Here is a 57,671-nt window from a genome sequence, read left to right on the forward strand (position 1 = left end):
TCATGTAAAGGAGCAATATCTGATCCGGAATATTTTCCTTCGAAATTATAGACTCCGTAAGGCAGGAACAGTTTGCCCCAGCTTTGGATCTGATTTCTGTTTTTATCATCCATTTCCAGTGAAATTCCTCTTGGAGAGAAACCTCCTGCATCGGATTCTATGGCAAAAAGATGTTTTTCATTCTTTTCTTTTGTGGTTTTTCCGTATTGTTTTCCGCCTTTTGTCCCGTTTTCTTCATTGGCAAAACATACAGCCCGGATGGTATGATTATTTTTAATTCCTAATTTTTTGAACGTTCTCAATACTTCAATACTTTGTACGATTCCGGCTCCGTCATCATGCGCTCCTTCACCTACATCCCAGGAATCAAGGTGTCCGCCGACTACAATTACACTTTGGTCTTTCTTTCCGGTGATTTCACCAATAACAGAATGGGAGAGTTTCTCACCTTTCATACCACAGTTGGAATTGAGTTTGGCTGTAACTTTTTTGTTTTTTAATAGTATTTCCAGTTCATCTGCGGTTGTATTTCCGATAGTCACGGCTGGGATTTTGGAAATATTATCATCATACCGCATATTCCCTGTGTGGGGAACATCATCAAACGCGGAAGATAAAGACCTGATAACAGCAAATTTTCCACCTTTCTGGGCGGTTAAATTGGCGGCAGAACGTCTGTATGTCCCCGCTTCGCGGTAAGAAATAAAAGTCTGTATATGTGACTGATTAAAAGGGTAGTTAAAGAATACTATCTTATCCTTTACTTGATCTGCCGGAAGTCTGTCATATTCTTCTAAAGATTTTACCATAATGATCTCACCGGAGACATCTTTTCCGCCTGTTCCTTCAGAGTTTCCAAGGGATAGCATCTTAAGGTTTTTCCATCGGCCGTCTGCTGTTTTGATGTGGAGGCTTTCTTTTCCTCTGACCCAAACCGGAATCATCACTTCCTGAAGCCATACTTTATCGGCACCGGCTTCCCGGAGTTTTTGTTCTGCCCATTTCACCGATTTTTCATAAGCTTCGGTGCCACTTAAACGGTTTCCAATGTTTTTGGTAAGGTCTTTCAGTTCGTTATAACCTTTTCCGTTATTGAGTATTTCAGAAGAAATTTTACTGAACTGTATCGAATCTTCCCTGTACTGCCCGAAAGCAGCTATACTTATCATAAAAAGCGAAAGGGTGAAGGATTTTTTCATCTTACCAGTTTTTATCGATCATGAAAATCATTTGTGTCATGGCAACAGCACCTAAAAGAAGCTCTCTCTTGTTCACTTTATCAAAAGTATCCTGTTCAGAATGGTGGTAATCGAAGTATCTTTGTGTATCTACAACCAGTTCAGCTAAAGGAATATCCAGCTTTTTAAGAGGAGAAATATCCTGGATAGCTTCAGTCTGGTCAAAATCATAAATACCATAAGGAAGGAAATAGTTTTTCCATTCGAAGATCTGTCTTCGTCTTTGTGGTGACATGTCCAGGGAAAATCCTCTCGGCGAATATCCTCCCGCATCTGTTCCTAAAGCAAAAACATGCTTTTCTTCTCTTTTTTTCACATAGGCTGCATACATTTCGCGTCCTTGTCCTCCGTTTTCGCTGTTCGCATAAAAAACGACTCTTATCGTATGGTTATTTTCAATACCAAGCGCTTTGAACGTTCTTAAAACTTCAATGCACTGTGCTACACCGGTTCCGTCATCAATAGCGCCTTCACCAAAATCCCACGAGTCTAACTGAGCTCCTAAAACAATCACTTTAGAATCTTTTTTACCCTGAATTTCAGCAATAATATTCGGATTGGTGGTATCGCCTTTTGCTTGGGCGGTCATGTTTAGTTTGGCGGTAACTTTTTGACTTTTTAATAGTTTTTCCAATTCATCAGCGGATCTTACTCCAATGGATAAAGCAGGAATTCTTATTTTGTCATCAGGCTCATAATACACCATTTTTGCATGGGGTGTATCGTCCATAGCCGTTGTTAATGATCTTATAATTAAAGCTTTTGCTCCTGTTTTGGCAATCACGGAAGCAGAAATTAATTTTGATTTTGCGGTAATTAAATAAGAATCATTTGTATTGATGATCTTCGGGTCCATGGGAAGATTTACGAAAACAATTTTATCTTTCAATTGTCCTACTGACATGGCATTAAGCTCGGAAGTTGAGTTGATTAAAACAATTTCGCCTGTAAGATCTTTCCCGCCTGTTCCTTCGGAATTCCCGAAAGACAGCATCCTGATATTTTTCCAATCTCCGTTCACTGTTTTTATCTGCAAAGATTCTCTTCCTCTTATCCAGACGGGAGCTTTGGCTTCCATTCTCCAGATCATTTCAATGCCGATAGATTTGAGCTTTTTTTCTGCCCATTCCACGGCTTTCATATAACCGGGAGTTGCACTGAAACGCGGACCGATTCCTTTGGTAAGTTCTCCAAGATTCTCATAGGCTGTACCATTGGTCATCACCTCGTCTGAGATTTTCCTGAATTCATCATGATAATTGAATTTAGCCACGGTTGCATTTTTTACCGGCTTTTTCTGTGGCTTCTTTTGAGAAAATAAAAATCCACTCAAAAAGAGTGGAAGTATAATGAATATTTTTTTCATTTTTTATTTACCTTTCTTTTTCCGAAGATAAAAGTAGGGAAAATTTAGGAATTTATTAAGGTTTCATGTCGTACATTAACAGTGCTGTAACCAGTTTGGGTTCAATAAATGTACATTTCGGAGGCATACTGAGTTTAAGATCGGAAATTTTAATCATATCATTAAAACTTACCGGATAAATACCAAATCCTACTTTTCCTTCACCCTTGTCTATTTTTTCCTTTAAAAAATTAATTCCCTGAAGGTTAGAGGTTCCTTTTGCATAGGAGATCTTTTCAGAGCTGTCAGAATTTTCTATTTTCAGGATATCCTTGAAAATATATTTGTCTAAAAGATGATGGTCAAGATTATCAAGGGACATTTCCGGAGAACGAAGGTCGTGCTTCACGTGAAGAGAGTAGAATTTACCATCCAGGTACATCGAAATATGGAATTTCTGTGAAGGGAAATAGGTTTGTTCTCCTTTTTCGTGGATCAGGAAATACTGGTCCAGCTCTTTTAAAAATTCTTCGCTGGAAAGTCCGTTGAGATCCGATAAGATTCTGTTGTAATCATGGATCTTGATCGATTGGTTAGATACAATGAAACTGTATACGAAGTTGTAGGCTTCAGTTCCGTTGTGTCTTTTATTTTTTTCTTTATGATGCTTTGCATTCAATGCTGTGGAGCCTATCCTGTGGTGTCCGTCTGCAATGTAGAAAGAGTCGATCTGGTCTATTACTTCTTTAAACTGCTGAAGTTTCAGGCGGTTATCTATTCTCCATATTTTATGCCTGATGCCTATAGAGTCAATATGGTTGAAAATAGGAACATTTTTCTCCTCATGATTCATCAGAAGTTCGATCTTGGAATTGGAAGGGTAGGTAAGAAGTACCGGTTCTGCCTGAAGGTTTACTTTGTCCAGATAGTGAGCTAGTTTTTCCTTTTTCTGAGGAATGGTGCTTTCATGTCTTTTGATCTTCCCGTTCCAGAAATCCTCGATGCTCGCTAATCCTAGCAAGCCTCTGAATACCTGTTTATTGGGGTATATCTGCTCATAAAGATAATAGGCTGAACTGTCCTGGATGAGTTTTTTTTCGTACAGAAGCTCTTCAAACGTTGAGCGGATCTTCCTTAAATTCCGGTCAATATCTTTGGATTTACTTACAACATAAGGTTTGATCATGTTGATGTAAGTATTTTCAACTTGAGCTTTCTCTGCAATTTCCTCTTGTGTGAAATTGTCCAGCGGATGGGTAGGGAAAGTGCTCTCAAAGTCTTTATGAGGTCTTATTCCACGGAAAGGTTTAAAAACAGGCATAGTTTATCGTATAGTTTCTTTTTGTAGCTTAATAATTTGTTCTGCAAGTTCTGCGCCGATTTTCTCCTGTGCGTCTACAGTGTTTCCACCTATGTGCGGAGAAAGGGATAATGCAGGATTCATCAGTAGGGGAAGTTCCGGATTGGGTTCGTTTTCGAATACGTCCAGTGCGGCTCCCGCTACTTTTTCGGATTCGATGAAATCTATAAGGGCTACCTCATTGATGACACCGCCTCTTGCAGTATTCACTATGTAGACTCCGTCTTTCATTTTTTCAAACTGGGGCGTGTCTATAATATATTCGTTTGTTTTTGGCGTATTGATGCTGATAAAGTCTGTGTCTTTAAGAAAAGAGTCCATATCGTTGGTGGAAGTGATCTCAAAGTTCAGCCTCTGCCCGTCGAAAAAGTCTAAAGTAAGAACTTTTGTTTTAGGATTTCTTGTCAATACTTTGATTTTCATTCCTAATGCTATTCCCATTTTTATAACTTCCTGCCCGATACTTCCAAAGCCAATTACTCCAAGTGTTTTTCCTGAAAGTTCATACGCTTTGCTGAACGATTTTTTCATGGCATCAAAGTGGGTTTCGCCCTCCAGTGGCATGAGCCGGTTCGATTCATGAAGGAATCTTGCCAGCGCAAAAAAATGTCCGAAAACAAGCTCAGCTACTGATTTTGAGGATGCTGTAGGGGTATTGATTACTTTTATCCCTTTACTTTTAGCATAATCAACATCAATATTATCCATTCCGATACCGCCGCGTCCGATGATTTTCAGGCTTGGGCATGCATCAATCATGTTCTGTCTTACTTTCGTGGCGCTTCTTACCAAAAGAATATCCACGTTATTTTCATTGATGAAACTGATCACGTGATCCTGGGCCACTCTGTTCGGAAGGACTTCAAATCCTGCTTCTTTAAGGGCCAGTTCTCCTGTTTTTGAGATTCCGTCGTTTGCTAAAACTTTCATGTGTTATTCAGATTTAAAGATTGAAAAATTCAGATTTTTAAAAATTTTAAATCGGGTCGCAAATTAATAAATTTTAATTAACTGTTCTAAATTTTTCAATCTTTGCATTTTTTTGATATTTAATTACCTGATGGATCTCATTATATCTACCAGAACCTGCACACTTTCAATAGGTAAAGCGTTATATAAACTTGCTCTGTAACCGCCCAGACTTCTGTGTCCGTTCAGTCCGCTGATGCCTGCAGCTTTCCATGCATTGTCGAATTCTTCTTTCTTGCTTTCGTCTGTAAGTTTAAAAGATACATTCATTAAAGAACGGTCTTCTTTTACGCAGAATGTTTCAAAAAGAGGATTACTGTCGATCTCATCATATAAAAGTTTTGCTTTGGCTTCATTTCTTGCTTCTGCCGCTGCAATTCCACCGTTGTTCTCTAAATGTTGTAAAGTAAGCAGGGAAGCGTATACAGGAAAAACCGGCGGGGTATTGTACATGGATTCCTTAGAAATATGCTGGGAATAGTCAAGCATAGAAAGCATATTTTCTCTTCCTGTTTTGCCAAGTATTTCTTTTTTGATTACCACTAAGGTAACTCCTGCAGGTCCCATATTTTTCTGTGCTCCGGCATAGATCAGGTCAAACTTGGAAAAATCCAGCTGTCTTGAGAAAATATCGGAACTCATATCGCAAACCATCAATGTATCTACTTCCGGAAAAGATTTCATCTGGGTTCCGTAGATGGTGTTATTTGATGTGCAGTGGAAATAATCATATTCTGATCCTACTGTATAGTTTTTGGGAATAAAAGAGTAGTTTTCTTCTTTTGAAGATCCTACCACGTCTACCGTTCCCAGTTTTTTTGCTTCTTTCACAGCTCCTGCGGCCCATGTTCCCGTATCCAGATAAGCTGCTTTACCGCCTACTTTCAAAAGGTTGTAAGGAACCATCGCGAACTGCAGGCTTGCACCACCTCCCAAATAAATTACTTCATACTCATCGCCAAGATTCATCAGCCTTTTCACAATAGCACGGGCTTCGTCCATTACGGCAACAAAGTCTTTGCTTCTGTGGGAAATTTCAAGGAGGGATAACCCTATTCCGTTAAAATCTAAAATAGCCTGTGCTGATTTTTCAAATACCTCCTGAGGTAAGATGCATGGTCCTGCACTGAAGTTGTGTTTTTTGCTCATATTTTTACTTTTTGGTTGTGCAAGAATTTTTAAAGCCTTGCCAATATTGATATTTTACCAGATTATTTAAAGTTTACAGTTAAAAAAACCGCCTCATTATGCTGAGACGGAGCTTTTATTATTCACCGTGTAAGAATGCTTTTTTATTAAGCAGTGTTTCTTCAGATTCTACGTGGTCTTCATCAGGAACGCAGCAGTCTACCGGGCAAACGGCTGCACACTGAGGTTCTTCATGGAATCCTTTACATTCGGTACATTTATCTGTTACAATGAAGTATACATCATCGCTCACAGGTTCCTGTGGCGAATCTGCATCTACAGTAAGTCCTGACGGCATGGTCACAGTACCTGCAAGAGCAGTACCTTCGGAAGCTTTCCAGTCTACGGCCCCTTCATATATTGCATTATTTGGGCATTCCGGTTCACAGGCTCCGCAATTAATGCATTCATCAGTTATTTTAATAGCCATCGCTAATTTTTTTTAAATTTGCACAAAATTACAAAATATTCCCCAATTTAAAAGTAATTATGAATATCGAAAATCAAGTTTTAGGACTTATTAAGTTAAGTGAGTATATAAAAGAGTTTTTGGCAAAAGATCAGGAAAGTTATAATGATGATGATAATGAGTTTGAATTATTGCTGAAAAGATCTGAAATAGAAAACCCTTGGTTTACCCTTGAAAATCAGAAATTTTCCTTGAAAGAGTGGACGAATCTGCTTACTCAGGAAAATATAAACAACTGGATCAGAAACTATTCCGTATCCAAAACTTCAAAAAGAGTAGGATTGATTCTTGCGGGTAATATTCCGCTGGTTGGGCTTCATGATGTGATATCGGTTGTTTTAAGCGGCCATATTCCGTTAATGAAATTATCTTCAAAGGATAAGCAGATGGTTCCTTTTCTGTTGAAAAAATGGAATGAGTTTTCCAACGGAGCCATTCAGTTTGAAATTATTGAAAAACTGGAGAATTTTGATGCTGTGATTGCAACCGGAAGCAACAATACGGCCAGGTACCTTGAATATTATTTTAAAGACCATTTAAGCATCATCCGTAAGAACAGGACTTCTGTTGCAGTATTGAAAGGGGACGAAACTCCTGACGAACTTCAACTGCTGGCGGAAGATATTTTCAGGTATTTCGGGCTTGGCTGCAGGAATGTAACGAGAATTTTTATTCCGGAAGATTTTGTTATCGACAGGCTGTTTGAGAGCTTCTTAGGTTTCCAGGATATCATCAATCATAATAAATATGCGAACAATTATGATTACAACAGAGCGGTTTATCTCCTGAACCAGGATAAGTTCTGGGATAATAATTTTGTAATGCTTAAAGAGGATGATAAGCTTTTCAGTCCGCTTTCTGTAATTAATTTCAGCAGATATTCATCATTGGATGGCGTTAAGAATTTTATTGCTGAAAATGAAGAAAATATTCAGTGTATTGTGGCTAAAGATGAGCTTGGGCTGGATTCTATTCGTTTCGGGGAAGCACAGCATCCTGCTTTGGATACATATGCCGATAATGTAGATACGATGAAATTTTTAGAAGTGGTCTGATTTTCGTATCTTACCTTACTTATTTCACCAAATACCAGAAAGATTATGAAAAAAATATTTTTAGGACTCACAATACTTGTCGCACAGCTGATGTTTGCTCAGAAAGTAACGGGAGTAAAGGTCGAGAAAGTTCAGAAAGACGTTCCGGCCCAATTAAGCAAAGAAAAGGTCAATATATACAATGATAATTTTCTCAAGTTCGTTGACGCGCTTAAATCTTCCGACCGTGCAGGTGTTGATGCGCTTTTGTCTGATAAAGTAAAAGCGATTGTTACTGATGATGTTCTTCAAAAAGTAAAGGAAGGCTTTGATATTAATAAAAAGCTGGAAATTTTAAGCACGGGATATCATAAACTGATGGACGGTTCCAGTCTTCCAAGCATCCATTACAAATATGCCGGAGAATCGAAAGAAGTAATTATGGCTGTATTTGAAGAAAATGGAAAGATTCTTGGTGTGATGCCTGCGAAAAAGACAAAATAACTTTAAATTCAAAACAAAATTAAAAAATACTAACTATGATGACAGATGTTCTGGTTGCTCATTCCTCAGATCTGGAAAAAGCATCTTTTTACAGAAAGACTTATTTACATGTAGCCTTATCAATCCTGGCGTTCATCGGGGTTGAAACTGTTTTATTGAAAACAGTTCCGGTAGAAGTTATTGCGATGATGTTCGGGCAGAAGTACACATGGCTGTTGATTATCGGAGTTTTCTGGCTGGCTTCTATGCTGGCTTCCAAATGGTCGCTTTCACAGAGCAGGACTACACAGTATTTCGGATTAGGGTTTTATATTCTTCTGGAAGCTGTGATTTTTATGCCTATGATTTATATTGCAGCAGGTATGGAAGGAGGTGCCAATATTATTTTTCAGGCTGCGATGCTTACTATTGCTATGTTTGCCGGACTTTCTGCTGTAGCATTTACTTCCAAAAGAGATTTCTCATTTTTAAGAAACATCATTATTATCGGAGGCTTTCTTTCGATAGGACTGATTGTAGCCGGAGCGATTTTCGGTTTCAATCTGGGACTTTGGTTCTCCGTGGGAATGGTGCTTTTGGCTTCTGCAAGTATCCTTTACGAAACAAGCAAGCTTAAAGATGTTTATACAACAGGGCAGTATGTAGGTGCTTCATTACAGCTTTTTGCATCTATTATGCTTTTATTCTGGTATATTCTGAGAATTTTGATGAGCAGAAGAAGTTAGGTGAATAAGGAATGAAAAGTGAAGAATTATAAATTCTGATTCAGTCTTTTATAAATAATAATCCCGATGAAACTCACCGGGATTTTTTTGGATTCTTTAATTCAGATATAACAACGGCAACAGCATCAGCAATGGCATATCACGGAAGCTTTGAAGCATATGTTTTAAGTTGAAATTAAAGAATTGAGAAAATATTGTATCGAGGAAATCCTCAGTAGTATTGTGTTTTGTAATCTTTTAATTATTAAATCTTTAAATGATTCAATAAAAAAACTACTTGTCAATAGATCCTAAGACCTTCTGTGCAAAAGAATTCAAAGCGTCTTTTTCGCTCATTCCGTTCTGAACGTTTGCGTGTACTTCCAAAGCACCGCAGATATTGGTGATTAATTCCCCGGCTACATTAAGATCTTCTTCAGTAGTTCCTCTGAATTCACAAAAGCTTTCAAGAACTTCCAACGTCTTTTCAAGATTCTCAGGAGTCTGATTCTGATAAAACTGTCTGATTACAGGTAATTTCATTATTGTATTTCTTTAAAAAGATTAATTAAGCTCTCAGCCTGGTTGCTCTGTACCTGGTTAACCAATTCACCGTTTTTAAAAACTGCGAAAGTAGGAAGGTTATCAACAGTTGCTAATTTTCTGCTTTCAGGAAGTTTTTCGGCATCCACATATAAAAATGGAATTTCTTCGTTTTCAGAGGCTAATTTTTTGAATTTAGGCTTCATGATCCTGCAGTTTCCACACCATGTTGCACCATACTGAACAACTACTTTTTCATTGTCGTTTACGATATTCTGTAATGTATCTTCTGTTAATTCTGTGTACATAATGATAATTTGAAAATTTATTAATTTGAAAATGTGTTAATTGGCAAAGACAGAAATTGTTTCCTTGCAATTTGTGTGAAAAATAAAGAGAAATGAGATAATTTTATATAAATCCTGAGATTAATTTTCAAATTATCTCATTTTCAAATTAACACATTATTTTAGTTCTTAGCTAAATATTCTGCTGTAGAATTTCTGTCTGCTTTCATTGCATCTTTTCCTTCTTCCCAGTTTGCAGGACAAACTTCACCGTGCTTCTGAACGTGAGTGTAAGCATCGATCAGTCTTAAATATTCTTTTACGTTTCTTCCTAAAGGCATATCGTTTACAGACTCGTGGAAAATTTTTCCGGTTTCGTCGATAAGGTAAGTTGCTCTGTAAGTTACGTTAGAACCAGTGAACGTTTCTTCACCATCTTCATTGTATTCGAAATCCTGATCTACAATTCCTAGAATGTTGGCCAATTGTCTGTGAGTATCAGCTAAAAGCGGATAAGTTACCCCTTCGATACCTCCGTTATCTTTTGCAGTGTTCAACCATGCGAAGTGTACCTCGTTGGTATCACAAGAAGCACCGATTACTTTAGTGTTTCTTTTTTCGAATTCACCTAAAGCATCCTGGAAAGCGTGAAGCTCCGTAGGGCATACAAAAGTGAAATCTTTCGGATACCAGAATAAAATTACTTTTTGCTGGTTGGAAGTAGCTTCTTCAAGGATGTTGATTCTAAGATCGTCACCCATTTCAGACATGGCATCAATGGTTACATTTGGGAATTTTTTTCCTACTAAAGACATAATTTTCTGTTTTTATATTAAATTTTCTTGTGCAAAGATATAAATGTTTTATCTATTGAACAAATCAATATTGATAAATAAAATCTATAATTGTTTTCAATGAATATGAAGGAAAAAAGCCCTGAAATCAGAGCTTTTTGTTTACTTTATACTAATTTTTATTCAGTCTAATTTATTATGAATTGAACGGAGCCAATACATCTTTGATTCTTTTCATAGCTTCCCTCAGGTCTTCCTCAGATGCTGCATAGGAGAACCTTATACATTCAGGACTTCCGAAAGAAACGCCGCCTACAGAACCTACATGCGCATTTTCCAATAAGAACATGGCAAAATCATCAGAATCCTTGATTTCCATGCCGTTAAGGTTTTTTCCGATATAATAGGAAATATCCGGGAAGAAATAGAAAGCAGCTTTTGGAAGCAATACTTTAAATCCTGGAATTTCCTTCATCAGGTCATACACAATATCCCTTCTTTTCTGGAACGCATCAATCATGTATTTATATTCAGAAGGATCTGTTTTTAAAGCGGTAATAGAGGCCCTCTGTGCCATTGTATTCGCTCCGCTGGTCATTTGTCCCTGGATCTTTTCACAGGCCTTTGCCAGCCATTCCGGGCATGCAGAGTAACCTATTCTCCATCCTGTCATGGCAAATGCCTTAGACATTCCGTTGATTACTGCAGTCTGCTCGTATACTTCAGGGAACTGGGCGATAGATGTCGTTTTTGTTTCGTAGTTAATGTACTCATAGATCTCATCCGAAATTATGGTCACATGAGGATATTTTGCAAGTACTTTTGCCATAGATTTTAGCTCATCATATGTATAATATCCGCCGGAAGGGTTACACGGAGAACTGAAAAGGATAGCTTTGGTTTTATCCGTAATAGCTTCCTCAAGCTGTTCAGCGGTTATTTTAAAATCTGTAACATAAGATGTCGGAAGCATTACCGAAGTTCCTCCCATCATTTTTACCATTTCGTCATAGCTTACCCAGTAAGGAGCAGGAAGCAATACTTCATCACCGTCATTGATAACGGAAGCAAGTACATTCAGGATAGCCTGCTTAGCTCCGTTGGAAACACAGATCTGTGTTGGTTTATATTCAAGATTATTGTCTCTTTTTAATTTGTAAGCTATTGCTTCACGAAGTTCAGGAAATCCGGGAACAGGAGAGTAGTGGCTGTAATTCTGGTTGATTGCATCAAAAGCGGCTTGTTTGATATTATCCGGAACATCAAAATCCGGTTCGCCAAGAGTAAGACTGATCACGTCAATGCCGGCGGCTTTCATTTCTCTTGCTTTGTTCGACATTACGAAAGTCTGTGAGTAACCTAATCTTTTTACTCTATCTGAAAGTTTATCCATATGATGTTTTTGAATTTAAACAAATATATAATAAAAACGTTTTGCCGGGAAATAAAAGTAGAGCCGGATAACAGATTTTTGTCAGGTTTTCATTTTTTTTACCATTACCTATTTGTTCTTTTGAAAATCTCTTTTCTATATCCGGAACTTAAAATTTGAATAAAGCCAATAAAAACTTATTTTTGCAGATTATAATAATTCATATGGCAATATCGTTACTATTAAAATACTTTCCTGATCTTACAGAGAAGCAGATTGAGCAGTTTTCCCAACTGGAGGAGCTGTATAATGAGTGGAATGAAAAAATCAATGTAATCTCAAGAAAAGATATGGAATCGCTGTATGAAAAGCATGTTTTGCATTCTCTGGGAATTGCTAAAACTATGGAATTTGCACCTGGTACGAAAGTGCTGGATATTGGAACCGGAGGCGGTTTTCCGGGTATTCCGCTGGCGATCCTGTTTCCGGAGACAGAGTTTACCTTAGTTGATTCTATCGGAAAGAAAATAACCGTAGTAAAAGCAGTTGCAGAAGGAATCGGGCTGACGAATTTAACGGCCATTCACGGAAGAGCTGAAAAAGTAAAAGAAAAGTTCCATTTTGTAGTGAGCCGAGCTGTAACCCAGATGCCGGAATTCCTGAAATGGCTGAAAGGAAAATTTGAAAAAGAACAGTTTAATCCCAAACATAATGGAGTTTTATATTTAAAAGGCGGTGATCTTGCTGAAGAGCTGGCCGGAATTAAATGTGAAATCTTCAACCTTAAAAACTATTTTGATGAAGAATTTTTTGATACTAAAAAAGTGATTTACGTATCAAAAGGCAATTTTAACTCTTGATTTTTTTAAATCGAGTGATAATTTTTGCTGAATATTCATTGATAATCAGTAAATTTAAGGTTATGAAAAAACTTTTAAATATTGGATTTTCTGCATTGCTTTCAGGGCTGGTTTTTATCTCCTGTGAAGATGATAATTACGAGACTGTACAATCCATAGGAAAAATCAAGATCGATAGTGTGAAGATCACGAAGGATACTATGGATGTATTTTCAGTACAGAGCATTAAGACGTATTCTACATATTCGTCCCAATGTGAAGGGTTTTACGGATATGATTATATCCATGACAGTAGCCTGGAAAGATCTGTTACTTCCTATAAATATACTACGGATGGTCCGTGTACTCAGGAAACTCACATAGGAATCAACCAGATCAAATTCAGCCCGCGCGAGACAGGAACCTATACATTCAGATTCTGGAACGGCGGCAACAACTGGATCACCAAAACAATTGTAGTTGAATAATAATGAAATTGATTTCTCTTGGCTTATTTCTCTTCGCGAATGCCTTTTTCGGGCAGAAAATTATCTGGCAGGAAGACCGTAAGCTGGCGTGGGATAATTTTAAAAGTGCAGTGAGCAGAAAGAATAATGCTGATGTGATAGCCTATACACATTGCGGCTGGGAATATTCCGTAGTAAAATCTACCAATCCCGGATCTCCCGTTAAAATTGAAATCAATGCTATTTTTAACGAAGACAAATCCTGGAAAGATGTAAAAAGAATAAACGATTATATTTTACTGCACGAACAGAAGCATTTTGATATTGCAGAACTGTTTGTGAGGAAATTCAGAAAGGAAATAGAAGAAAAGATCAAAAATTCAGGGGATTACAATAAAAAATTTACAGCAGTTTACAGTAAAATATCAAACGATTACAAAAATTTTCAGATTTCCTATGACAAAATTACGGAACATGGGATGAATAAAGAAAAGCAGGCAGAATACAATACCCTTATTGCTGAAGAACTGAACAACTTAAAAAGCTACAAAGCCTCTTGAAATTTCTCAATAAAATTATCCACGAACTGCTGGCCCAGAATACAGACCTTTCGGAGTTCAATATAGTTCTGCCCGGAAAACGTCCCATCGTATTTATAAGGCAGATTCTGGAAGAAAATAACTATTCGGGCTTTCTTCCCAATTTTTTTACCATAGAAGAACTGATCGACAGGATTGCAGATAAGCAGCCGGTTCAGGGAATCTCTCTTTGGCTTTTTGCCTTTGATGTTTACCGGAGCCTTGGTCTTATCCCGAAAGATGATTTTGCAGACTTTTTAAAGTGGTTTCCGACCTTGCAAAAGGACTGGGATGATATCCTGAAGTTTTCTGAAAGTGATGAAGCCGTTCTGCAGTATATGTTTGACGAAGAGAGAATTAAAGAATGGGCCCAGGATCTTGGTGAGGATGATGATGTTCCACGTAAGAAATTCCTTAATTTCTGGCAGAATATGAATGTTTTTCTCCCGATTTTAAAGGAGAAACTGAAGGAGAAGAATTGGGCGACTTCCGGAATGATCCATGAAACTGCTAAGTCAAAAATCTCTGATTTTGCCGAAAAAACCTCAGAACACTTTGTATTTTGTGGTTTTAATGCCTTTACGCCGGTGGAAGAAAAGCTGGTAAGAAATCTACTAAGGTGGAACAAGGCACAGTGCTTTTTCCAGGCAGATCATTATTATTTTGATGATGAAAGACAGGAAGCCGGAAAATTCCTCAGGAATCATAAAATGTGGAAAGAATTTGATGATAAAAGGACTTTTCAATGGATAGAAGACGATTTTAACCAGTCTAAAAATATCAAGGTTTATGAAGTTTCAGGGAATGTAACGCAGACCAAGGTGCTGCCGGAAATATTTAAGGAAATTGAAAATAAGACCTATTCCAATACCGCGGTTGTGTTGTTGGATGAAAATCTTCTTCCTGCAAGCTTAGATGTGATGTATGGAGTTGAAAATCTGAATATTACTATGGGTTTTCCATTGAAGAACCTTTCTTTTTCCAATGCTGTAAAACAGCTTTTCTATCTTCAGAAACAGCTGGAAAAAAATAAATCTTCCTATTACTACAGAGATATTTTTCCTATCCTGGAAGAGCTGCCGAAATCCGCTGAAGATGAGTTGATTATCAGTAATTTCAGAACAAAAATAGAGGAGAGGAATATCGTTTATATATCAAAAAAACTTTTAGAAGAGCTTTTGGGTGGGCTTTCTTACTACGGACTTCTCAAAAAAGCAGAGCATACGGGTATGTATCTGGATATGCTTATTGAGTTCTGTAAAAGAATCAAATGGCTGGAAATAGATGATATTCAGTATGAAAACGTTTCCCACTTTGAAAATGCATTCAGAATCATTAAAAACCAGGTCAGTCCGTACGATTTTGAGATCAAAATGGAAACGCTGGAAATTCTGATCAACCAGCACGTTAATTCAGAAAGTATAGATTTCCAGGGAGAACCACTCCGCGGACTTCAGATCATGGGACTTCTGGAAACCCGTCTCCTGAATTTTGAAAATGTAATCATGCTTTCCGTAAACGAAGGAAAACTTCCTTTGGGAAATTCGCAGAACACTTATATTCCTTTTGATATCAGAAGATATTTTGATCTTCATACGTTCCTTGAAAATGACAGTATTTACGCTTATCACTTTTACCGGCTGATCCAGGATTCCAGAAATGTGCATCTTTTGTACAATGCTCTCAGTTCCGGGGTGAATACCGGAGAAAAGAGCAGGTTTATCACACAGATAGAAATGGAGAGTTCCCATAAGATAGAACATCTCATCATTGAAAACTCTTCCGAGCCTATTGCCTCACTGCCGATAGAAATTCCGAAGACTCAGATCGTGCTGGAAAGACTTCATAAATGGAAAGAAAAAGTATCCGCTTCACACCTTACCAGCTACCTTTATAATCCGATAGATTTCTATCTTTCAAAGATCCTTAACACCTCCGAAACGGATGAAATAGAAGAAGAACTGTCGGTTAAAAATTACGGAAACTTAGTACATTATTCACTTCAAGAAGTATATGAATTACTTAAAGGTAAAGTTTTAAAAGAAAAGGATTTACAAAATTCAATTAAAGAAATAGATCAATATATTGATGTTGCCATTGAAAAGCTGAAACACCAGCCTGAATTCTATGAAAAAGGAATGAATTTTATTCACAGGGCAATTGCTAAAAAAGTAATTGAAAATGTTCTCAGACATGATCTTGAACTGGTGAAAAAGGGTAACACTTTAGAGATTTTAGACATTGAAAAAAGGTTCGAAAATGTAGATTTTTATCTTGACGGAAGTGATAAAATTTCGTTTTTCGGATTCATTGACAGGATAGACCGCCTGAACGGAACCTTAAGAATTATTGACTATAAAACGGCAAAAATCAAAAATCTCATCGTAAAAATAGATGAAGCTAATGTTGCAGAATATTTCCATAACAGTGAAAGAAAACAGGCTCTGCAGCTTTGTATTTATCATTATGTGGTACAAAATCTCCCTGAATTCTGGGGACTTCCTATTGAGACAGGAATCTGGAGTTTTGCAGAGGCTAAAAAAGGAGTGGTTTCCCTGCAGTTTGACAAGGGGAATATTGATGATGCCATGCAGTCTGTAAAAAACCTTATTCTGGAAATACTGAATCCGGATCTTAGTTTTATCGAGAATATCAAGTCTTATTCCAATTAAAAATGCACCCCATTGCTGAAGTGCATTCAATTTAAAATGAAGAATATATTGAGAATATTGTCTTATAATTTTACTTTTTTACTGACTGTTTTTCCATCAGCAGTACTCATTTGTACTACATAAACTCCTGATTCTAAATTGTTTGATTTAAATTCCGGCTTATTGATTTCCTGTTGCAGGATCAGTGCCCCGGAAATACTGTAAATGCTGATATTTTTGATGCCATTATTGGCTCTTGCATTAATCTGGCGATCCTGTGTGAAAATTTCAGCTTTATTAGCTAATAAACCATCTGCCGTTGCTTTTTTGAACTGAAGGTTATAGAACTGAGTAACAACTTCAAATGTATTATTTTGATTATCAATATCTGTCAGATTGATTCCGCCGTTCTCGCTGTACTGTTCCTGGGATACGGTTTTTAAGAGATTTTTATTCTCGTCAAAAATATTCACACTCAGCAATTCTTCCTGAGGAATCCTAAGTTTTAAAATTCCGTTACTTTCAGACTGTACAATCTCATTCTCAGGAACTTCTACTGGGGTGTTCTTAATGTACGGGATTAGTTTTTCATTATTGTTTTCCTGTACTTTCAAAAGATAAACTCCATCTTTTAAGGTAGATAAATTGTTATTAACTAGTGATTTACGCTCTGATTTTTCCTGGTTGAAATCTGTAACCTGAACCAGTTCCATGTTCTTTAAATCAGGTTTGAGCTGGGAGGAAAACAGGTTATCCGTTTTTGGTTGATTATTTTCAGCCTGTTTCGAGGTCAAAAATGCCCACTGATTAAAAAATCCACCGCTTCTGAGGCTGTTAAATTTTGCATTGGCAGCAAGCACGTAAGGAACTGGACCTCCTACATGTCCTAAAGGGCCCCATGACAGGCTGTTGATATTATATTTATTAAGATCATACCATGGGTAATGGGCTCTTTGTGCATTTACCGTATTGTAAGTGTTGTTAGGCGGTACTATTAGATCTATCGTAGAAGTCCCCATAGTGGTGGGGGTTTTATTATACCAGTCGGAAACATTATTGGCTTTCAGACATTTTCTTGTATTGGCATTTTGATTGTTGGTGAGATTTGTAACGAAAGAAGGGGTGAACATATTCCTCCAGATAAATGGTCCCCACAGAATTCCTCCGTTATCCTGTGCCACATGATTGTCATATGCTGCCAGATAATCTGAGGAAATAACTTCCGAAACATTGTTTGTGTAGATATTATAGCCTGCAGACTGACAGGAGTTTAATATGTAGCCTAAAAATGCTGTTGCAGGATAAACAGTAGTTTGAAGAAAGCCTTCATTAAGGGTAACACCGGAAAGATCGTAAGGCCCGTCTCCCATGAAAGCATATTTTATTTTAAGATTGTTGGGATTATTGGTGCTGAGATATTTCAATGTAGACATAGCAGCGTGACCTCCCTGGGAATATCCTGTTAAGAAATATTCATCATATCTTTTTACATTCAATTGAGCCAAGACGGTGTTGGCAGCTTTTACGAAATCTACTGTTGCGCCTCCTTCTGTTAAAGAATTTACATAGGGATGAACTCCATCTCCGGTACCCATTCCTACATAATCCGGTGCCATTACTACATATCCGTTTAAGGCGTAAGAAAGTTCCATTACAAATCCAAACCAAAAAATACCTTTAAGGTTAGACGGAACATTCTGGCGGGAATCCGTTGTCGGGTGATCGGAAATAACGGTAGATAATTTGAAATCTACATTGGGATACATAATAAGCCCGGTGGCTTTTACCAAAGCATTCTTTTCATTTTTGGTGTAGTAAGTAATTTTATAGCCTTTTAGTCCCACATTAAAGCCGTTGAGATAGCTTACAAAGTCCGGAGCGTTTTGCTCACCGAGATTATTGGCAATGAAATCAGCGACCCCCTGAGGGGTAAGGTCTAATTTTTTCTCAAAATTAACAAGATCTCCTGCCTGTTGGGCAAAAAAGAATGGAGCAGCTAAACCTAATAAAAGAGTGGATAATTTTCTCATATCAATATTTTTTTAATGTGATTAAGTTAATTTTTTTTAATAAAATGTTAATAATATTAATACATCAATAATTATTCACTGAATATAAGTTCCCGGAAAAGTGAGTAAAATAAAGGAGTCCGGCCATTCGGCCGGACTCCTTTCAGTATATTTTGAGCTTTTATTTAAAAAGCGTTGATTCCTGTAATATCCAAACCGGTAATCAGTAAGTGTACATCATGTGTACCTTCATATGTAATTACAGATTCCAGATTAGCTGCGTGTCTCATCATCGGGAATTCACCCATGATTCCCATACCGCCAAGGATTTGTCTCGATTCTCTTGCGATGTCAATAGCCATTTTTACGTTGTTACGTTTAGCCATTGAGATCTGTGCAGGGCTTGCTTTATGGGCGTTTTTAAGATTTCCTAACTGAAGACATAATAACTGTGCTTTGGTGATTTCTGTTAAGAATTCAGCTAATTTCTTCTGCTGAAGCTGGTAAGAACCGATTGGTTTTCCAAACTGTTTTCTTTCTTTAGCATACTGAACGGCTGTACAGTAGCAGTCAATTGCTGCACCGATTACGCCCCAGGAAATACCATATCTCGCTGAATTTAAACAGGATAAAGGCCCTTTTAATCCGGTTACTCCCGGAAGTAGATTTTCTTTAGGAACCTTTACGTCATTGAACACCAGTTCTCCGGTTTTGGATGCTCTTAAGCTCCATTTATTATGAGTTTCAGGGGTTGTAAACCCTTCCATTTCTCTTTCAACGATTAATCCCTGTACTTTTCCTTCTTCATTCTTTGCCCAAACTACTGCGATATCGCATAGCGGAGAATTTGTGATCCACATTTTAGCCCCGTTCAGAAGATAATGATCACCCATGTCTTTAAAATAGGTTTCCATAGAGCTTGGATCAGAACCGTGATTAGGCTCAGTCAATCCAAAAGAACCTATCATTTCTCCTGCAGCAAGCTTAGGAAGATATTTTTTCTTCTGTTCCTCAGAACCGAATTCATTGATAGGAAACATCACCAGCGAGCTCTGTACCGAAGCAGCAGAACGTACCGCAGAATCTCCTCTTTCCAGTTCCTGCATAATAAGACCATAAGAAATCTGATCTAACCCTGAACCGCCATATTCAACCGGAATGTATGGACCTAAAGCTCCGATTTTTCCCAGTTCTCTCATTAGATTTGGAATATCGGTATGATTTTGTGCGGCCTGGTCTATCTGCGGCATTACAAAACTTTCCACCCAATCTCTTACCGATTGACGGATCAGTTTGTGTTCTTCAGTAAGTAAAGCATCAATTCCGTAGTAGTCTGGAATGCTTGTAAGAGGATAATATGACATGATTTTTTGATTTGCCTAAAAGTAATACTTTTCGCTGGTTTGAAAAATTTTTTTACAAATCTTTATTGTTTTTGATTTTCAGTAAGATAAATAAAAAAGAGAAGGATTTCAGTAAAAATACAGTCTTCTAAGTCTCCTCATCGTTGGAGATAGGATACTGATAAGTAGCATTATGTACTTTGCTTTTAAATTTATACAGATATGGAGCCTTATTCGCAGATCCGTCATACAGCTTTTCCAGCCTGTCCAGAACATTTAAGCTTAATATCTTGCGCTGAAAATTATTTCTCCTGAATTTCTGCCCTAAAATGGTCTCATAAAGTGATTGCAAATCTTTCATGGTAAATTTTTCAGGAAGAAGATTACTGGCTGCCACTTCGGTATTGATATTCATGCGAAGATATTCAAGGCCGGTTTCTATAACCCTGTCGTGGTCAAATGCCATCTTAGGAAGATTATTAACTTCAAACCATTCGCAACTCTCGTTAAATGCATCCGGAAAAGTGTTGGCAATGGAGAAGTCGATAAGGCTGCAATACCCTACGGTAATAAATCTCTGGAAGATCCAATGGTCCTTGGGAACTTCAATTCCTTTATTGTTAAGCAGGATCTGATGTACATTATTCTCAGTACGGTCTATTCTCCCGAAAGTGTGAAACTGCTTTAAGAAAAGATCCTGAAGATGTGTTCTTTCATAAAGTACTCTGGCAGCAGCTTCACGCAGATCTTCATCGTTGAAGACGAAACCTCCGGGAAGTGACCACAGATCCAGATCGTGGTATTTTAAAAGCAGAACCTTCAAAATGTTATTGTGAAAACCAAATATAGTGCAGTCAACAGATACGTGTGCTACAAAATCTTTTGTATCAATAAGTTCCTGAAGGGTTTCTTTGTTTTTGGTGTCTTTGATTTTCATGGGAGTAAAAATAAAATTATTTTCTATAATTTCTTTCCTGCAAACTTAAAATATATCAAACTAATTGTAAAAAGCACAGACACAGCAAGTAATATATAGAGCGGATAATAATTCAATAACTGCTTGCCAAACAGAACAGACATGATAATTGAACTGACTGAGCTGCCGAGGGATGAAAAAATTACGATCAGAGATGTAAACAGGTTTATTTTTTCTTTATCAATCTGTGCAATCATCTTTGAATTGATAATAGGGTAGAGCGGTGACAGAAAAAGCCCGATTACCGGGAATAAAAATAACAGGATGGCGGAATTCACAGAATCAAAATACTGGATTCCCAAAATAATAAACAAAACACCTATAATTAAAGAAATGCACAGAATATAGTATTTTGATAATGAAAACCTCTGAATAATATTAGCCGTTAATGTTCTTCCTGCATAAGAAAAAAGAGCGAGAAAAGAAGAGGCCTGCAAAGCAAAAAATGAATTGACGTTCAGGTGATTTTTGTAAAAAGAAGGTAACCATGAGTTAAATCCCTGCTCCACAAATACAATAAAGAAGACTACAGTAAGAAAAATAACAGTTGCAGGTTTCGCAAATACTGAAAGCTCAGAAATAAGACTTTTAGTCTCTGTTTTTTTTGCTTCAGAAATAGTCAGCTTTGAAAACATAAATATAGCAACTGCACAAAGCAATGATATAGACATAAACCCAAATTTCCAGTATTCAGAATAACGACTGGAGATCAGCCATCCGAAACCGGTATTGACCACAAAAATACCTATCATGAATGATGCTTCCACACTATTCATCATTTTGGCAAGAGATTTTTCGTCCGAAATATTATTCCGGATAATCCCGAAAACACAGATCTTTCCCACAGCAAAACATGTCCCGATAATAGCAAACCATACCTTATAAAACCAGAAATCCTCTACAAAAGGAAGAAGACATGAACAGATTCCCACAATAACCAATGCTGATATCAATGCCTTTTTAGTTCCTGTTCTTCCAATAAAATTTACAGCAAAAAGTGAAATAAATGCAATAGGAAGGTCCTTGAATGATTCTAAAAAGCCTAACTTTTCATAAGTGATTTTTGCCTCTGAAAGTTGAAGGATCACAATACCCATGCAGTTTAAGACCATTGAGAAAATAAGGAAGGTCAGTTTTAAAGGAATTGAGATATTGGAAAGCTTGGCTGTCATTTTGGGGATTTATTTGTAGATTTTTTATGATAATTTTACGAATTATTAAGAAGATATAGGGCTTTAAACCCCCAAAAATAAACGAAAAATTAAAATAATTATGAATAGAATGTTAATTATTTAAAAAAAAATATATTTTTATTGTCTCAATTTGAGAATTAAAAAACTAACTGTATATGAATCTAAGAATATCAAGAAGCCTGGGAGTGGTAGCTGTGCTGTATTTTACAGCCAATTTCAGCGCACAGACCAAGGTAAAAGACACCGTTCCGAAAGAGAATAAGATCGATGAGATCGTTATGATAGGATATGGTGGTGTAAAAAAACAAAACTTAACAAGTGCGGTTTCTACTGTAAAGTCTGAAAGCTTTGAGGACAGACCCATTTACAATGTCGGTCAGGCTTTGCAAGGGAATGCAGCCGGAGTAAATGTTATTCAGTCTTCAGGGAAACCAGGAGCCGCAATTGATGTAAAAATCAGGGGAAATAACTCTATTTCTTCATCAGTAAGTCCATTATATGTAGTTGATGGGATCCAAACTTTCGATATCAGTGGAATAAACCCGGATGATATCACAGATATGACAATTCTGAAAGACGCAACTTCTGCAGCAATTTATGGTATTAATGGTTCTTCCGGAGTTGTCATTATTACCACAAAAAGAGGAAAGGCAAACAGATCTCAATTAGCTTTCAATGCTTACTGGGGAATATCTAAAACAGTTAATAATATTGATGTTTTAAATCTGGATCAGTACAAAACATTGATGAATGAAATTAATCCTTCTTATTTAACGACTATTAACAATCCAAGATATGAAGGCATTAATACAAATTGGAGAGATGAAGTTTTCAGGACAGGTTTTGATCAAAACTATAATATTAATTACTCTTTTGGAAATGAAAATGTAAGAGCTTATACCGCTTTAGGTTATCAGGGAATTGACGGCATTATAGATCCTGCAAGATTTGACAGGATTTCTGCAAAAATGAATTTGGATGCTAAAATAACAAATTGGTTGAAGCTGACAGGTAATTTTAACTATATTAATACTTCTCTTAAAAATACTAATGATAATTTAGGAACTTCTAGAGGAGGGGTTATTTTGAGTGCATTAAATACACCTTCATTCCTGCCTATTTACGGTAGCCAGCTTAAAGTGAGAGATACTGATGCAAATGGGAGCTACTTGGATGGTTACAAAGATGGGCAGTTTGCACTGAATCCTTTTCAATCTTCATGGGAAAATCCTGTTGCTTATCAATCCAGACAAAACGAAACACAGACGCAACGTTTCATGAGTAATTTAGGGTTAGAAGTTAATTTACTTAAAAATCTTGTTTGGAAGCCAATGGTTTCATTTGATTTAATTGATGTTACTAATGATCAGTTTACAGATGGTTATCAGACAAGTTACGGAAGACAGCAAAAAGGTATTGGAGGTAAATATTTATCAACTTACCAGGATCTGAATGTTGAAAATACATTAACATATACTATAAAGTCAGGAGCTCATGATTTAGCTTTATTAGGAGGAAATCAGATTCATGAGAAGAGAAATTCATGGAATAATTTTGAAGGAAATAATTTTCCTGAAGGAACAACTTTCTTTGATTATAATACTGTAATTGATAACAAACGTGAAACTCTTGTAAAAGAACATTTAAGAGAATTATCATTCTTTGGAAGAGCTCTTTATACCTATGATAATAAATATACCATCATGGGAGTTTTTAGGTATAACGGTAGTTCTGCTTTAGCACCAGGAAATAAATGGGGATTCTTCCCGGGAGTTTCGGCAGCTTGGACAGTTTCTAACGAAGATTTCCTGGCTGGCAATAAGATTCTATCAGAATTAAAACTTAGAGGAGGATGGGGACAAAGTGGGAATGCATCGGGAATTCCACCATATTCTCATTACAACTTAGAAAGAGTTTCAAGAGTTGGTCCGGATGGAATTTGGAATACTTATCAATGGGATAGCAGTGATTTAGGATGGGAGACAACAACAGATACCAATGTAGGTTTAGATTTTGGCTTTTTAAATAATAAAATCAAATTAACTGCAGATGCTTACAAGAGAAAAACTAAAAATCTAATTGTTCCCATAAGAATGGGTAGTTTAGGTAATATACTTAAAAATGTTGGAGATATGGAAAATCAAGGTTTAGAGCTTGGTTTAAATACTCAAAATTTTAAAGGCGAAAACTTTAGCTGGAACACCAACTTTAATATTTCTTTCACAAAAAATAAGGTGACAAGTCTTAAATATCAACCCAATATAGACAAAGCTAATATTGAGACAGTTGGAGCAACATTAGTAAGATTTACTCCAGGTCAGCCAATCAGTTCTTTCTATGGTTATCAGGTAAGTCATGTAGATTCACAAACGGGAGACCTTGTTTATAAAGATCTTAACGGGAATGGCATTTTCGATCCAAACGACAGAACAATCATAGGAAATCCAAATCCTGATTTTAGTTTCGGATTTACCAATAACTTTTCTTATAAAAACTGGTATTTAGATGTTTTGGTTACAGGATCATATGGCGGAGAAATTTACAACGCTTCAAGATTTGATCTGGAAATGATGAATGATTTTAAAAACCAATCAACCGCAGTTTTAAACCGATGGACAACTCCAGGGCAAATTACCAATACCCCAAGAGCAAATTCTGCTACAGCACAGTATGTTTCAGACAGATTTGTAGAAGATGGATCATTTATCAGAATAAAAAGTGCCACTTTGGGATACAACTTTTTAACTCCATTTAAAGGAGTAAGTAAGATTAATCTTTATGTAACAGGACAAAATCTTTTAACCTGGACTAATTATACAGGATTTGATCCTGAAGTAAATGCATTCAACACTACAAATGGTGTCTCAGGCGTGGATTATGGTACCTATCCTCAGGTAAGAACATTTATTTTTGGTTTAAAAGCTAATTTTTAATTTATTATTATGAAATTCAATAAAACAATATATTATTTTCTGTTGGGAACAAGTTTAATTTTGGGAACAACATCTTGTAGTGATTATCTGGATACTGAACCTCTTACTGACAGAGCCGTGCCACTTACTGATACTCCTTATACAACTGCAGCAGAAGCAGAAGGTTTAATGTCTGCAATTTATGTTGACTTAGGCAATGAGTACTGGCAGTTAGATTATTTCTTTAATGGTGATGCACAAACCGAAATTGCTCATGCAGGAAGTGATAATATACAAAACTTTCAAATGGACGAATACAGAATTATCGCTACAAATTCAAATGTGAATAGGGACTGGAATTATTTATTCGGATTTATAAACAATTGCAATAAGGTCTTAAATTATGTAGACAATATTTCAGATCCGGCTCTTTCCACTGCAAGAAAGTCAGAAATGAAAGCTGAAGCAGCTATCATGAGAGCAATGTATAACTTTCATGGGGTTCAGCTTTGGGGAGATTTTCCATTAGTTACAAAAGCAGTAATTGGTGTAAATGATGAGAATTTTGATGAAGTTTATGATCAGGTATATCCAACTAGAAAACCTATTAATGAAGTTTATAATTTAATTATTTCAGATTTAGAAGGAGCTATTGCAAACGCTCCTGCAAGTTCAAATAAATATAGAGCTACAAAAGGTTTAGCTATGGCTCTATTGGCAAAAGTCTATGCCACAAAACCAAATCCGGATTACGCAAAAGTTATAAACTATACTACCCAGCTTATGGGACAAGGATATTCTTTACTTCCAAATTATGACCAATTATTTGATGGTAATCATGAAGCCAATTCAGAATCTATTTTTGAATCTAATGGAAATGCAGGAACAGTTTGGGCATGGGGATCATCAATGTTTTATGGAACAGATTGGAAGAAATTTAATACTCCTTCTTATGATTTGGTAAATACATTCAATACCGAAAATGATAATGTGAGAAAAAACTCAAGTATCTGGTTTTCTCCAACCGCGGTAAGCTGGTCTGATAATTTTTGGCCAAGTAATAATTTTCCTTTTATGTATAAAATGAGAATTACAACAGGGCATCAGAATTTTTATGTAATGAGATATGCCGATTTATTATTGATCAGAGCTGAAGCCTTAGTTCGCCAGGGTAATTTCATAGACGCAGCTACCTTAGTAAACCAAGTAAGAACAAGAGCCAGTTCCAGCTTAACACCTATTACAATAACGAATACAGATGACGGGATCAATAAAATTCTTAAAGAAAGAAAATTAGAATTAGCGTTTGAAGGTCACCGTTGGTTTGATTTGAAGAGAACCGGAAAATCGATTGAAATTCTTTCTCAACAGAGAGATGCAGTTGGTAATTTATTACCTTATGTAAGTAATTTAAATCAAAACAGGCTGTTATGGCCAATTCCACAAGCGCAATTAGACAATAATCCTAATTTAACCCAAAACCCAGGTTATTAAAATATGAAGTTTCAAAACTTATATAGTTTCTTTTTTAAAGGTACCGCGCTGCTTGGCGGCGTGGTACTTTTTCCTTTATCGTGTACTTCTGTTGCGATGAATAAAGGAAACGACGTTCAGTATTGGCTTACCAAAGGCAATGAAAGTGTAAAATTACAACAGCAAAGCTCCGTCAGATTTGTAAATAATTCTAATAACTGGCAGAATATTGAAATTGATGATACCCAGAAATTTCAATATGTTGACGGTTTCGGATATACACTGACAGGAGGAAGCGTTGAAGTTATTAACAGACTTTCCCCTTCAAAAAGAAAAGCCCTGCTGAATGAACTTTTTGGAAAAGATAAAAATTCAATTTCCATCAGCTATCTGCGCCTTAGTATTGGTGCTTCCGATCTTGACGGGGAAGTTTTTTCCTATGATGATCTTCCGGAGGGCCAGACAGATCCCACACTTTCAAAATTCAGCCTTACAAAAGATAAAGATCTTATTGCGATGCTGAAAGAGATTTTAGCCATCAATCCCAATATCAAAATCATTGCGGCTCCGTGGTCATCACCGGTCTGGATGAAGGATAACGGAAAATCAAAAGGAGGAAGCTTAAAGCCTGAATTTTATAAAGTGTATGCAAACTACTTTGTAAAATATATTCAGGGAATGAAAAAAGAAGGCATTACCATTGATGCAATCACGCCTCAAAACGAGCCTCTTCATCCCGGAAACAATCCAAGTTTGTATATGCCGTCCGAACAGCAGAGAGACTTCATCAAAGGTTCTTTAGGTCCTGTTTTTAAGGCAAATAATATCAAAACAAAAATTGTGGTTTACGACCACAACTGTAACAAACCGGAATATGCCCTTGATATTCTGAAAGATCCTGAAGCCTACAAATATATTGACGGTTCTGCCTTCCACTTATACGAAGGAGATATTTCAGCGTTAAGTACAGTGCATAATGCATTTCCTGATAAAAATTTATACTTTACCGAACAGTGGACCGGATCAAAAGGAACTTTTAACGAAGATCTGAACTGGCATGTTAAAAACGTTGTCATAGGTTCTATGAGAAACTGGAGCAGTATTGCTTTGGAATGGAATGTAGCCAATGATCCGCAGTATAAGCCGCACACAGATGGCGGATGCACAGAATGCAAAGGAGCAATAACAGTTTCCGACAGCGAAAACTTCACCAGAAACGTTTCCTATTATATCATCGCACACGCTTCTAAATTTGTACCTGCTGGTTCACAGCGTATAGCTTCTACACAAACAGAAACACTTTCTACCGCAGCATTTAAAACCCCTGCCGGAAAAACAGTACTTATCATTCAGAACGGAAACAGTACTGATGAAAGCTTTAATATCAAATATAACGGAAAGACAGCTCCGGTAACCCTTTCAGGAAATTCGGCAGCTACTTATGTTTTTTAATTGAATATCATGAAGAAAACTTATTTCTTACTTGCCATTGCAGCATTGGGAATGAATAATGTCTACGGGCAAAAAACAATTGATCAGAAAGTAGCGGAACTGCTTTCTAAAATGACACTTGAAGAAAAAGTAGGGCAGATGGTCCAGTACAGTGGATTTGAATATGCCACAGGACCCCAGCAGTCTAATTCCGCAGCTGTTTTGGAAGAAATAAAAAAAGGAAAAGTAGGCTCCATGCTTAATGTAACCGGTGTTGAAGAAACCAGGGCTTTCCAGAAATTAGCCCAACTGTCGAGACTGAAAATTCCTTTGTTATTCGGGCAGGATGTTATTCATGGGTACAGAACAACCTTTCCGGTTAATTTAGGCCAGGCAGCAAGCTGGGATCTCGGGATGATAGAAAAATCCGAAAGAATTGCCGCTACAGAAGCTTCAGCCTATGGTATTCACTGGACCTTTGCACCTATGGTGGATGTGGCCAGAGATCCAAGATGGGGAAGAGTAATGGAAGGCTCCGGGGAAGATACTTATCTGGGAACTCAGATCGGTTTGGCAAGAATTAAAGGATTTCAGGGGAAAGGTTTGGGAAGCCTTGATGCTGTAATGGCCTGTGCCAAACACTTTGCAGCTTATGGAGCAGCTGTTGGCGGAAGAGATTACAATTCTGTGGATATGAGCTTAAGACAGCTGAATGAAACCTATCTGCCTCCGTTTAAGGCAGCAGCAGAAGCCGGGGTAGCCACATTCATGAATTCATTCAATGATATCAGCGGAGTTCCTGCCACAGCGAATAAGTATATTCAAAGAGAACTTTTAAAAGGAAAGTGGAATTATAAAGGTTTTGTAGTTTCAGATTGGGGAAGTATCGGAGAAATGATTCCTCACGGTTATGCCAAAGATGCTGCAGAAGCCGCAGAAAGAGCTGTTCTGGCAGGAAGTGATATGGATATGGAAAGCCGTGTTTACATGGCAGAGCTTCCAAAACTGGTTAAGGAAGGAAAGATTGACTCGAAGTTAGTGGATGATGCCGCAGGAAGAATCTTAGCCAAGAAGTTTGAAATGGGACTTTTTGATGATCCTTACAGATTCAGTGATGAAAAAAGACAGAAAGAGCAGACAAATAACCTTGAAAACAGGAAATTCGGAAGAGAATTCGGTTCAAAAAGTATTGTCCTTCTGAAAAATAAAGGAAATATTCTTCCTCTTTCAAAGACCGTGAAAACAGTTGCACTGATCGGCCCTTTCGGGAAAGAAACTGTAGCCAACCACGGATTCTGGTCTATTGCATTCAAAGATGATAATCAGAGAATTATCTCCCAGTTTGACGGAATTAAAAGCCAGCTTGATAAAAATTCAACCTTATTATATGCTAAAGGCTGTAATGTAGATGATCAGGACAGATCTATGTTTGCAGAAGCTGTAGAAACGGCCAGAAAAGCGGATGTAGTGATTATGACCTTAGGAGAAGGTTCTGCCATGAGTGGTGAGGCTAAAAGCAGAAGCAGCATTGGTTTCACCGGAGTTCAGGAAGATTTATTGAAAGAAATAGCTAAAACAGGAAAGCCAATTGTTTTAATGATCAATGCAGGACGTCCTTTGATCTTCAATTGGGCAGCAGATAATATTCCTGCAATAGCTTATACATGGTGGCTGGGAACTGAAGCAGGAAATTCCATTGCAGACGTTCTCTTCGGAACTGTGAATCCGGGCGGAAAACTTCCAATGAGCTTTCCCAGAACTGAAGGCCAGATCCCGGTTTATTACAATCATTACAACACCGGAAGACCTGCAAAAAATTCTACAGAACGGAACTATGTTTCAGCGTATATCGATCTTGATAATGATCCGAAATTTCCATTCGGTTATGGCTTAAGTTATACGGATTTCAAATATTCTGATATGGTTTTAAGTTCAGCAGATCTCAAAGGAAATCAGGCTTTAAATATCAGTGTAACGGTTTCCAATACAGGAAAATATGATGGGGAAGAAGTTGTACAGCTTTATATCAGGGATCTTTTCGGAAAAGTGGTACGACCGGTAAAAGAATTGAAAGGTTTCCAGAAAATATTTATCAAAAAAGGAGAAAGTAAAAAAGTTGATTTCAAACTGACTCCGGATGATCTGAAATTTTTTGATAATGACCTGAATTATGACTGGGAAGGCGGAGAATTCGATATTATGGTAGGAACAAACTCTCAGGATGTACAAACCAAAAGAATCAATTGGACTAAATAAATATAGGAGATGAGAATATTAAAAGATCAAATGAAAGACTGGACTGATGTTGATATTGCAATGCACAATTTAGCATTACAATTGTGAATGATACCTGAAGATAATTTCCCAAGGTTTAAATCTTATTATTGGTCAAATACTGACAAAAGTAAGGCGTTGGGAAACATATTATTAGAATTGTCAAAAATCGGTTTTTTAGAATTTAATGAAGATGAATATACTTTTAAAGCAAATCCAAATTTTATTTTTGAAAATGATTGAAAAATTTTTAGTGATACTAAAAAACAGATTGGAGTAAATAAATTCAATAGGAGCGGGCTTTAGCCCGCTTAATAAAAAGCATAAAAAACGGCTTTAGCCAAAACAAATTATCATACTGTTCATGAAAATCAAATTCCAACATATCATTCAATTCTGCACAGCAGGGATAATGGTTTTTTCTGTGACAAATTGTGCCTCAAACAAAGCAGAATCTGGCAAAAAACTGATCTGGAGTGATGAATTCAACGGAAAAGGCCTCCCGGATTCATCAAAATGGAATTATGATGTAGGAGGAGACGGATATGGAAATCAGGAAGCCCAGTTTTATACGAAAAGAAGACTTGAAAATGCCAGAATGGAAGACGGAAATCTTGTTATTGAAGCCAGAAAAGAAGACTGGGACAAGAATAAATATACTTCTGCAAGGCTTTTAACCAAAGGAAAGTTTTCTTTTCAATATGGAACAGTGGAAGTAAGAGCAAAATTACCGAAAGGCAAAGGAACATGGCCCGCCATATGGATGATGAGTGAAAATATGAAAGAATGGCCGGATGATGGCGAGCTGGATATTATGGAGCACGTCGGCTTTAATCAGGGGTATGTTCATGCCTCTGTTCACACAAAAAAATACAATCATATTGAAGGAACACAGAAAACAGATACGCTGATCGTAAAAGATGTAAGTGAAAAATTCCATGTGTATAAGGTGGACTGGACCCCGGAAAGAATAGATGTTTACATTGACGAGCAGAAGTTTTTTACTTATGAAAATAAAGAGAAAACCTATGAAGCATGGCCTTTTGACCAGCCTTATTATATTATTTTAAATCAGGCAGTAGGCGGTTTCTGGGGCGGAAAAGAAGGAATAGACGACAGTATATTTCCGCAAAAATTTTACATAGACTACGTAAGAGTTTATCAAAATAAATAATGAAGAGAGGGCGGTTCCGTCCAAAAAACGAAAGAAAAAATTATGAAAAAACTAATTGTGAGCTGTCTGACAGTAGGTGTATTTCTGAATGCCAATGCACAGAATTACTGGAAAAAGAATGCAGGAAGAACAGCAAAGGTTATTCTTACCAGCTCCACGACCAATGAAAAAATGGCGGATAAAGGGACTGTTAAGTTTGAAAAATTCGGACAGCCTAAAGAAACAGACGCATGTATCTTTGTGGATCCGGATTTTAAATACCAGAAGCTGATCGGAATAGGCGGGGCTATCACTGATGCCTCCGCAGAAACCTTTTATAAATTACCAAAGAACAAGCAGAAAGAAATTATAGAGGCATACTTTGGAAAAAACGGGTTAGGCTACACTGTAGTCCGTACCAATATGAACTCCTGTGATTTTTCCAGCGATTCTTATACCTATGTACAGGATAATGATACGGCTTTAAAAACCTTCAATATTGCCCATGACGAAAAGTATAAGATTCCTATGATTAAGGAAGCACAGAAAGCCATTGGGAAAGACTTTACATTTTATTTTTCTCCGTGGAGCCCGCCGGCATGGATGAAATCCAATAAAAGCCTGCTTAAAGGAGGAAGACTGGAAAATCAGTACTACCAGACCTGGGCAGATTATTATATTAAATTCATCAAAGAATACGAAAAAAGAGGAATCAACATCTGGGGACTGACCATTCAGAATGAGCCAATGGCTACACAAACCTGGGAATCCTGTATCTATTCAGCTGAGGAAGAAGGAGAGTTTCTTAAGAACAATTTAGGACCAACGCTCTGGAAAAACGGTTATAAAGACAAAAAAGTGATGATCTGGGATCACAACAGGGATCTTATTTACCAGAGAGCCACCACTACATTAAGCGATCCTGAAACTTCAAAATATGCATCAGGAATTGGCTATCACTGGTATGAAACCTGGAACAATAAAACCCAGCTTTTCGATAATTTATCAGAAACCCAGAGAGCATTTCCTGACAAGTTCCTGGCATTCACGGAAGGATGTAAAGAGCAGTTCAATATGTCAAAAATTGATGATGTGAGTCTGGGAGAACTGTACGGAAGAAATATGCTGAACGATTTTAACAAAGGAACGGCTTTATGGACAGATTGGAACGTTTTACTGGATGAAACGGGAGGTCCGAACCATGTCGGAAATTTCTGTTTTGCCCCGATTATTGCGGATACCAAGACAGGAGAAGTACATTATACCTATGAATATTATTACGTAGGGCATGTTTCAAAATTTATCAAACCCAATGCTCAGAGAATCGGAAGCTCTTCCAACAGAGCCGCTCTTACATCTACTTCTTTCATGAACGAAAACGGCCAGCTGGTCACCGTAATTATGAATGATTCTGAAAATGATATTGAAACCAATCTCTGGATTGAAGGAATGTCTGCAAAACTATCTGCACCTGCACATTCCATTCAGACTGTTATCCTGTAACTTCATATTGATTATTATTTTAATAGGACCGGCGGCCTCGAAGAGGCCGCCGGTTTATTTTTTACAATATATTTTAAATGCTGTTATTATTCAACATCATATTTGCTGATTACTTTCTGGGTAACTCCCGAGCTGCTGAAACCACCGTCATGGAAAAGATTCTGCATGGTCACTTTCTTGGTAAGATCAGAGAAAAGGGTTACACAATAATCTGCACATTCAAGGGCTGTGGCATTTCCTAGCGGAGACATATCTTCTGCATACCCAAGGAAGCCTCCGAAACCTTTCACACCACTACCTGCGGTAGTAACTGTAGGAGACTGGGAAACTGTGTTAACACGTACTTTTCTTTCGCCCCAATAGTTTCCGAAAGTTCTTGCAATACTTTCCAGATAAGCTTTGTTATCAGACATATCATTATAGTCAGGGAAAGTTCTTTGAGCCGCGATATAGGTAAGTGCCAAAATACTTCCCCATTCATTCATACAGTCTTTTTCCCACGCCACTCTCATTACTTTGTGGAAAGAAACGGCCGAAATATCCCAACCTTTTTCCAACCAGTCATAATTCATTTCTGTATAATGTTTTCCTTTTCTCACGTTGACAGACATCCCGATAGAGTGAAGGATAAAATCAATTTTTCCAAATTTTGCAACAGCGGCATCAAAAAGTTTTTCCAGATCTTCTATAGAGGTTGCATCCGCACCTATCACTTCAGAACCTGTTTTTTCTGCTAAACCATTAAGTTCTCCCATTCTCAAAGCAATAGGGGCATTTGATAAGATAAATTCAGCACCTTCTTCATGACATCTTTCCGCAACTTTCCATGCGATTGATTGCTCATTAAGGGCTCCAAAAATAATTCCCTTTTTGCCTTTAAGTAAACCGTATGACATAATTTTTTAATGTTTATTTGAATACAAATGTAGCAATAATTTGTGTTTGCGACATAATAAAAATGGAGCCTTATTGATTTAAGACTCCATTTTCTTGAAAATATTTATATGACTGAAATTTTAATTGGTTTTCTTATTCCATTCTGCTTTTACATCCTCTGCTGCATCTTTGGTTTTTTCCCATGCTTCGCTTGCTTTATCTTTAATATCATCCCACGCATCAGAAGCATTGTTTTTTACTTTTTCAAACCAGTCTTCCTGCTGCGCTTCCTCATCTTTGTTTCTTTTTTCGTTGATATAGTCTTTAGCTCTGTCTGCAAGGTCTTCAATTTTCCATTTTGCATTGTCTGCCGCATTTTTCAAAGAATTTTCTGTGTTATTTACTGCATTTTCCGCTTTGTTGTATTCTGAATTGTTCATAATATATAATATTTTAATTGTTGTGTACCAGTAAATAAACAATAACCATTCCTAAAAACTATGGCCACTGTTAAACTTTTCTTAATCTTTTGTTATACTTTTCCAAATCAGTATTATCTTTAAATAATTAAAATGTATTGCAATGGAAAAAATACGATGCGGCTGGTGCGAAAAAGATGATCTCTACAGAAAATACCATGATGAAGAATGGGGAAGGCCTATCTATGATGATGAAACTATTTTTGAATTTCTTATTCTTGAAAGCTTTCAGGCAGGACTGAGCTGGTATACCATTCTTGCTAAAAGAGAGAACTTCAAAAAAGCCTTTGATAATTTTAATTATAAGAAAATTGCGGCTTACACGGAAGAGAAAATGGAAGAGCTTATGAACGATCCCGGAATTATAAGGAACCGGCTTAAGATAAAAGCTACGGTAACCAATGCCCAGAAGTTTCAGGAGATACAGAAAGAGTTTGGGAGCTTTTCAAAATATATCTGGGGCTTTGTAGGAGGAGAACCATTGGATAATAGTCCTCAGAAGTTAAGTGATGTTCCGGCTGTAACGGATATTTCAGATGCTTTGTCTAAAGATCTTAAAAAAAGAGGTTTTAAATTTATGGGATCCACGGTGGTGTACGCTCATATGCAGGCAACCGGAATGGTGAATGACCATATTGCAAGCTGCTTTATCAGGCAGTGAAGTTTAAATTATTTTAGTTCTGATCCATGGTTCCTAATTTCATATGTATCAGATAGGCCAGATGGTCGTGTAGTTTTTCAGTAAAATGAAGTTCTGCATTATTTATTTTAGAAGTTGATTTTTGGAAACTGTATTTTATTTTTATACTGAATTTAAAACAGTCGATAGAGAATTCAGGCTTATTTTCATAGATCTTTTTCAGATAATTTTTGATCAATTCATCTTTGTTATTAAGAACAGAATGCAGTTCTACAGAAAGTACGTCACTTTCTTCATCAACTTTAACCAGTTTTAGCTGGTAATTATAATTCATTCCGTCAATCAGTCTGGAATGAATATTCAATGGACCTGATAAAAAGATGAAATGCTCATTGGGAGGAAATATAAGGCTGTAGATTTCCGGCAGCAGAAGAATGTATTGCAGATTTTTCTTTAGTCCCGTATCAAAGTCCTTCAATCCTTTTTCATAATTGGAAATGAATTTAATCTGGTCTTTTTCTTCCGGGAAAACGGAGGCCAATTTGTTTTGTTTCCATGATTCCCAGTCTTTCCGGAGGTCATCTTTATTTTCAACAGACAGAATTTTTCCGTCAAGGTTTCTTTTAATATAAAGATTGCGGGAGATGTCTGAAAGGGCAAGGCTCTGCAATAAAAAAGGCTTCATGATATGATCTTCCGTATCTCCGCTAATGCTAAGAAGTTTTATCGTATTGAAAACAGAGGTTTCATCCTTTTCCTGTTCAAGAACAACCTCTGAAGTGGTTTTTAAAGAAATAGGAGGGTTTTCCTGACCCATCAGAAAGGTGTTTTCAATATTCAGGATATATTCCTGAGAGAATTTTTCCAGTTGGAGAAGGGGGATATTCTCCCCGAATATAAATTTTGAAATACTCATTTTATACTTTATGTTTCGTTTCAACACTTTTTAGTTTTTCAGTAACAATATAGCAAGGGTGGCATTCCATTAAATCATCTCCCAGCCAATCTTCAAGCTGTATATGTAATTTATAACTGTTAAAAATGGAGGTTTTTTTTCCAGAAATTCAGTTTTTTCGCCTAGTCCAACTATTACTTCAGGTTCTATAATGTGATATTTCATTTTAGTTTCTAATTACCAGTATTTTCAGGAAGTTTAATTCCTTCGGCTAATTCTCCTTCTTTCCAGCGCTTCATTCTAAAAATACTCTCCCATTCACCAAATTCCGGATAAGGCTCCCAATTGCTTTCAACATTTACAGGAGATTCGGCAATATATTTTTCTGTTAAAGCATCTCCTCTCACATCAAATATTTTTGTTACTTCCAAATAACCTGCAGGTGTAAAGGCATAGGAGATATAATCTTTATTTTGCCATCTTTCATCTATCATTTCTTCAGGATATATAAAAACCTCAAGTTCTACCAAAAATAGATTATCATTTTTGAAACGATTTTTAAATTCTTCACTATCAACCGAAATATCATCATTCTGAAAAGAATACTGCATATAAACCCTATTATATTCGTCAATAAAACAAACAGTTGCAAAAGCTCCACCTATATCCAAGTATGCGTAAGGTTGTTCTGTAGTTTCCAATAATGCTGTTACATTAAATATACGGGCAATTTCATCTACTTTGTCGTTAAAAGTATCCAAATTTTTTAGTGAAAATTCTCCCTGCCACATTCTTTGCATAAAATCTTTATTAGCAGAATAGGCATATTTTGCCCAAGTCTTCACATCCTGTGTCTTTTCTGTTAACATCTTTTTAGGCATTTTTGATTTATAAAACCTCTGATAATATTTAATGGTAACCTCTTCAGATTGTAATTTATAATAGCTTCTATTCCAATTTTGATAAATATATTTTAGTTTTTGCATTGAGCTTATAATTTTAATTACCAATTTTTTAACATATCCATAGTTACATCTTTTACTTCTTGAATAGCTACTCCTGCTTCTTCGGCATAATCTTTAATAGATTGAGGAATTGGAGTATCTTGTTTAGGTATTTGAAGTATTTTATCTCCTTTTAATGTTTGAGATCCCGCTCTTTCAGCATTTTGAATACCTTTCCCAGCATATTTTTCAGCAATCTCATCAATATATTTTTTTGCTGTTTGCTCTGAAATATCAGCTAGTTGTGTGGCTTTTCTACTAATAACTTCCCCTCCTCCTTTTAAAAAAGAATCAACTCTTCCTTTCATTCCTAATGTCCATAACTCATGAACATAGTTACTGCCCATTTTCTTTGCCATTACCTGGTTAAATTTTATTCCTCTTAATATATCTTGAGCATATTTGAAACCATCTTGTGCTAGTTTGGTCAAGCATCTACCAGCATTATGTACCAGCCACGCAAGCATACCTACAAAATATGTATGAAAGTTGGCTACCGTAAAGTTATAAACTTTTTTAGGTTCATAGTTGTATTCAATCTTTTCAATTGTGATTTTATTCTGGTCTTTGGTTATAATTTTTCCCCCGGCTTCAAGTTCAGATGCATCTTTCCATCCGTTGTCAGTGTAAAAAGGATGTATAGCCGTTGTCTCAATTACCTCAGCTTCCGTGTAGATGGTAACAGTATGATCACTTTCGTTTACCATCAGATCAACGACAGGCTGTAATGCAACAGTATGTGAGTCTTCATCATAAGCCCAGACCATATCTCCAATACTAATGTCTTCAATATTTTTAATTCCATGTTCGGTGTGTACAGGTGTGCCTGCTGGAAAACAGGCAAAAACACAGGTTTTAAGCAGTTTTTTGGCTACATCGTCTATGCTTTTCTTTAATGCTTCTTTACTCAGTTTTTTCAAAGCCGCTTTTCCCATCTGCTGTAAAGCCTCTTTAGAAACTGCTTTGGCTCCTGCTTTTATAGCTCCTTTTATTCCTGCTTTAGCTCCCTGCATGGCCACTGTTCCTGTTCCGAAAGAAACAACGCCTACAGCTATGGAGGCTACGTCCCAGATAAGGAAGCCTGCATTCATCGCTGCGCCCCAGCCGTCACCGGTCTGTATATCGTTAATAAGATCCCGTCCGCTTCCCCAGACAGGAATCATACCTTCTACAAGACCGGCTTCACCTACACTGTCGCCCTGTCCGCTGTCATCAAGTTCACGCTGTGCCTGATCCTGCATATCTTTTACCTCCTGGGCGGCATCGGCTGGGAGCGGAACCTGTCCGCTGGTCATAAATTCTATTTTTCCACCTACCGGGCACTGGCAGGTGCTTTTTCCGATAAGGGAATGGATTCCGTTTATTTTCACCTGCCAGGTATCCTGCCATGTCATGGGAACGGTGGTCGGTGTACATGGCCCTCCACTTATTTTACAGATCTTAAAGGAGGGTATATTGATAAGTGGAGCAGCATCCTTATTAGTAGCAACCAGACAACCATGAATCTTAACTTTGGTATTAAAGGTTGGCTTAAAAAAGTCGGGTGCGGCGCCCTGGTCACACATCATTAAGGCTTTAAGGGTTATGTATTCTAATTCATCCATGATCTGTTATTTAGAATTACATAATATTGGTATCGCCTGAAGACATTACAGCTGTAGGACCACCTGTAATGGTAAGTGCTGAATCTGTGGTGATATCCATTGCGCCTCCCATACTGGAAAGTCCCAATGTACCCGCCAGTGCGGTTATATCTATCATTCCTTTTCCTGCTGATGCGGTAATTCCTTCACCGGATATGGTAATGGAATTTTCTCCTACTTTCAGGGTAATGCTTGTTTTTCCGTCAAGGGTAATATTTCCCCCTGCATCCATTTTCAATAATGACTGAGGAGGAGCGTCTTTTTTTCCCCCTACATTAATCACATTTGAGCTCCCGGCATTAGTTGTATGATTGGCATTAGCATTGGTTGTTGCATTTCCGCCACCGTCAAATTTCATATTGGCACCTCCCTTATCAGTTAAGAACACAGATCCTTCACCGTCGTTAAGCTCAAGCTTATTACCGCTTCTGCTGCTCAGGCTTTTAATATTATTTGCTGTTCCGCCACCGCCACCGGTTCCTCCATGGAACATTCCTCCCATTACGAAAGGGCGGTCGGGATGTTGGTGAACGAAATTAACGATTACCTGATCTCCAACCTCCGGAATGGCCATAAATCCACGGTTTTTACTTACTTTATCACTGTTTCCTGCATCCGGGGTCATAACACGGATGAATTCAGTTGTATCCTGCCCGTTTTGCCAGTCGAACTGTACCTGCACTCTTCCCTGGTTTAAAGGGTCTGTATTGGAAATTACTTTGGCGAACTGGGGATCTGCTTTTGGTACTGCAAATTCAGGACGGGGAATGAATCCGGTATCTGCTGCTATTGCCTCAAAATTTCCAGTATAATAGCCTCTTGCATCTACCTCATGACTGATCTCGGTGATCATAAGCTTAGTAAAATAAGCAGTCTGGTTGGTTTCAGATTTCCGCATTTCTACATCTGCAACGCACCCGGGGTATAAAAACGGAACGGATGTGCTGCCGGAAGTGATAAACACATTAACAGCTTTACTTCCTGCCGTACCTTTTTGTGAAGCATCAATATCCATGAAGGTGGATGCTTTGATAGGAGCTACTCTTAATGAAGGGGTTGTAAAGGTTATTTTGGATATGTCGTAGGCACGCTTTGCGATGTCTGACTGATGATTTATTTTCGAATCTCCTGTTGTGAGCTTTTCATTTTTGCTGCTGTTGTAGCCATAAAATGTAGGATTCACGTGCTGGGCTTTCATTTTGATCTTAATGTCATGAACACTGCTTCCGTAAATCAGTTGAACGGGTTTCTCCTGTGGAGGCAGTTTTCCGAAGTGAAGAACTTCTCCGTCATAGTAAAACTGCTCACCGTAGGCTTCCGCTATTCTTGCAAGATAGTTGTAATGGGTTTCTTCATATTGCGAACTGTAAGAGACATTTCCATGCTGGGAATCAACCCTGAAATCAAATTTATTGGAGCCAAGTCCTTCTTTAATGACCCAATCTGCAATACTGTTAAGGCTGATTTCCTGTGCTCCTCCAAAGCTCTGAACATGGGGAGCCGCATCAAGAAGTACGGTCGGGCTGTTCCCCGTAAGAACAATATTTCCCAGGCTGCCTTTATCCTGACTGAACCCAACTTCTGTAATTACCCCCACGAAGTTTCTTTCCGGGCTTTCTTCAACATCTTTATATTTGAATACTACTGTAATTCTCTTTCCCAGAAAATTCTGAGCCTGCTCCAGATTATGGTTTTCAGGACCTCCCAGGGTATCATGAGCGAGTGTAAGGTCAAATTCATGATGCTTAATGGCACTTTGAGTAAGCTTAAAGTGTTTAAAGTGTTTGATTATTTTTCCTTCAATAATGATTTCCAATTTAATCACACGGTTGATTCCCAAAAGCTCACTTTTCGGAATTGAGCCGGCATTGTATATCTTAGAAGTAGGCTGCTCGCTCCAGATTTTATTTTCAGAGACTAAAGCTGTGTTAGGCTGTGCAAGCTTATTCATGAAATTATCAGTATAGGAGAGTGCCTGGCCGGCTGTCTGTACTGATTTTTTTATTTTATCAGCTTTTTTCTGGATTTCCTTACCTGCGCCTAGATCTGTAGGTTCTATACTGCCCGGATCTTTTTTAGATCTTGGAATCTGGTTCTTTGATGGTTTGCCGTCCTGGAACATAACATATTTTTTCTGGTTAGTGTATGTAAGCAGCAGCCTGATATACAGACCGCATGGTGATCATTTTGTACTCACTCAGATTAAATATTCTATAAGTTATGCCAACAGAATAAATATCTTTTGTGAGGAATTATCGTTCTGTTTTCATCCATTGACAGGGAAAGGTCCCATTGTGTTTTTTAATTTAAAATATAATTAATGTTTTGTTTCAATTAATTTAATATTCTGAATTACAGTTATATAAAATGGATTTTAAAATCACATTCATGTGAAACAAATATAGGAAGCTATGAGCCAAATAGGAAAAAAGTGAGGGTTAATTTTATTTTTTGTCGTAGTTTTACTACTAACAATTGTTAGGGTGTTTTGTTTTTACCTGAAAAGGCTTTTGCTGCTTTATTTAAAAAGTATTCAGTAATTAAGGTGCCTGGAATAAATGGTTTAATTTTGCCTTACAATAATTACTTTTACTAAAAGATATTGTTACAGATAGCAGAAAATTTATGAAGAAAATAGGAGTAATAGGCTGTGGCTGGCTGGGATCAAGAATTACGGATTCAATGTCAGGGAGATATGAGATATGTGCTACAGCAACTAGTAATGGAAAAGCTGAGGAAATATCTTCTAAAGGATTTAAGGCTTCTGTAGCTAACTTTCCGGATTTTCAGCTGGAAGAAAAAATGGCACAATGGAATGAAATGAAAGATATGGATATCCTGATCATCACCATTCCTCTTTCAGGGAAAAGCTGCTGTGCCAGTTCATTATATAACAGGATACAGCATTTATTATCATTTATAGGTGATTTTAACGGTCAGATGTTTGTGATGAGTTCCACCGGTGTGTATCCGGATGTTCCCGGGGAATATACGGAAGAAAGTCTTTCTTGGGAAAATGTTCCGGGAGAAAGTATGATCAGAAAAAGATATCCGCAGGTTAATATTCTTCGGCTGGCTGGATTAATGGGAGATAACAGGCTTCTTAAAAACTATAATGTCTCTAATCTGAATGCTCCTGTGAACCACATTCATTATGAAGATATTTGTAATGTGACAGAGAAAATGATAGAAAAGAATTCTGAAGGAAAACTTTACAATATCGTGGCACCGCAACATCCGTCAAAAATTCAGGTGATCAATGCTCAGAAAAACCTGCCATCGACTGAGAAAACAGTGGGTGAGGGGAAAGTCATTTTTTCTTCAAAATTAGTATCAGAGCTGGATTTTGTTTTTAAATATCCTGATCCGTGCAACTTTCATTGAAATAACTTTATTGTAAAAAGAAATTTGCCTGATCTGCTAAAAAAATATTTAATCTCTCGCAGATCAGGCAGATGTTTGGGTTATACCTTTATTTTAGTGGTAACAGTTTGGATATTGAAGTACTATTTTGCCTGTTGTAGGGTATATGCCCTATCAGCAAAATAATAAGAATAAAATAAATCGGTCATGTTCAGCCAATTGAAATAAAGGCCGAAATTTTTTTTAGCTTCCTCAACATTGGCTCTGTTACTTTTTGAAAGATCACTTTCATCAAATACCAAAGAATTTTTGATGATTCTTCCATCCAGAACCTGCATGAAATAATATTCCACAGGCAAGTCTGCCCAGTCATAGGAATGTTCAATGATAAAACTTTTGATCTGATAATCTCTTATTATTTTGAAAATATCAAGATTACAATGATCATTATCCCGATTGTAGGAATAATGATCAAAGCTGTCCTGGGATTCAAGATGCTGGATATAGTCACTCAAAAGGTCAAAAGCTTTAGCTTCTTCCAGTTCGAGGTCACAGGAAATATTAAAAGGAATAAAGATAAATTCCTTAATCCTGAAATGAATAATGTTTTTATCCAGTTCAATATTTTCCTTCGTAATCAGACATGTGATATCCTGACCCATTGCCTTTAATTATTTAATGATTCTTTCCAGTACCCAATCAATGAGATTCTTTTCAGAGGCATGATGGTCTGCAGAGAATTCTCCACGTCTTCTGTTGGCAATAACGTTGTTTACTGTAATTGCTTTGTGGCCCAATAATTTTGAAAGAGCATAAATTGCTGAGGTTTCCATTTCAAAGTTTGTGATTCCAAGATCGTTCAATGTTTCCAGGAATTTATCGTCAACGGCTTTTAAACGAAGCTGTCTTCCCTGTGGAGCATAGAATCCCGGGAAAGTGGCGGTATTCCCGTGGTATTTGGCATCTTTATAATATTCACCCATTTCTTCTGCCCAATCTGAGAAATAAAGCATAGGTTTTATCTTTGCATACGGGAATCTTTCCATAAAGCTTCTGGAAAACTCGTTCTCAAAGTTGTAATCCTGGTAGAAATGCATCAGTCCGTCCAGACCTACAACATTTTGAGTTACCAGCATATTGTCAACCTGTACGTCAGGATTTACACTTCCGCAGGTTCCCATACGGAAAAGCTCAAGCGCTTTGTGCTCAGTTTTAAATTCTTTGTTTTTAAGATCAATGTTTACCAGAGCATCAAGCTCATTCATTACGATATCGATGTTCTCTGTACCGATTCCGGTGGACATTACGGTGATTCTTTCCCCGCGAAGTGTTCCGGTATGGGTATAGAACTCCCTTTTATTTTTCTTGATCTCTACTTTGTCAAAATATTTCGAAACTTTTGCCACTCTGTCCGGATCTCCCACAAGGATGATCTTATCAGCAATATCTTCAGGTAAAAGGTTGAGGTGGTATACACTTCCGTCGTCATTCAGCACCAGCTCTGAGGCAGCAAGTTTATTTAGCATAATTTATATTTTTTTGTTTTTTAATCAATGAAAATAGCTTCTTTATAAGGTGATCCGGCCAGGTCGTAGATTGTGTCGTATTCTTCAACAATCCTTTTCTGTCCCTGGAAAATTTCATAAACCGTAATAATAGTTTTTTCAAAATTTTTAGGATCTTTTCTTTGGGTTGTAATCTCATAGAATTTATCTCCTTTTTTAAGGACGGAAACCATTTCTTCTTTGGTAGAATTATTGGATTCCATCATACCCGGAAATTCCATGACGATATCTTTCAGGTCTGTATAATTTTTATAAGGCTTTGTCACTCCATTGGAATAGATGTAAACGTTTGGGATCTGCTTGTCTTCTTCAAGACGGACCAGGTAGTAATCATTACCCTTTTTTTCTGCATATACGGCCATTTCTTTCTTTTTCTTCTGCGAAAATGCAAAAATTGAAAGGAAACTCGCCGTAAAAGCAAGCAGTATTTTTGTTTTCATAATATAGTTTGTCTTAATTTGATGAAAATGGTGTTAAAATCCTCTCCCAATATCTTTCGTCATCATTTTTAAACCGGGCTGTAGAAATAAGCCGTCCTTAAGTATAATGAATTTGATTTCGGGGTTTAAAATTAGTAAAAATATTTTACCTGAAATATAAACATTTTTTAATCTGCAATTAATCTTAAGATAACATCAGGACGGTACTTTTGCCGATAAAAATTCATGAGATTATATCCGCTGCTGGCTGTGTTTGTATTGATAGGTTTGGCCGTCATGTCTTTTAACCCGGTTGATAAAGGGAAAGAAAGCGAAAATACTTTTGTTAATAAAGGCCTCGCAGATTTTAAAAGCAGGCTGGATCAGCTGAAATCAGATGTATATCAATTCTCAGAAGACCGGATTTCTGTTGAAGAACTTAGAAATTCACTAAGCAGAACGAGAAATTCATTTAAAGAAGTGGAATTTTATATTGCTTATCATTATCCTGAGTTTACAAAGACCCATCTTAATGCTGCTCCGTTATTTCATATAGAAGCTGCAGGAACTTCCGCTTATACCTTGCCTCCGGAAGGACTCCAGGTCTTGGATGAGCTGATATTCTCCGATGAAGCTGCTGAGGAAAAGGAAAAGATCAAAACCATTACAGATTTTCTGTACAATTCCTATTCCGGCTTTTATCTGAGTACTGTGAAGAATGGCTTAAGCAAAGGAAATAACAAAACATTGCCTTTAAGAATAGAGCTGATAAGAATATATACCCTTGGAGTTACAGGCTTTGATACACCCGGTTCCCTGAATATTTCAGAAGAAGCCCGCCATGCTTTCATCGGGATTAAAAAATACATCAATGATGATGCTTATTTTAAAAACTACAATGTTCAGCAAGCGAATCAAGTTCTTACAGAAGGAATCAATTATCTTTCCGACAATAAAGATTTTGAGGCTTTTGACAGGATTGAATTTTACAAAGAATATGTTCAGCCTCTTTATGAAGAATTGGGGAAATGGGACGGAAGAGAAGATGATCTCAAAGAATTTTCAGGATGGAATATAAAGAGTAAAAACCTTTTCAGCAGCGATTTTCTGAACCCATATTTTTACACGCTACTGAAATCTTCCGAGGATAATGCAGACCTCCGAAGTCTCGGAAAATCTATCTTTTATGATCAGAATTTGAGCCAGAGCGGTAAAATGAGCTGTGCTGCGTGCCACCTTCAGGAAAATGCTTTTACAGATCTTAAGGTGAAATCCCAGAGTAATGTGGAAGGAAAAACAGTTTTGAGAAATTCTCCGTCCCTGTACAATGCGGTTTTTGCTAAAAGATTCTTCTATGATCTGCGTGCATTTTATCTGGAACAGCAGGCAGAACACGTAATTTATAACGATGATGAGTTCAATACCAGCTATGAAGACATTATCAAAAAACTGAAAACAAAACCTGAATATAAAAAAGCTTTCCGTATTGCTTTTAAAGACGGTAAAATAAGTAAAGAGAATTTTTCCAAAGCTCTGAGTTCTTATGTAGCATCCCTGTATTCTTTTGACAGCGATTTTGACCGTTTTATGAGAAATGAAAAAGAAGTTTCCGAAGACGTTAAAAAAGGCTACAATCTGTTTATGGGAAAAGCCAATTGTGCAACGTGCCATTTTGCTCCCCATTTTTCAGGCCTCGTTCCTCCGTTTTTCAATGAAAATGAATCTGAAGTTTTAGGAGTTACAGCGAAACCAATCAACCATCTTCCCGTTGAACTGGATGCTGATCCTGGAAGAGGAAACAGTCCCGTACAAAAGGAAAAATCATGGATCTATGATTATTCCTTCAAAACCGTTACGGTAAGAAATATTGCACTTACCAGACCTTATTTCCATAACGGTGCCTTCAATACGCTGGAAGAAGTCCTGGATTTCTATAATGAAGGCGGAGGAGAAGGACTTGGCTTACAGATGAAAAATCAAACCTTACCGCCGGATAAACTGGATTTAACAAAAACAGAAATTAAACAGGTTATTGCTTTCCTGAATTCATTGACGGATATCAGCAGGGCAAAATAGTTCAGGTTTCGGGTTACGAATTTCATGATGGATGTTGATATTAGCCTAGGTCTTCATAAACTTTTACATCCCGTATCCCAAAACCCGGAACACGAATCCCGTAACCCGAAACATTTAACAATAATTTAATTCCCTTAACATTGGCTTATAGATTTATTAATATTCTCAAGCTTTTATTTAAAGTCCTATTAACAGAGGTGCCACGCTAAAAAAATAGTTTTGCAGAGTCTAATAAATCAAATAGAAAATGAAGAAAAAATTACTGACAATTGCGGCATTGGCAATGGTTGCCGGCTTTAGTGTACAGGCACAGACTTTCTTATTCAATAAGAATTCGTCTTGGAGCTATAAAGATAATAACCAGGCACTGGCAGATACCTGGAAAGGCCAGACGTTTGATATTTCAGCATGGACCACAGGAAACGGGCCTCTTGGCTATGGAGATCCTGTAACCACTACAATAAGCTCAGGTCTTACGGCAGCTTATTTTGCCAAAGATTTAACCGTAGATCTTTCAACTCTTTCAGACAATATGGAACTTGGAGTGATGCGAGATGACGGTATTGTAGTCTATCTTAACGGAGTGGAAGTGGTAAGAGACAATATGCCTGCAGGTACTATTGCTTTCAATACTCCTTCAAGTACTACCATTGATGGCGCTGCAGAAAATGTTTATAATATTTTCTCTATTCCTAAATCTAAATTTGTAAACGGAACCAACAGGATTTCCGTAGAACTTCATAACAGAACCGGAGCCAGCTCAGATCTCAGAATTGATGCCTATTTAAAGACAACGGCAACCGTTACACCCACTCCCGGTTGTACGGGAACGCATATCAGCTGCTTTACATCCATTGTTCCTACTGCACAAACCAATAAACTGATTATTCCTGCTGAGCATAAATACCAGCTTATTTTAAAAGAGGGTGACAATTATACCGAAGGAGGCGGAATGGTAGGAGGCCAGAACGACTTTACAGCTTATGTTGCCAAATCAGGAAGCAGTGCCAACGGATATCTTTCCGTGAACCATGAAACAAATCCGGGAGGGGTTACGATGGCTGAGGTTAGTTACAATGCTTCTACAAAGCTTTGGCAGTTGACAAGATCCAGAGCGGTAAGCTTCTCAGATCCTAGCCTGGTTCAGACAATCAGGAACTGTTCAGGTGGAGTAACTCCGTGGGGAACTGTTGTTACGGCAGAAGAGTCCGTTACTTCCAATGATGTGAACAATGATGGTTATAAAGATTATGGCTGGCTGGTGGAAATAGATCCGGCTACCGCACAGGTGGTTTCCAAAAACACAGACGGATCAAAAGGAAAGCTATGGCAGATGGGTATTATGAACCACGAGAATGTGGTGGTAAACAATGAAGGAACTACAGCTTATTATGGAGAAGACGGAGGAACCCACATGGTTTATAAATATGTGATGGATACCCCTAATGATCTTTCTTCAGGAAATCTTTATGTATTGAAACTTGACCAGGGATTAACCACTGCCGGAGATCCGGTTGGAACTACAGCCACATGGGTGCAGGTTCCGAATAAGGTTAAAGCAGACCAGAATAATACGACAACTCTTGCCCAGTCACTGGGAGGAACAAGATTCAATGGAGTGGAAGATGTTGACATTAGCCCACTGGACGGAAAGATTTATTTTACAGCAAAGGGATTAGACAGAATTTACCGTCTTCAGGATAACGGAACAACAGCTTCCCAGGTTGAAACCTTTGCAGGAGGTGCTTCCACAGCATATTCTTTCAATACGCCACAAGGCATGAAAACCGAAGCATGGGGTGACGGAAACGATAATCTTACCTTCGATGAGCTGGGGAACCTTTGGGTACTTCAGGATGGTGGGAAAAATTACATCTGGGTAATTGCTCCGGATCATACACAGGCTAATCCTAAAGTGAGACTGTTCGCTTCGATGCCGGCAGGATCGGAGCCTACAGGTCTTACCTTTACTCCTGATCATAAATTCGGTTTCTTCTCGATCCAGCATCCGGATGGTACCATTGCTACAGATGTTGATGCTACAGGGAATACCATTGATTACAGAGGAAAATCGGCCACCATTGTTATTGCTTTAAAACAAAACCTGGGAACAGCGGGTGCTTTAGGAACTATCGAAAACCAAAATGCAGAAAATACAGTTGAGGTTGCTCCAAATCCTACTTCAGGAATCGTCAAAATCAATTCACCGAAAGGATTGAAAGATATTTCGGTAACTGCGTATAGCATGGATGGAAAAATTGTTTTTACCAAGAAATTCAGCGGAGTAAACAGATCATTGGATCTTGATTTTACCCATCAGCTGGAATCTTCCCGAATCCTGATGCTGAATATTGAAGCAGAAGGCGGTTTCCAGAAGACTGTGAAATTATTAAAAAAATAAATTATTAATACTTGTTTCGGGGGGCGGCGGCTTTGCCGCCGCCCCCCGAAACTTATCCTTATGAAAAAGTTTATCCTGTTTATTTCTATTCTTTCCCTTTGTCTGGTTAAGGCACAGATCGACCCTGTAAAATATCCTACGTTTACCAGTATTGATGAAGCATTGAACAGCAAAAAAACTGTTTACAGTATGAGCTTCAGGGAAAAGGGACTTTTTAACCTTCCTCCACAGATCTCAAAACTGGAATCTTTATTTTTCCTGAATATTATGGGAAATAAGCTTGAAAAGATGGATCAGGAGATTTTTGATCTGACTGAGCTGGAAATTCTGAATGTGAATGAAAACAGCATCAAATATATTCCCGATGAAATAAAGAACCTGAAAAAGCTTCACACTTTCTCAATGAACCTTAACAGCCTGACAAGCATCAACCCTAATTTGGCAAAGCTCCAGAACTTAAAAGCGGTTCATTTTGATGCCAATAACCTCAATGTATTTCCGGAAGCATTGATGGAAATTCCTGCTCTGGAAGAAATCAATCTCCAGGGAAACCAGATCAGTATCATTGCTGACCGTTTATACAGAATCAAAAACCTGAAATTTCTAAACCTGTCTGGAAATCAGATTAACGATCTGGGAAATCTTTCCTTTCCTAAAAATTTAAAATATCTTGAATTACAGCAGAATGCCATTGTAAACCTTCCTGAAAACCTGTTCAGGGCCAAAAATCTTGAATTCCTGGATGCAAGCAGCAATCATATTACAGAAATATCCCCGGAAATAAAAGGATTTAAAAATATAGTCAGTATGAATCTGGCCAACAATAAATTAAAAGATCTTCCGGTAGAGATAGGACAGCTGAAAAAGCTTAAAACCCTAATTCTTACAGGAAACCCCATAGAAAAAGCAAAGATTGAGCGATTAAAAAACCTGCTGCCGGAAACCCGGATCTATTTCTAGATCTATCCGCCGACTCTTTTGGTTTTATATCCCATTTCTTTAAGGATATTCATTATTTTGTCACGGTTATCGCCCTGAATAATGATCGTTCCGTCTTTCTCCGAACCGCCTATTCCCAAGGTGGTTTTTATTTTTTTAGAGACTTTCTTTAAATCTTCTTCACTGCCTTCCCAGCCTTCAACAATCGTTACAGGCTTGCCGTTTCTGCCTTTTTTCTCAAATTTGCACACCAAAGGCTCTTTCTGCTTGAATTCTTCTTCAGGCATTTCAAAATCCTGCTCTTCATGTTCAGGAAAAAGGTTTTTTAACTGATCTCGTAAATCCATAAAGCAAAATTAAAAAGATTTACCGAATTAATGAATGGAAATAATAAATGAAATTTCAATTTTTAAAAACAACAACGGAATTGAATAAAAAAATCTATGAAAATTAGGACTCAACATAAGTTTTTATAGTTTTGACCGTTTGATAGAATATTTAAAAAAAACTAATATGAGAACCAGATACATTTTTGCATTCCTATTTTTAGCTTTTGGAATTACCAAAGCTCAGACAGGTTTCTCCGGCGACCCGTTAAACGCGGTAATTGAAACTAAAGATACAGACCGCTTCTGGAAAGCATTCGATATAATGGAAACCTCTAAACAAAATCCTTTTACAGAATATATCAGAAACGGATCTCCGGGTGTAAAAGGTTTTATGGAATACAGGATCATCAATGCAGATTCATTATATACAATGGTAAAAAAGAGAAAAGAAGATTATCTCAAAAGTCGCAATGTTCTGGCCGGAATCAATCAGAAAGAAAGAAGAATCAGAGCTGTTTACAGTGCCTTGAAATATTGGTATCCGCAAGCTAAATTTCCACCTATATATTTTGTATACGGAAGATTTAATACCGGAGGAACGTTTTCTAAAGACGGAATTATGATTGGGACGGAAACCCTTCAGAATCTGGATGGCATTGTTGGGCTTGCCTCTCATGAATTGATCCATTTTCAACAGGATATCAAAGGAAATGATAACCTGTTAAAATATACAATAAGTGAAGGAAGTGCAGATTTTATCAGTGAATTGGTATCCGGAGAAACTAATAACAGCCCGTTTTATAAATATGGAGAAGCCCACTCTGATAAATTATATAGGGAATTTGTAACTGTGCTCAAGAAGAAGGACCCTACAGACTGGCTTTACGGAACCAGTAAAAAAGATGACCGCCCCAACGATCTGGGATACTGGATGGGATATAAAATTTCTGAGGCTTATTTCAGGAAGCAAGCAGATAAGCATAAAGCTATTCACGATATTTTAAATATTCAGGATCCTCTTCTGTTTCTGAAAGAAAGTGCCTTTCTGGACCAGTACATCAGAGAATATGCAAAGAAAAATAATATGAAATTCGAAGACTTTTTTAAAGAATAACTTTTTGTTTGAAGACCGCAGAGAATTCATGATTCTTAAATGATCTGCCGAGGTTCCTGATCCACATCAATAAATTTCAGACTTCAAATTCTTTCATTCATCCGAAATTAGGTAAATTTGTGTAACAAAAAGTTATAGAAAATGTCAAAAAAAGCAATATTAGCAATCCTTGACGGATGGGGACTGGGAACAAATCCTGAGGTTTCTGCCCTGGATAAAGCAAACACTCCATTTATAGACAGCTGTTACCAAAAATTTCCACATACAACACTTGAAGCCAGTGGCCTGGCAGTAGGGCTTCCCGCAGGACAGATGGGGAATTCTGAAGTAGGACATATGAATTTAGGAGCTGGAAGGGTAGTCTACCAGAACCTTGTGAAACTTAACATGGCTGTTGAAAACGGAACACTTGGACAGCAGCAGGTCATTCAGGATGCTTTCGAATATGCTAAAAGAGAAAATAAAAAATTACACTTTATAGGATTGGTTTCCAATGGAGGAGTACATTCACATATCAATCACCTGAAAGGTTTACTTACCGCTGCACATGAATTCGGACTGGATGAAAATGTTTTTGTGCATGCATTTACAGACGGGAGAGACTGTGATCCGCATTCAGGATTAGGTTTTATAGAAGAACTGCAGGATCATATGCAGAAGACAGTGGGAAAACTGGCAACCGTAATCGGCAGATATTACGCAATGGACCGTGATAAAAGATGGGAACGTGTAAAATTGGCCTATGATGCCATGGTAGAAGGTATCGGGCTTCAAACGACAGATGCACTGGCCGCTATAAAAGATTCCTATAATAATAATGTGACTGATGAATTCTTAAAACCCATTATTTTAGTCAATACAACAGCAACAGGAAATATTGTTCCCGTAGCAAAAATCATAAACGATGATGTAGTAATCTGCTTCAATTTCCGTACGGACAGAGGACGTGAGATCACGGAAGTTCTTTGCCAGAAAGATTTCCCGGAGTTCTTTATGCATAAACTGGACCTTCATTATATTACTTTAACAAACTACGACAAAACTTTCCAGAATGTACAGGTTGTTTTTGATGAAGAAGTTTTGAAAGAAACAATGGGAGAAATTCTCGAAAGAAATGGCAAAACACAGATAAGAATTGCTGAAACAGAGAAATATCCTCACGTAACCTTCTTCTTTTCGGGAGGAAGAGAAGAGGAATTTACAGGAGAAAGAAGACTTCTTTGCCCAAGTCCGAAAGATGTTCCTACCTACGATCTGAAGCCGGAAATGTCAGCTTACGATATTACAAATGCTATTGTTCCCGAACTGGAAAATGAAACCGCTGATTTTATCTGTCTGAATTTCGCCAATACAGATATGGTAGGTCATACAGGAGTTTTTGAAGCAGCCGTAAAAGCAGCCGAAACCGTAGATAAATGCATTGAAAAAGTGGCAACCACTGCTTATGAGCACGGATATGCCGTATTTATTTTAGCTGACCACGGAAATTCAGACGTAATGATCAATCCGGATGGTACACCAAATACACAGCATTCTACGAATCTTGTGCCGTTTATTGTCATGGATAAAGATCACACATGGAATTTAAAACCCGGAAAACTGGGCGATGTAGCTCCAACTATCCTGAAAGTAATGGGTGTTGAAGTTCCGGAAATTATGACAGGAGATATTTTAGTTAGTTAAAATTCAATAATATTGTCCGAAAAATGCCGTTAGAATATAGATGGCGGCATTTTTGCATGATTTATATCAGTAATCGTGAATTTGTTATTATGCTGCAAATAATAAATAAATCATATCTTTGCAATTTAAAATCCATATAGTAAGATGTATCAAAAGCTTGTCAGAAAAGAAGTAATGGGAATATTGGAAAAGGAGGTGAGTTCTTTTCTGGATAAATTTTTAACTCCGATTGAAAAAATATGGCAGCCTTCTGACTACCTGCCTGATCCATCCAGCTCAGATTTTAAATATGATCTGGAAGAAATCCAAACCTTTGCACGTGAAATGCCTTACGATCTTTTTGTAACATTGATCGGAGACTGTATCACTGAAGAAGCATTACCTTCTTATGAATCATGGTTAATGGGCGTTGAAGGAATTGACCAGGAAGAAAAAATAGGCTGGACCAACTGGGTAAGAGCATGGACTGCTGAAGAAAACAGACACGGAGACCTTCTGAACAAATATCTTTACCTGTGTGGAAGAGTAAATATGAGAGAAGTGGAAATCACTACTCAATACCTTATTAACGACGGTTTCGATTTGGGAACAAGTATGGACCCTTATAGAAACTTTGTTTATACAAGCTTCCAGGAAACAGCGACCAATATTTCTCACCGTAGGGTAGGAACCCTGGCAAAACAATCAGGAAACGGAAAACTGGCCAAAATGTGTGGGGTAATTGCCGCAGATGAAGCCAGACACGCTAAAGCTTACAAGCATTTCGTTGCCAAGATCCTTGAAATAGATCCATCTGAAATGATTCTTGCGTTTGAAGACATGATGCGTAAGAAAATTGTGATGCCGGCACACTTAATGAGACAATCCGGGCAGAAAGCCGGAGAGCTTTGGGGACATTTTTCAGATGCGGCCCAAAGATGCATGGTATACACCGGAAACGACTACATCAATATTTTATCAGACCTACTGGATGAATGGAAAATTGAACACGTAAAAGGACTTACTGAAAAAGCTGAAAAAGCTCAGGAATACCTTATGAAACTTCCTGCAAGACTACAGAAAATTACTGACAGGGTAGCCACACCGGATCTGCAGTTCCAGTTTAATTGGGTGAAAAGTTAAGTTCATATCTTTTAAATTATAAAAACTTAAGAGTGCCATCGTTTTCGGCACTCTTTTTATTTCTTATCTTTGCAAAGCTAAAAAAGAACAAAATGTTAAATAATAAAAAAATTGCCGTTGATTTTGATGGAACCATCGTGGATGATGCGTATCCGGCAATTGGAAAAGCTAAGATTTTCGCTTTCGAAACATTAAAAAAACTTCAGGCAGAAGGATACAGATTGATCCTCTGGACATATAGACACGGAAAAACCTTAGATGAAGCTGTAGAATTCTGCAGACAGAACGGGTTGGAATTTTATGCAGTAAACTCCAGCTTTGAAGGAGAAGTTTTCGATTCAGGAAACCAATCCAGAAAACTGGATGCAGACTGGTTCATTGATGACAGGAATTTAGGAGGGTTTCCAGGCTGGGGAGAAATCTATAATATTATCCAGGACAGAATAGAATTCCGTGTAGAAGGAAAAGAAGTTCTGGCTTATTCAAAACTTAAAAAAGAAAAGAAAAAAGGACTTTTCTGGTAGAAAAAATAATATAATAATTCAGCAGTATAACAATGTAGCAATAATGTATTGATAAATTGTTAGACTGGTACATTTATACATTGGTAAATTAATACAATGATTCAATTAAAAACAATAGAGGAACTCCGTTTGATGAAGGAGAGCGCACACCTGGTTTCAAAAACACTGGGAATGCTTGCAAAAGAAATAAAACCGGGAATCAATACTTTATATCTTGATAAATTAGCCCATGATTTTATTAAAGATCACGGTGCAGAACCGGCTTTCTTAGGATATGGCGGTTTCCCGAATTCTTTATGTATTTCTCCGAATGAGCAGGTTGTTCACGGTTTTCCCAATAATGACATTATAAAAGAAGGAGATGTCCTTTCTGTGGACTGTGGAGTTATTCTTAACGGCTTTGTGGGAGATCACGCCTATACATTTGAAATTGGAGAAGTAAAACCAGAGGTTAAAAAATTGCTTCAGGTAACTAAAGAATCCCTTTACAAAGGAATTGAACAGTGTGTGAGAGGAAAAAGAATAGGGGATATTTCCCATGCAATCCAGTCGCACTGTGAAAAAGAAGGCTATGGTGTAGTAAAAGAGCTTGTAGGGCATGGTCTTGGAAGACAGATGCATGAAGATCCACAGGTTCCGAATTACGGAAGGCAGGGAAGCGGAAAAGTGATCAAAGACGGCCTTGCCATTGCTATTGAACCGATGGTAAATATGGGTACTGAAAAAGTAAAATTCCATAATGACGGCTGGACAGTAACTACGCTGGATAACCTGCCTTCCGCACACTTTGAGCATGATGTAGCGGTGATCAACGGGAAACCGGTATTGCTTTCTACATTTAAATATGTTTATGAAGCCCTGGGTATCGTAAGTGATGAAGAAAAGCCATTCCAACTGGATTTTTAATGAAAAAAGTAACTAAACTTTTACTTAATAAAATACCGCGTCCTATGCTTATTAAAATGAGCATTTGGGCGAGACCTCTTATCTATCAGTTTTTCAAAGGAGATGAATTCTACGATCCCATTGACGGAAGATCTTACAGGAAATTCCTTCCTTACGGCTATGGAAAACAAAGGGAAAATGCGCTTTCCCCGGGAACACTGAGCCTGGAAAGACACCGCCAGATGTGGCTCTATCTTCAGAATGAAACAGACTTCTTCATTAAAAATGCCAAAGTTCTTCACATTGCTCCCGAGCAGGAATTTTTGAGGAAATTCAAAATGATGAAAAACCTCAATTATATTTCTGCAGACCTTTTTTCTCCCATCGTAGATGTGAAAGCGGATATATTGGATTTACCTTTTGAAGACAACAGTTTTGATATCGTATTCTGTAACCATGTCCTGGAACATATCCAGGATGATGCAAAAGCGATGAGTGAGCTTTACAGGGTAATGAAACCGGGAGGATGGGGAATTTTTCAGGTTCCGATGAGGAACTCCATGGAGAAAACCTATGAAGATTTTACCATCACAGATCCTAAAGAACGCCAGAAGCATTTCGGGCAGTACGATCACGTTCGCTGGTACGGAATGGATTATTTTGACCGTTTGAGAAAAGCTGGTTTTGAAACAGAACCGAACTTTTATTCACAGAATTTTTCAGAAGAAGAAATCAGAAAATACGGGTTAAGAAAAAATGAAATCTTACCTGTAGTATTCAAAAAATAATAACAATAAACCCGCCCTCACAAAAAAGACGGGTTTATTTATTATAGATAGAAATTGTTTTAGCTTAGTGTGAAACAGATTTCAGTCCCACCACAGAACCAATTAAGGTGACGATGAAAAATATCCTCCAGAAGCTTACAGGATCTTTAAAAAAGAAAATTCCCATCAGGGCTGTTCCTACTGCTCCTATGCCTGTCCATACCGCATAAGCCGTTCCGATTGGAAGTGTTTGCGTAGCTTTGATCAGTAATACCATGCTGATAGTCATAGTAACTAAAAAGCCGGCGTACCAGTAATACATTTCAGTTCCGGACGTTTCTTTGGCTTTTCCTAAACATGAGGCAAAAGCAACTTCAAATAATCCCGCGACAATTAAAATAATCCAGTTCATTTCTTTATATTTTCTCTCCTGCAAATTTCAGGATTTGAAAGCAAACAAAATTTTACATTTGTTAAAAAATGAAATATTTGCAAAATAAGTTTTTCTCATTTCTGCTTTCGATTTTTCATAACAATTTATTTGCATAAGTGGAAAAATAATGTAATTTTGAAATTATATCACAATAAAGAGAACGCAAACAGTCAAAAATCTCAATTGACTTTAAATGTTTGAGAAAAATTAATTTCAAATTATTAGTATGAAAACAATTGAAAATTTATCTGCATTCGCATTGAATGAAAACAAAACAAAGACCATTAAAGGTGGCGCAGAGAGAACATGGATTAGATTCTGGAACGATGGCACAGGAAGAGTTACGGTTACAGTGTTTAATGATGTAAACGGAAATGGTGTTTTTGATTTTGGAGACAAAATAATCAGTACTAGAACTTCTTACTATCAACAAGAAAAATAACAGCAATTTAACCACCATTTTAAGGTGGTTTTTCTTTTTTTAAGGTTAATTTTGCTGATGAATTATATCCCTAAATACATAATCAAACATTATAGTATTTCATTAAGCATTCCCATAATATTTTAGTAATTATAGATCAAGCTTATTATTATCTTATTTCTGCCCGGATCCTGCTAAGACTTACCTGCGTTATTCCGAGATAAGAGGCAATATACCCTAATTGAACCCTTTTCAAAAGATCAGGTTTGTTGACCATTAGATCTTTATAACGTTCCAGCGAAGTCTTGAATTGTCTTGAAATGATGAGTTCTTCTGTTTTCATAAGCTCCCTTTCCGCAAATTTTCTTCCCCAGTTGGCAATATGAATATCCTCGTTGAAAAGTTTTCTCAGGTTTTCCGTTTCCAGAATATACAGATCACAGTCTTCAAGAAGTTCAATACTTTCATAACCGGGTTTGTCTTCTACATAACTTTTCATTGAAACTACCGCTTCTCCTTCACTTCCGAACCAGAATGTAATATCGTTATCCGAAGTAGAGGCATAAGCACGTACCATACCTTTTCTGATAAAATAGATATGCGGAATAATTTTATCTGCTTCCATGAGGCAGAAACATTTGGAATGTGATACTTCCTTAATATGCTGTTTTAGAGCGTTTTTGGAAGCTTCAGGCAGAACATAGATACGGTCAAGGATTTGGTCTATATCCATATATGAATTCTAAAATATTATTGTTTAAGCTGTAATACGAATTTGATGTATTGAAAACACAGAGTTATTTGCTTTTTGAAACTTTCTTCTCTGTTTTCTCTACTTCAGTTAATGCAGCTTCAGCAAAAGACAGCCATTTATTTTGATGTTCAGCTGGTATCTGGACCCAACCGTTCATCTTTTTCCCTTCTGAAGGTTCGAAGATGGTAGCTCCATTCAGATTTAAAGCTTCTTCTAAATGTGACCCATTAAGCTTTATGGCAATATTTTCATTTTTGGATAATAAGAATGCTTTACCATTGGAAGCCTTGAGGCAAAGCGCTCCAAACATTTTTCCCTGTTGGGCAGCCGGGATTTGTAGAGCCAATTCTTCAAAATGTTTTTCTGCTTCAGTCATACATCAATTTTGGCATAAATATATTACTTTTTCAAAGTCTGCACTTACTTTTCATGGAAACGAAACCCAATTAAATTTTGTTTTCACTAACTTTGCAGCCCGGTTCAATATTGAGCCTAAAAATTAACATATGCACAAAGCAGGATTCGTAAATATAGTAGGAAAGCCTAATGCCGGAAAATCTACCTTATTAAACCAATTAATGGGGGAAAAACTGGCTATCGTAACACAAAAGGCACAGACAACACGTCACAGGATTTTTGGAATTTATAACGAAGATGATTTACAGATCGTATTTTCGGATACTCCCGGAGTTTTAGACGCGAAGTACGGTCTTCAGGAAAAAATGATGGA

The 57,671-nt window shown here is 37.3% G+C and carries 53 protein-coding genes (2 of these 53 cut by a window edge); 26 read left to right on the forward strand and 27 right to left on the reverse strand.

Annotated features, from left to right (window positions below; genetic code table 11):
• From HNP36_RS03895 to HNP36_RS03920, 6 genes are all read right to left on the reverse strand, one after another.
• Nucleotides 1-1,199, reverse strand: the 5' portion of a protein-coding gene (locus tag HNP36_RS03895) for a M20/M25/M40 family metallo-hydrolase (RefSeq protein ID WP_184160226.1). It extends 160 nt beyond the left edge of the window; only the first 1,199 of its 1,359 coding nucleotides appear in the window; its start codon is at nt 1,197-1,199; the stop codon falls past the left edge of the window.
• Nucleotide 1,200: 1 nt separating this feature from the next.
• The gene (locus HNP36_RS03900; RefSeq protein ID WP_184160224.1) at nt 1,201-2,604 is read right to left on the reverse strand and encodes a M20/M25/M40 family metallo-hydrolase; all 1,404 of its coding nucleotides are present in this window, start codon (nt 2,602-2,604) and stop codon (nt 1,201-1,203) included.
• 55 nt (nt 2,605-2,659) lie between these two features.
• A complete protein-coding gene (locus HNP36_RS03905; protein WP_184160222.1) occupies nt 2,660-3,904 on the reverse strand; it encodes a DUF1015 domain-containing protein in 1,245 nt (414 codons plus the stop codon).
• A 3-nt stretch (nt 3,905-3,907) separates the two neighbouring features.
• Nucleotides 3,908-4,873 (reverse strand): D-2-hydroxyacid dehydrogenase, encoded by a 966-nt coding sequence (locus HNP36_RS03910; RefSeq protein ID WP_184160220.1) that lies wholly within the window; start codon nt 4,871-4,873, stop codon nt 3,908-3,910.
• Between the two features lie 123 nt (nt 4,874-4,996).
• Nucleotides 4,997-6,061, reverse strand: a complete 1,065-nt coding sequence (gene serC / locus HNP36_RS03915) for a 3-phosphoserine/phosphohydroxythreonine transaminase (protein WP_184160218.1) — start codon at nt 6,059-6,061, stop codon at nt 4,997-4,999.
• A 118-nt stretch (nt 6,062-6,179) separates the two neighbouring features.
• Nucleotides 6,180-6,530, reverse strand: a complete 351-nt coding sequence (locus tag HNP36_RS03920) for a 4Fe-4S binding protein (protein WP_184160216.1) — start codon at nt 6,528-6,530, stop codon at nt 6,180-6,182.
• A 59-nt stretch (nt 6,531-6,589) separates the two neighbouring features.
• On the opposite strand from HNP36_RS03920, the gene HNP36_RS03925 reads away from it, so the two are divergent.
• From HNP36_RS03925 to HNP36_RS03935, 3 genes are read left to right on the forward strand one after another with little or no spacing between them, the layout of a single operon-like run.
• Nucleotides 6,590-7,624, forward strand: coding sequence for an acyl-CoA reductase (locus tag HNP36_RS03925; protein ID WP_184160214.1), 1,035 nt, complete (start codon nt 6,590-6,592; stop codon nt 7,622-7,624).
• Between the two features lie 45 nt (nt 7,625-7,669).
• Nucleotides 7,670-8,107 (forward strand): peptidylprolyl isomerase, encoded by a 438-nt coding sequence (locus HNP36_RS03930; RefSeq protein ID WP_184160212.1) that lies wholly within the window; start codon nt 7,670-7,672, stop codon nt 8,105-8,107.
• Between the two features lie 35 nt (nt 8,108-8,142).
• On the forward strand, nt 8,143-8,832 hold the full coding sequence (locus HNP36_RS03935) for a Bax inhibitor-1 family protein (protein WP_184160210.1): 690 nt from the start codon (nt 8,143-8,145) through the stop codon (nt 8,830-8,832).
• A gap of 273 nt (nt 8,833-9,105) precedes the next feature.
• On the opposite strand, the gene HNP36_RS03940 is transcribed toward HNP36_RS03935, so the two are convergent.
• The 4 genes from HNP36_RS03940 to HNP36_RS03955 all read right to left on the reverse strand — a co-directional run bounded on the left by HNP36_RS03940 (nt 9,106) and on the right by HNP36_RS03955 (nt 11,828).
• Nucleotides 9,106-9,354 (reverse strand): DUF6952 family protein, encoded by a 249-nt coding sequence (locus HNP36_RS03940; RefSeq protein WP_184160208.1) that lies wholly within the window; start codon nt 9,352-9,354, stop codon nt 9,106-9,108.
• On the reverse strand, nt 9,354-9,662 hold the full coding sequence (locus HNP36_RS03945; RefSeq protein WP_034707328.1) for a thioredoxin family protein: 309 nt from the start codon (nt 9,660-9,662) through the stop codon (nt 9,354-9,356). Before HNP36_RS03945 ends, HNP36_RS03940 begins: the two co-directional genes overlap by 1 nt.
• Nucleotides 9,663-9,823: 161 nt before the next feature.
• Nucleotides 9,824-10,456 (reverse strand): peroxiredoxin, encoded by a 633-nt coding sequence (locus HNP36_RS03950; protein ID WP_184160206.1) that lies wholly within the window; start codon nt 10,454-10,456, stop codon nt 9,824-9,826.
• Between the two features lie 175 nt (nt 10,457-10,631).
• Nucleotides 10,632-11,828, reverse strand: a complete 1,197-nt coding sequence (locus tag HNP36_RS03955; protein ID WP_184160204.1) for a pyridoxal phosphate-dependent aminotransferase — start codon at nt 11,826-11,828, stop codon at nt 10,632-10,634.
• A 203-nt stretch (nt 11,829-12,031) separates the two neighbouring features.
• Between HNP36_RS03955 and rsmG the strand changes: the two genes are divergently transcribed.
• The 4 genes from rsmG to HNP36_RS03975 all read left to right on the forward strand — a co-directional run bounded on the left by rsmG (nt 12,032) and on the right by HNP36_RS03975 (nt 16,363).
• The gene (rsmG, locus tag HNP36_RS03960; protein ID WP_184160202.1) at nt 12,032-12,667 is read left to right on the forward strand and encodes a 16S rRNA (guanine(527)-N(7))-methyltransferase RsmG; all 636 of its coding nucleotides are present in this window, start codon (nt 12,032-12,034) and stop codon (nt 12,665-12,667) included.
• A 62-nt stretch (nt 12,668-12,729) separates the two neighbouring features.
• Nucleotides 12,730-13,134: a hypothetical protein gene (locus tag HNP36_RS03965; RefSeq protein ID WP_184160200.1), complete on the forward strand. Its 405-nt coding sequence runs from the start codon at nt 12,730-12,732 to the stop codon at nt 13,132-13,134.
• Nucleotides 13,135-13,136: 2 nt separating this feature from the next.
• Nucleotides 13,137-13,673 carry a DUF922 domain-containing protein gene (locus tag HNP36_RS03970; protein WP_184160198.1) on the forward strand — a complete coding sequence of 179 codons (537 nt, stop codon included), beginning with the start codon at nt 13,137-13,139 and terminating at the stop codon, nt 13,671-13,673.
• Entirely contained in the window at nt 13,670-16,363 is a 2,694-nt protein-coding gene (locus HNP36_RS03975; RefSeq protein ID WP_184160196.1) for a PD-(D/E)XK nuclease family protein, read from the forward strand. Before HNP36_RS03970 ends, HNP36_RS03975 begins: the two co-directional genes overlap by 4 nt.
• Nucleotides 16,364-16,425: 62 nt before the next feature.
• On the opposite strand, the gene HNP36_RS03980 is transcribed toward HNP36_RS03975, so the two are convergent.
• The 4 genes from HNP36_RS03980 to HNP36_RS03995 form a co-directional block, all read right to left on the reverse strand.
• A complete protein-coding gene (locus HNP36_RS03980) occupies nt 16,426-18,372 on the reverse strand; it encodes a T9SS type A sorting domain-containing protein (protein ID WP_184160194.1) in 1,947 nt (648 codons plus the stop codon).
• Nucleotides 18,373-18,536: 164 nt separating this feature from the next.
• Nucleotides 18,537-19,715 (reverse strand): acyl-CoA dehydrogenase family protein, encoded by a 1,179-nt coding sequence (locus tag HNP36_RS03985; RefSeq protein WP_184160192.1) that lies wholly within the window; start codon nt 19,713-19,715, stop codon nt 18,537-18,539.
• 127 nt (nt 19,716-19,842) lie between these two features.
• Nucleotides 19,843-20,631: an NUDIX hydrolase gene (locus tag HNP36_RS03990; RefSeq protein ID WP_184160189.1), complete on the reverse strand. Its 789-nt coding sequence runs from the start codon at nt 20,629-20,631 to the stop codon at nt 19,843-19,845.
• Nucleotides 20,632-20,654: 23 nt separating this feature from the next.
• Complete coding sequence (locus HNP36_RS03995) at nt 20,655-21,842, reverse strand: MFS transporter (protein ID WP_184160187.1); 1,188 nt, start codon at nt 21,840-21,842, stop codon at nt 20,655-20,657.
• Nucleotides 21,843-22,018: 176 nt separating this feature from the next.
• Between HNP36_RS03995 and HNP36_RS04000 the strand changes: the two genes are divergently transcribed.
• The 6 genes from HNP36_RS04000 (at nt 22,019) to HNP36_RS04025 (ending at nt 32,609) form a co-directional block, all read left to right on the forward strand.
• A complete protein-coding gene (locus tag HNP36_RS04000) occupies nt 22,019-24,796 on the forward strand; it encodes a SusC/RagA family TonB-linked outer membrane protein (RefSeq protein WP_184160185.1) in 2,778 nt (925 codons plus the stop codon).
• A 9-nt stretch (nt 24,797-24,805) separates the two neighbouring features.
• A complete protein-coding gene (locus tag HNP36_RS04005; protein WP_184160182.1) occupies nt 24,806-26,269 on the forward strand; it encodes a RagB/SusD family nutrient uptake outer membrane protein in 1,464 nt (487 codons plus the stop codon).
• A 3-nt stretch (nt 26,270-26,272) separates the two neighbouring features.
• Nucleotides 26,273-27,700 carry a glycoside hydrolase family 30 protein gene (locus HNP36_RS04010; RefSeq protein WP_184160180.1) on the forward strand — a complete coding sequence of 476 codons (1,428 nt, stop codon included), beginning with the start codon at nt 26,273-26,275 and terminating at the stop codon, nt 27,698-27,700.
• Nucleotides 27,701-27,709: 9 nt separating this feature from the next.
• On the forward strand, nt 27,710-29,935 hold the full coding sequence (gene bglX, locus HNP36_RS04015; protein ID WP_184160178.1) for a beta-glucosidase BglX: 2,226 nt from the start codon (nt 27,710-27,712) through the stop codon (nt 29,933-29,935).
• A 382-nt stretch (nt 29,936-30,317) separates the two neighbouring features.
• Nucleotides 30,318-31,127, forward strand: a complete 810-nt coding sequence (locus tag HNP36_RS04020; protein ID WP_184160176.1) for a family 16 glycosylhydrolase — start codon at nt 30,318-30,320, stop codon at nt 31,125-31,127.
• 42 nt (nt 31,128-31,169) lie between these two features.
• Nucleotides 31,170-32,609: a glycoside hydrolase family 30 protein gene (locus HNP36_RS04025; protein ID WP_184160174.1), complete on the forward strand. Its 1,440-nt coding sequence runs from the start codon at nt 31,170-31,172 to the stop codon at nt 32,607-32,609.
• Nucleotides 32,610-32,695: 86 nt separating this feature from the next.
• Here the strand turns inward: HNP36_RS04025 and HNP36_RS04030 are convergent, their stop codons facing one another.
• Together HNP36_RS04030 and HNP36_RS04035 are read right to left on the reverse strand one after the other, a co-directional pair.
• A complete protein-coding gene (locus tag HNP36_RS04030; RefSeq protein WP_184160172.1) occupies nt 32,696-33,505 on the reverse strand; it encodes an enoyl-ACP reductase in 810 nt (269 codons plus the stop codon).
• A 120-nt stretch (nt 33,506-33,625) separates the two neighbouring features.
• Nucleotides 33,626-33,925: a hypothetical protein gene (locus HNP36_RS04035; RefSeq protein WP_184160170.1), complete on the reverse strand. Its 300-nt coding sequence runs from the start codon at nt 33,923-33,925 to the stop codon at nt 33,626-33,628.
• Between the two features lie 142 nt (nt 33,926-34,067).
• Between HNP36_RS04035 and HNP36_RS04040 the strand changes: the two genes are divergently transcribed.
• Complete coding sequence (locus HNP36_RS04040) at nt 34,068-34,625, forward strand: DNA-3-methyladenine glycosylase I (protein ID WP_184160168.1); 558 nt, start codon at nt 34,068-34,070, stop codon at nt 34,623-34,625.
• A 13-nt stretch (nt 34,626-34,638) separates the two neighbouring features.
• Here HNP36_RS04040 and HNP36_RS04045 read toward each other — a convergent pair whose 3' ends face one another.
• The 4 genes from HNP36_RS04045 to HNP36_RS04060 all read right to left on the reverse strand — a co-directional run bounded on the left by HNP36_RS04045 (nt 34,639) and on the right by HNP36_RS04060 (nt 40,268).
• Entirely contained in the window at nt 34,639-35,520 is an 882-nt protein-coding gene (locus HNP36_RS04045) for a hypothetical protein (protein WP_184160166.1), read from the reverse strand.
• A 212-nt stretch (nt 35,521-35,732) separates the two neighbouring features.
• Nucleotides 35,733-36,485 (reverse strand): hypothetical protein, encoded by a 753-nt coding sequence (locus HNP36_RS04050; protein WP_184160164.1) that lies wholly within the window; start codon nt 36,483-36,485, stop codon nt 35,733-35,735.
• Between the two features lie 17 nt (nt 36,486-36,502).
• Nucleotides 36,503-38,107, reverse strand: a complete 1,605-nt coding sequence (locus HNP36_RS04055; protein WP_184160162.1) for a polymorphic toxin-type HINT domain-containing protein — start codon at nt 38,105-38,107, stop codon at nt 36,503-36,505.
• Between the two features lie 16 nt (nt 38,108-38,123).
• Complete coding sequence (locus HNP36_RS04060; protein ID WP_184160160.1) at nt 38,124-40,268, reverse strand: type VI secretion system Vgr family protein; 2,145 nt, start codon at nt 40,266-40,268, stop codon at nt 38,124-38,126.
• Nucleotides 40,269-40,771: 503 nt separating this feature from the next.
• Here HNP36_RS04060 and HNP36_RS04065 point away from each other — a divergent pair.
• Nucleotides 40,772-41,530, forward strand: coding sequence for a hypothetical protein (locus HNP36_RS04065; RefSeq protein WP_184160158.1), 759 nt, complete (start codon nt 40,772-40,774; stop codon nt 41,528-41,530).
• Between the two features lie 122 nt (nt 41,531-41,652).
• Here HNP36_RS04065 and HNP36_RS04070 read toward each other — a convergent pair whose 3' ends face one another.
• The 3 genes from HNP36_RS04070 to HNP36_RS04080 are packed head-to-tail and all read right to left on the reverse strand — an operon-like array spanning nt 41,653 to nt 43,514.
• On the reverse strand, nt 41,653-42,171 hold the full coding sequence (locus HNP36_RS04070) for a hypothetical protein (protein ID WP_184160156.1): 519 nt from the start codon (nt 42,169-42,171) through the stop codon (nt 41,653-41,655).
• Between the two features lie 9 nt (nt 42,172-42,180).
• Nucleotides 42,181-43,035 carry a nucleoside phosphorylase gene (locus tag HNP36_RS04075; protein ID WP_184160154.1) on the reverse strand — a complete coding sequence of 285 codons (855 nt, stop codon included), beginning with the start codon at nt 43,033-43,035 and terminating at the stop codon, nt 42,181-42,183.
• Nucleotides 43,036-43,055: 20 nt separating this feature from the next.
• Nucleotides 43,056-43,514 (reverse strand): hypothetical protein, encoded by a 459-nt coding sequence (locus HNP36_RS04080; protein ID WP_184160152.1) that lies wholly within the window; start codon nt 43,512-43,514, stop codon nt 43,056-43,058.
• A 225-nt stretch (nt 43,515-43,739) separates the two neighbouring features.
• On the opposite strand from HNP36_RS04080, the gene HNP36_RS04085 reads away from it, so the two are divergent.
• From HNP36_RS04085 to HNP36_RS04095, 3 genes are all read left to right on the forward strand, one after another.
• Nucleotides 43,740-45,569, forward strand: a complete 1,830-nt coding sequence (locus tag HNP36_RS04085) for a cytochrome-c peroxidase (protein ID WP_184160150.1) — start codon at nt 43,740-43,742, stop codon at nt 45,567-45,569.
• A gap of 247 nt (nt 45,570-45,816) precedes the next feature.
• On the forward strand, nt 45,817-47,970 hold the full coding sequence (locus HNP36_RS04090) for an alkaline phosphatase PhoX (RefSeq protein WP_184160148.1): 2,154 nt from the start codon (nt 45,817-45,819) through the stop codon (nt 47,968-47,970).
• Between the two features lie 60 nt (nt 47,971-48,030).
• Nucleotides 48,031-48,930 carry a leucine-rich repeat domain-containing protein gene (locus tag HNP36_RS04095; protein WP_184160146.1) on the forward strand — a complete coding sequence of 300 codons (900 nt, stop codon included), beginning with the start codon at nt 48,031-48,033 and terminating at the stop codon, nt 48,928-48,930.
• 2 nt (nt 48,931-48,932) lie between these two features.
• Here HNP36_RS04095 and HNP36_RS04100 read toward each other — a convergent pair whose 3' ends face one another.
• The gene (locus HNP36_RS04100; protein ID WP_184160144.1) at nt 48,933-49,256 is read right to left on the reverse strand and encodes a translation initiation factor; all 324 of its coding nucleotides are present in this window, start codon (nt 49,254-49,256) and stop codon (nt 48,933-48,935) included.
• 166 nt (nt 49,257-49,422) lie between these two features.
• Between HNP36_RS04100 and HNP36_RS04105 the strand changes: the two genes are divergently transcribed.
• The 6 genes from HNP36_RS04105 (at nt 49,423) to HNP36_RS04130 (ending at nt 55,354) form a co-directional block, all read left to right on the forward strand.
• The gene (locus HNP36_RS04105) at nt 49,423-50,352 is read left to right on the forward strand and encodes a DUF2268 domain-containing putative Zn-dependent protease (RefSeq protein ID WP_184160142.1); all 930 of its coding nucleotides are present in this window, start codon (nt 49,423-49,425) and stop codon (nt 50,350-50,352) included.
• Between the two features lie 141 nt (nt 50,353-50,493).
• On the forward strand, nt 50,494-52,035 hold the full coding sequence (gpmI, locus tag HNP36_RS04110; protein WP_184160140.1) for a 2,3-bisphosphoglycerate-independent phosphoglycerate mutase: 1,542 nt from the start codon (nt 50,494-50,496) through the stop codon (nt 52,033-52,035).
• Nucleotides 52,036-52,179: 144 nt separating this feature from the next.
• Nucleotides 52,180-53,157, forward strand: coding sequence for an acyl-ACP desaturase (locus HNP36_RS04115; RefSeq protein WP_184160138.1), 978 nt, complete (start codon nt 52,180-52,182; stop codon nt 53,155-53,157).
• Between the two features lie 92 nt (nt 53,158-53,249).
• Nucleotides 53,250-53,681 carry a BT0820 family HAD-type phosphatase gene (locus tag HNP36_RS04120; protein WP_184160136.1) on the forward strand — a complete coding sequence of 144 codons (432 nt, stop codon included), beginning with the start codon at nt 53,250-53,252 and terminating at the stop codon, nt 53,679-53,681.
• 96 nt (nt 53,682-53,777) lie between these two features.
• Nucleotides 53,778-54,587, forward strand: a complete 810-nt coding sequence (map, locus tag HNP36_RS04125) for a type I methionyl aminopeptidase (protein WP_184160133.1) — start codon at nt 53,778-53,780, stop codon at nt 54,585-54,587.
• Nucleotides 54,587-55,354 carry a class I SAM-dependent methyltransferase gene (locus HNP36_RS04130; RefSeq protein WP_184160131.1) on the forward strand — a complete coding sequence of 256 codons (768 nt, stop codon included), beginning with the start codon at nt 54,587-54,589 and terminating at the stop codon, nt 55,352-55,354. The genes map and HNP36_RS04130 overlap by 1 nt, the downstream gene beginning before the upstream one ends.
• Before the next feature lie 64 nt (nt 55,355-55,418).
• Here the strand turns inward: HNP36_RS04130 and HNP36_RS04135 are convergent, their stop codons facing one another.
• Nucleotides 55,419-55,745 (reverse strand): DMT family transporter, encoded by a 327-nt coding sequence (locus tag HNP36_RS04135; protein WP_184160130.1) that lies wholly within the window; start codon nt 55,743-55,745, stop codon nt 55,419-55,421.
• 247 nt (nt 55,746-55,992) lie between these two features.
• Between HNP36_RS04135 and HNP36_RS04140 the strand changes: the two genes are divergently transcribed.
• Entirely contained in the window at nt 55,993-56,208 is a 216-nt protein-coding gene (locus HNP36_RS04140) for a hypothetical protein (RefSeq protein WP_184160128.1), read from the forward strand.
• Nucleotides 56,209-56,356: 148 nt separating this feature from the next.
• Here HNP36_RS04140 and HNP36_RS04145 read toward each other — a convergent pair whose 3' ends face one another.
• Together HNP36_RS04145 and HNP36_RS04150 are read right to left on the reverse strand one after the other, a co-directional pair.
• Nucleotides 56,357-56,920 carry a Crp/Fnr family transcriptional regulator gene (locus HNP36_RS04145; RefSeq protein ID WP_184160125.1) on the reverse strand — a complete coding sequence of 188 codons (564 nt, stop codon included), beginning with the start codon at nt 56,918-56,920 and terminating at the stop codon, nt 56,357-56,359.
• A 64-nt stretch (nt 56,921-56,984) separates the two neighbouring features.
• Nucleotides 56,985-57,317, reverse strand: coding sequence for a hypothetical protein (locus HNP36_RS04150; protein ID WP_184160123.1), 333 nt, complete (start codon nt 57,315-57,317; stop codon nt 56,985-56,987).
• A gap of 130 nt (nt 57,318-57,447) precedes the next feature.
• Between HNP36_RS04150 and era the strand changes: the two genes are divergently transcribed.
• On the forward strand, nt 57,448-57,671 hold the start of the coding sequence (gene era / locus HNP36_RS04155) for a GTPase Era (RefSeq protein ID WP_184160121.1). It continues 652 nt past the right edge of the window; 224 of the gene's 876 nt are visible here — the first part of the coding sequence; its start codon is at nt 57,448-57,450; its stop codon lies beyond the right edge, outside the window.

This window comes from Chryseobacterium shigense, assembly GCF_014207845.1.
Lineage (GTDB): Bacteria > Bacteroidota > Bacteroidia > Flavobacteriales > Weeksellaceae > Chryseobacterium > Chryseobacterium shigense_A.

Bases quoted from the DNA above. Each gene is read 5' to 3' on its own strand.
- HNP36_RS04025 (WP_184160174.1), top strand. From the start codon at position 31,170: ATGAAAAAACTAATTGTGAGCTGTCTGACAGTAGGTGTATTTCTGAAT.
- HNP36_RS04130 (WP_184160131.1), top strand. From the start codon at position 54,587: ATGAAAAAAGTAACTAAACTTTTACTTAATAAAATACCGCGTCCTATG.
- HNP36_RS03935 (WP_184160210.1), top strand. From the start codon at position 8,143: ATGATGACAGATGTTCTGGTTGCTCATTCCTCAGATCTGGAAAAAGCA.
- serC (WP_184160218.1), bottom strand. From the start codon at position 6,061: ATGAGCAAAAAACACAACTTCAGTGCAGGACCATGCATCTTACCTCAG.
- HNP36_RS03905 (WP_184160222.1), bottom strand. From the start codon at position 3,904: ATGCCTGTTTTTAAACCTTTCCGTGGAATAAGACCTCATAAAGACTTT.
- HNP36_RS03985 (WP_184160192.1), bottom strand. From the start codon at position 19,715: ATGTCATATTATCCTCTTACAAGCATTCCAGACTACTACGGAATTGAT.
- HNP36_RS04080 (WP_184160152.1), bottom strand. From the start codon at position 43,514: ATGAAAACAAAAATACTGCTTGCTTTTACGGCGAGTTTCCTTTCAATT.
- HNP36_RS04100 (WP_184160144.1), bottom strand. From the start codon at position 49,256: ATGGATTTACGAGATCAGTTAAAAAACCTTTTTCCTGAACATGAAGAG.
- HNP36_RS04140 (WP_184160128.1), top strand. From the start codon at position 55,993: ATGAAAACAATTGAAAATTTATCTGCATTCGCATTGAATGAAAACAAA.
- HNP36_RS04030 (WP_184160172.1), bottom strand. From the start codon at position 33,505: ATGTCATACGGTTTACTTAAAGGCAAAAAGGGAATTATTTTTGGAGCC.
- HNP36_RS04020 (WP_184160176.1), top strand. From the start codon at position 30,318: ATGAAAATCAAATTCCAACATATCATTCAATTCTGCACAGCAGGGATA.
- bglX (WP_184160178.1), top strand. From the start codon at position 27,710: ATGAAGAAAACTTATTTCTTACTTGCCATTGCAGCATTGGGAATGAAT.
- HNP36_RS04085 (WP_184160150.1), top strand. From the start codon at position 43,740: ATGAGATTATATCCGCTGCTGGCTGTGTTTGTATTGATAGGTTTGGCC.
- HNP36_RS03920 (WP_184160216.1), bottom strand. From the start codon at position 6,530: ATGGCTATTAAAATAACTGATGAATGCATTAATTGCGGAGCCTGTGAA.
- HNP36_RS03900 (WP_184160224.1), bottom strand. From the start codon at position 2,604: ATGAAAAAAATATTCATTATACTTCCACTCTTTTTGAGTGGATTTTTA.
- HNP36_RS04095 (WP_184160146.1), top strand. From the start codon at position 48,031: ATGAAAAAGTTTATCCTGTTTATTTCTATTCTTTCCCTTTGTCTGGTT.
- HNP36_RS04135 (WP_184160130.1), bottom strand. From the start codon at position 55,745: ATGAACTGGATTATTTTAATTGTCGCGGGATTATTTGAAGTTGCTTTT.
- HNP36_RS04065 (WP_184160158.1), top strand. From the start codon at position 40,772: ATGAAGAAAATAGGAGTAATAGGCTGTGGCTGGCTGGGATCAAGAATT.
- HNP36_RS04150 (WP_184160123.1), bottom strand. From the start codon at position 57,317: ATGACTGAAGCAGAAAAACATTTTGAAGAATTGGCTCTACAAATCCCG.
- HNP36_RS03945 (WP_034707328.1), bottom strand. From the start codon at position 9,662: ATGTACACAGAATTAACAGAAGATACATTACAGAATATCGTAAACGAC.
- HNP36_RS04115 (WP_184160138.1), top strand. From the start codon at position 52,180: ATGTATCAAAAGCTTGTCAGAAAAGAAGTAATGGGAATATTGGAAAAG.
- HNP36_RS03910 (WP_184160220.1), bottom strand. From the start codon at position 4,873: ATGAAAGTTTTAGCAAACGACGGAATCTCAAAAACAGGAGAACTGGCC.
- HNP36_RS03940 (WP_184160208.1), bottom strand. From the start codon at position 9,354: ATGAAATTACCTGTAATCAGACAGTTTTATCAGAATCAGACTCCTGAG.
- HNP36_RS03990 (WP_184160189.1), bottom strand. From the start codon at position 20,631: ATGAAAATCAAAGACACCAAAAACAAAGAAACCCTTCAGGAACTTATT.
- map (WP_184160133.1), top strand. From the start codon at position 53,778: ATGATTCAATTAAAAACAATAGAGGAACTCCGTTTGATGAAGGAGAGC.
- gpmI (WP_184160140.1), top strand. From the start codon at position 50,494: ATGTCAAAAAAAGCAATATTAGCAATCCTTGACGGATGGGGACTGGGA.
- HNP36_RS03970 (WP_184160198.1), top strand. From the start codon at position 13,137: ATGAAATTGATTTCTCTTGGCTTATTTCTCTTCGCGAATGCCTTTTTC.
- HNP36_RS04045 (WP_184160166.1), bottom strand. From the start codon at position 35,520: ATGAGTATTTCAAAATTTATATTCGGGGAGAATATCCCCCTTCTCCAA.
- HNP36_RS04145 (WP_184160125.1), bottom strand. From the start codon at position 56,920: ATGGATATAGACCAAATCCTTGACCGTATCTATGTTCTGCCTGAAGCT.
- HNP36_RS04005 (WP_184160182.1), top strand. From the start codon at position 24,806: ATGAAATTCAATAAAACAATATATTATTTTCTGTTGGGAACAAGTTTA.
- HNP36_RS04105 (WP_184160142.1), top strand. From the start codon at position 49,423: ATGAGAACCAGATACATTTTTGCATTCCTATTTTTAGCTTTTGGAATT.
- HNP36_RS04120 (WP_184160136.1), top strand. From the start codon at position 53,250: ATGTTAAATAATAAAAAAATTGCCGTTGATTTTGATGGAACCATCGTG.
- HNP36_RS04040 (WP_184160168.1), top strand. From the start codon at position 34,068: ATGGAAAAAATACGATGCGGCTGGTGCGAAAAAGATGATCTCTACAGA.
- HNP36_RS03965 (WP_184160200.1), top strand. From the start codon at position 12,730: ATGAAAAAACTTTTAAATATTGGATTTTCTGCATTGCTTTCAGGGCTG.
- HNP36_RS03930 (WP_184160212.1), top strand. From the start codon at position 7,670: ATGAAAAAAATATTTTTAGGACTCACAATACTTGTCGCACAGCTGATG.
- HNP36_RS03995 (WP_184160187.1), bottom strand. From the start codon at position 21,842: ATGACAGCCAAGCTTTCCAATATCTCAATTCCTTTAAAACTGACCTTC.
- HNP36_RS03925 (WP_184160214.1), top strand. From the start codon at position 6,590: ATGAATATCGAAAATCAAGTTTTAGGACTTATTAAGTTAAGTGAGTAT.
- HNP36_RS04060 (WP_184160160.1), bottom strand. From the start codon at position 40,268: ATGTTCCAGGACGGCAAACCATCAAAGAACCAGATTCCAAGATCTAAA.
- HNP36_RS04090 (WP_184160148.1), top strand. From the start codon at position 45,817: ATGAAGAAAAAATTACTGACAATTGCGGCATTGGCAATGGTTGCCGGC.
- rsmG (WP_184160202.1), top strand. From the start codon at position 12,032: ATGGCAATATCGTTACTATTAAAATACTTTCCTGATCTTACAGAGAAG.
- HNP36_RS04075 (WP_184160154.1), bottom strand. From the start codon at position 43,035: ATGCTAAATAAACTTGCTGCCTCAGAGCTGGTGCTGAATGACGACGGA.
- HNP36_RS04010 (WP_184160180.1), top strand. From the start codon at position 26,273: ATGAAGTTTCAAAACTTATATAGTTTCTTTTTTAAAGGTACCGCGCTG.
- HNP36_RS03950 (WP_184160206.1), bottom strand. From the start codon at position 10,456: ATGTCTTTAGTAGGAAAAAAATTCCCAAATGTAACCATTGATGCCATG.
- HNP36_RS04070 (WP_184160156.1), bottom strand. From the start codon at position 42,171: ATGGGTCAGGATATCACATGTCTGATTACGAAGGAAAATATTGAACTG.
- HNP36_RS04050 (WP_184160164.1), bottom strand. From the start codon at position 36,485: ATGCAAAAACTAAAATATATTTATCAAAATTGGAATAGAAGCTATTAT.
- HNP36_RS04055 (WP_184160162.1), bottom strand. From the start codon at position 38,107: ATGGATGAATTAGAATACATAACCCTTAAAGCCTTAATGATGTGTGAC.
- HNP36_RS03955 (WP_184160204.1), bottom strand. From the start codon at position 11,828: ATGGATAAACTTTCAGATAGAGTAAAAAGATTAGGTTACTCACAGACT.
- HNP36_RS04000 (WP_184160185.1), top strand. From the start codon at position 22,019: ATGAATCTAAGAATATCAAGAAGCCTGGGAGTGGTAGCTGTGCTGTAT.
- HNP36_RS04035 (WP_184160170.1), bottom strand. From the start codon at position 33,925: ATGAACAATTCAGAATACAACAAAGCGGAAAATGCAGTAAATAACACA.
- HNP36_RS03980 (WP_184160194.1), bottom strand. From the start codon at position 18,372: ATGAGAAAATTATCCACTCTTTTATTAGGTTTAGCTGCTCCATTCTTT.